We start from the raw sequence: 56,390 nt of genomic DNA on the forward strand, positions 1-56,390 counted from the left end.
GCCTGCAGCGCGCCCTCCGGGTCGAGGTCGAAGGCCGACCGCGCGTCCGGGTCGGTGAGCAGGTTGAGCACGAAGTCGTGCAGGGTCTGGTGCGGCATGGTGCGCGTTCTCCTCGTTGGCGTCGGTGACCGGCGATCGTCGACAGTGACCGTACGGCCCGGGCTCGGCACCGGGCATCGGGGAACGGCCCGCAACCCACCCCGCCGGATTAGGGTGCCAGCCCCCTCGTACGTTAGGGGGACTGGGGGACTCGGGCCGGCCAGAGTTAGGGTCCCGATCCGGGAGTGATCTCTGGTACGAACGTAGGAGCCCACGGGGGTTTCGCCGGGGGTGGTCGCCGCCGGGTGTCGACACCGTCGCCGCCGACCGGCCAACTCGCGGTGAGGAAAGAAGCGGATGCCGTACGTCCTGGGGATAGACATCGGGAGCACCACGACCGTGGCCACTGTGGCCCGGCGCCGGGGTGCCACCTGGACCCGCCCGGAGCCGGTCACCCTGGATGACGGATCCGTCACGCTGCCGTCGGTGGTGCGCCTGTCGACCGACGGAATGTTCCTGGTCGGCGAGCCCGCCGGGGCCGACCCCGGCCGTACCGCCCGGGGCTTCGTCGGCCGGGTCGGCGACGACGTGCCCCTGCTGCTCGCCGGTGAGCCGTGCTCGCCGCAGACGCTGACCGCCGCGCTGGCGACCTGGGTGGTGGAGCGCGTCCACGACCGGGAGGGCGAGCCCGCGGACGCCGTCGTGCTCAGCCACCCCGCCGGCTGGGGCCGGCACCGGCGGGACCTGCTGCGCCGCGCCCTGTGGGAGTTCGGGCTGGGCGCGGTGACGCTGCTGCCCCGGACGGTCACGGTGGCCGAGAGCCACGCGGCCCGGGGTTTCCCGGGTGACTCGGCGGCGGTGTACGCGCTCGGCGGCGCCACCTTCGAGGCGGCCCTGGTGCGGCACACCCCGCGCGGCACGTACGAGACGTTCGGCCTTCCGCAGGGGCTCGACTGGGTCGGCGGGGTCGACTTCGACGAGGCGCTGGCCGACCATGTCCGCACCGTGCTGGCCCGGGAACTCGGGGCCGCCGGCCCGCGGGCGGCGCAGGCCGTGCTGCGCGGGCTGCTGCCGGAGTGCGAGCGGGCCAAGCGTGAGTTGACCGTGGACGCCGACACCGACGTGCTGCTGACCCTGCCGACCGGCCCGGCCCGGGTGCCGGTGAGCCGGGCCCGGTTCGAGGACCTGATCCGGCCGGCCGTGCAGGCCACCGCCGACCTGCTGGTGCGGACCGTCCACTCCGCCGGGTTGCAGCCGGCGCAGCTCGACGGCGTGCTGCTCGCCGGCGGCTCCACCCGGATCCCGCTGGTCGCCGACGTGCTCGCCGCGGCCTTCCCGGTGCCGGTCGAGGTGGAGCCCGACCCGCAGCTGACCGCCGCCACCGGGGCGGCGCTGGCCGCCTGCCAGGTGGTCGCGCCGCGTCCGCCGCAGCGCGAACCGGTGCCGGACGCCCCGGTCAGCGGCTCGGGCCGGGCCACCGTGCCGGCGCGGCGGCGACCCGACCTGGATCGGCCGATGCCCGGCGAGCCACCACCCCGGCCGCCGATCCGGATCACCCCACTGGAACTGCCGAAGGCGTCCCGCCTGGCGCTCGCGCGAGGGCGGGGACGCGAAGGATGACCATGATCATGAGTAGCGTCGCCGGGTCCCGGCTGGTGCTGGACCCGGGGCCACGGGCCCTGCTCGACGCCGTGGCCAGGGACCCGGACGCGCCGCTCACGCTCGGCGTGACCGGGCCCGGCGGGCACGGCCGCAGCGCGTACCTGCGGGAGCTGGCCCGGATCTACCGGCAGGCCGGGACGACCGTGCTGGAGGGCGTTCCGGCGGCCGCCGACGCGGTCGACCCGGCCGCGGTGCTGCTGGTCGACGACGCGCACCTGCTCGACGACGCGCGGCTGCGGGCGCTGCACGCCCTGGTGGTCGCCCGCCGGCACCGGCTGGCCGTCGGCTACCGGCCGTGGCCCCGGCCGGCGGCGCTGGCCGAGCTGGCCGAGGCGCTGCGCCGGGACGGGCAGCTGGTCCTGCTCACCCCGTTTGCCCGCGAGCAGACTGCGGCCTACCTCGCCGCCGCCGACCTCGGCCGCCGGCCCGACCTGGTCGACTTCGTGCACAGCCAGACCGGCGGGGTACCGCGGGACGTCGAGCGACTGGTCCGTGGGCTGCCCGGGCAGGGCGGTGGCGTACCCGCCGAACCGGCGCGGCAGGCGGTGCTCGAGTTCGCGCCGGACCTGGAAGAGCTGGCCCCCGACGTACGCCGGCTGCTGCTCGCCGTCGCCGCCGGCGTGCCGCTGCCGGTCGACCTGCTCGGCCCGCTGCTCGGGCGGACGCCGGAGGAGGTGGACGACCTCGTCTCGGCGACCCGGGCGGCCGGGCTGCTCGGCGCGGACGGCCGGCTCGCGCCGATCGTGCGCCGGGCGGTGGCCGCGCTGAGCCCGGCCACCGACCGCACCGCGGTGTGGCGCCGGCTGACCGAGGTGCAGCTCGCCCGCGGCGGGCCGGTGCTCCCGCTGGTCCGCTCGCTGCTCGCGGCCGGCGTGGCCGCCGACTGTCCCGGCCCGACGCTGGCGGCAGCGGCCGAGGAGGCGCTGGCCGGCGAGCCGGTGCTGGCCGCGGAGCTGTTCGCCGCCGCGGCGGCCGCCGGTCGGCCGGTGGCCGTCCGGCAGGCGGTCGCCGCCGCCCTCGCCGGCGACCTGGACGCCGCCCTCCGGCTGGCCGACCGGCTGCTCGACACGGCCGCGCCCGCCGACCGCGCGGAGGCGGCGGTGGTCGCCGCGACGGCGCTCGCGCACCGCGGCCAGGTCGGCCGCAGCGTCGAGCTGTACCGCTGGTCGGGAAGCGCCTCGGCGACGGCGTTCGCCGCCGTCGGCGCGCTCGCCGCCGGCCACCCGGCCGACCGCGCCGAACCGGCCCGGCCGGGCGCCGACGGGCCGCCCACCCTGCACGCCAGCGCGGCCCGGCTGATGGCCGACGGGATCTCCGCCAGCATCGGCGGCCCGCCCACCGCCGCGCTCTCCACCCTGGTGCAGGCGGCCGCGCTGCTCGAACCGGCCGGCCGGGCGGTGCTGCTGCCGGACAGCCCGGCCGCGCTCGCCGCGCTGACCGCCCTGCACTGCGGCGAGCTGGACGTCGGGGAACGGGTGCTCGACCGGGCCGTCGCCAGTGGCACCGGCGGACCGCTGCTGGCCCGGCGGCACCGGCTGTTGCAGGCCTGGATCGCGATGGTCCGGGGCCGTACGGTGCTCGCCGCCGACCGCCTCGGGTCGGTGACCGGCGGCCGGCCGCTCGAGTCGCGGGACCTGCTCTTCGCCACCGCGCTGGAGTTGGGCATCGCGCGGCGCAACAGCGACCTCGGCGCCCTCCAGCGGGGCTGGGGACACGCGCTGGAGGCCCTGGTCCGCCACCCGGTCGACCTGTTCACCCTGCTGCCGCTCGGCGAGCTGGCGATCGCCGGCGCGCGGCTGGGCGACCTGAGCCGGCTGGAGCCCTACCTGCGGGAGGCCCGGCTGCTGCTGGCCCGGCTCGGCGACCCGCCCCTGTGGAGCGCACCGCTGCACTGGAGCGGGCTGCACGCGGCGATCCTCACCGAGGAACCGGCGGCCGCCGACGAACACGTGGCCGCCCTGCTCGCCGCCGCCGACCACAGCCGGTACGCCGCCGTGGTCGCCGCCGCCGCGGCGAGCTGGGTGGAGGTGCTGCGCGGCGTCGTCGACCCGGTCCGGGTGGAGGCGGCCGCCCGCGGGCTGCACGACGCCGGCCTGTGCTGGGACGGCGCGCGGCTCGCCGGGCAGGCGGCGATCCGCACCTCGGACCGGCGGGCGATGACCGCGCTGCTGGACTGCGCCCGGATGTTGCAGGGCCGGCCGGCCGGGGCCAAGGGCGCGCCGCGGGCCGGCGTCGAGGGCGCCGAGGCGATCGCCAGCCCCGCGCCGCACCGGCTCAGTGACCGGGAACGCGAGGTGGCCGAACTGGTGGTGGCCGGGCTGACCTACCGCGAGATCGGCGACCGGCTGTTCATCTCGGCGAAGACGGTGGAGCACCACGTGGCGCGGATGCGGTCCCGGCTCAACTGCGCCAACCGGGCCGAACTGCTCGCGCTGCTGCGGACGCTGGTGGCCGACCGCTCGGGCGACGGGTCCGGCCGGCCCTGGCCGGAACGGCCGGCGCCGTGACCCGGCCCGACGCCACGGCCCGGCCCGGCGATCCGCGGATCCGGCGGCAGCTCGCCGCGCTCGCCGTCGTGCTGCTCGTGCTCTGGTCGTACACCGCCTACCTGACCGCCCGGGACGCCACCGAGCTGCTCCGGGTGCGGGCACTGGCCGAGGCCTTCGGGCAGCCCACCGACCGGCTGATCCTCGATCTGCAGTACGAGCGCCGGCTCACCGCGGAGGCGATCGCCGGGGCCGACCGGGCCCGCGTCGGCCTGGCCGGCGCGCGGGCGAACACCGACCGCTGGGTCGACGTCCTCCGGGCGGCCACCGACGGTCCCGACCTCCGCCTGCTCACCGCCGGCCCGGTCCCGGACCGGGTCGACGAGCTGGTCCGGCAGCTGGGCGGGCTGGCCGGGCTGCGGGCCGAGGCGGACGTCGGCCGGGCCGGGTCGATCTCCGGCTACCACCGGCTGATCGACGCCGCGTTCGCGGTCTACGGACCGGAGTGGGGGGCGCGGGAGAGCGGCCTGGCCGCCGAGACCCGGGCGGTGATCGCACTCGCCCGGGCCCGCGAGCTGCTCGCCCGGGAGGACACCCTGCTCAGCGCCGCGCTGACCAACGGCTGGCTCACCACCGACGATCGGCTCCGGCTGACCGAACTGGTCACCACCCACCGGTACGCCCGCACCGAGGCGGCCGCCGGGCTGCCGGCCGCCGACCGGGACGACCACCGCGACCTGGTGGAGGGACCGGGCTTCGGCGCCCTGCTCGCGCTGGAGGACCGACTGGTCCGCACCGGCGACGACGGACCGGTGCCGACCACCGAGCAGTGGCGGGCGGCGGTGGACCCGGCCCTGGCCGGGCTGCATGCGCTGGTGAAGTCGGCCGCCCGGGACAGCGTCGAGCGGGCCACGCCCGGCGCCGCGCTGGTGGTGCTCCGGACCGGCGTGGTACTCGGCCTCGGCCTGGTCGTCGTGCTCGCCCTGCTGTTCAGCTGGCTCGGCACGGTCCGCCGGCTGGCCGGTCCGGCGGCCGGCTTCGGGCTGACCGGGCGGGACCGGGGCGCGCCGTCGCCGGTGGGCCACCCGGCCGACCGGGACCCGGTCGCGTCGTCGCCGGCCGGCGACCCGGACCGGTCCGACGGCATCCGGACCGGGCCGGAGTCGGCCGGCGGGCCCTTCGCCGTCCGGAGTGGACCGGTCGGCTCCGGAGCGTCCGCCGGGCCCTTCGCCGACCGGCGCGGACCGGTCGGCTTCGGCCCACCCGCCGGGCCGGCCTCCGCCGAACCGCACCTGTCCGCGGTGGCGGGCCGGCGCGGCGGGACGGCGGTCGCCGACATCACCGGGCCGGGTCGGGACCCGGGTGCGGGGGAGCCTGCCCTGCACGAGCTGTTCCTGCGGTTGACCCAGCGCAACCAGGCCCTGCTGCGTGACCAGTTCACCCTGCTGGACGCGCTGGAGCGCCGCGAGCGCTCGGCGGCCGAGGCCGCCGAGCTGTTCCGGCTCGACCACCTGGTCACCCGGGTCCGGCGCAACGTGGAGACGGTGGTCACCCTCGCCGGCGCGACGCCGGCCCGGCGCTGGCGGCGGCCGGTGCCGCTGCTGGACGCGGCGCGCGGCGCGGTCGCCGAGGTCGCGGACTACCAGCGCGTCCTCGTCACGGCGCACTGGCCGTGGACGCTCGCCGGGCCGGCGGTCACCGACGTGGTCCACCTGCTGGCCGAGCTGATCGAGAACGCGCTGGTCTGCTCGCCGGAGAACACCACCGTGCGGGTCGCCGCCGAGGCCACGGCTCGGGGCTGCTCCATCGTGGTCACCGACGACGGGCCGGGGCTGGACGCCGCCGTGCTGGCCGAGCTGAACGGCCTGCTCGGCGACCCGCCACCGGGCGGCCCCCCGCAGGGTCGCGCGGGGTTGTACGCCGCCGCGCGGCTCGCCGCCCGCCACGGCATCCGGGTCTCGCTGCGTCCCGGCCCGCGGGGCGGAACGGCGGCGGTCGTGTGGCTGCCGGCCGGCCTGGTGGCCGCGAGCGGAGCGGACGGCGCACCGGACGGGGCGCTCGGCGAATCGGCCGGGACGGGTGACCCGGACCGGCCACCGGCGCGGCCCGGCCCGGGGTCGCGCGTCGACAGCGGCGGCCTGCCGGTACGCGACCGCCGGCCCGGGTCGGTGCGGCCCGGGCCGGGCACCGTCGGCTCCGACACGGTCGAGATGCCGGTACCCCGAGGACCGAGAGGACGATGATGACGCAATCAGTGGTCAGTGCCGACAGCCTGACCGCCGCCCTGAACGACCTGGTCGACCGGGTGCCCGGGGCCGATTTCGCGGTGGTGCTGTCCCCGGACGGGCTGCTGCTTGGCGCCTCCCGGGACGTCGACGACGAGCTGGGCGCCCAGCTGTCCAGCATGATCGCCGGACTGGAGGCTCTGGGCATGGCGGCCACCCGGGTCTGCGTCGGCGGCGCGCTGCGGCAGGTGGTGGTGCAGATGGCCCGGGCGTTCCTGTTCGTCGCCACCACCCGCAACGGGGCGATCCTCACCGTGCGGATCGGCGGTGACGCCGAGGTCGGCGACATGGCGTACGAGGTGGCGCTCTTCGTGGGGCAGGCCGAACGGCACCTGCCGGTGTACCTGGAGCCGGCCGCGATGGCGACGAGCGGGGACACCGGTGCGACCGAACGGCGACGCTGACGAGGCGTGGTACGACGACGACGCGGGTCCGGTGGTCCGGCCGTACGCGATGACCCGCGGCCGCAGTGCGCCCGACCAGGGGCGGTTCGACCTGATCACCCTGGTGGTGAGTCGGCCCGCCGCTCCCGCCGCCCAGCTCTTTCCGGAGCAGGCGCGGATCGTCGAGCTGTGCCGGCGTCCGCTGTCGGTGGCCGAGGTCGGTGCGGAGCTGGATCTGCCGGTGGGTACCGTGCGGGTGCTGCTCGCCGACCTGGCGGAGACCGGGCTGGTCGAGACGCACGAGCCACCGATGCTGTCCGCGTTGCCGACCGAGGCGCTGCTCAAGGAGCTGCTGGCCGGGCTTCGCGCGCTGTGACCGGGCCGGGGGGGCCCGCCGCACAGGGCGCGGCAGCATGCCCGGCGGACGATCTGTAGGGGGAGAAGGTAATGCCGGCAGCACCGCCGCAGCCACGGCGGACCGTGGCGATCATCGTGCTCGACCGGGTCCTGGCGGTCGCCGGGTCCGTGCGGCGCGCCGCCATCGGTTGGGGTGACGGGCCGGCGGTCGTCCGGCTCGCGGTGATCGCCGGGTTGGTGGTGCTGGTCGCGACGGCGGCCGCCGTCATGGTGGTGCTGCGGACGCCGGAGCGGCTGGCTCCGGTGGCCCTCGACCCGCCGTCGAAGGTCGCGGTGCCACCGGCTCCACCGGCGGACGGCGCCGGGGTGCAGGCCGAGCCGCCCGCCGCCCGCCCGACGGCCCCGCGCCCGAGCACCGCGGCGACCTCGTCGGCCGCGCCGAGCGGGTCCGGCCCCACCGGTACGCCGCCGGCCACCGTGGCGCTGGGCGCCGAGTTCGCCATCGAGGAGCGCGCCCTGCTCAGCTACGGCGCGGCGGTGACCGTCCGCAATCCCGGGCGGAGCCGGGTGACCGACTGGATTCTGGTCGTCACGCTCCCCCGGGAGTCCCTGGAGGTCACCTCGGTCAGCGGCGCCCGGGCCAGCCGGGACGGCGCGACGTGGACCTTCGTGCCGGACGGGGCCGGCGGAGCGGTCCCCGCCGGCGGTTCGGTGCGGGTCACCTTCCGGGTGACCGGCGCCCCGCTCAGCTCGAGCCCGACGGCCTGCACCATCGACGGCACCCCCTGCGCCGGCCTGCCGGACTGACCCGGCCGGGCGGTTCAGCCGTCCGGGTGGCGGCGGACGAAGTCCTGGTAGGTCTCGTTGGCCAGCTCGATCTCGCGGACCTGAGCGGCCAGTTCGGCCCGGCGGATCTCCGCCGCCGCGCGAGCGCGGGCCAGCCGCAGCTCGTGCCGCCGGTCGCTCAGCCGGGACCAGCCGCGGGCCGCCGCCCAGGCGATCCAGCCGCCCGACGCCACCAGCCCGGTCAACCCGAAGGCGAGCAGGAAATCCACCGTGGCCTCCCTTCCGGCCGCTCAGCCGACGTCCCGGCGGACCGCCAGCCAGGTGCCCAGTCCGAACGTCAGCAGGACGTATCCGGCCAGGACGGCGCCCGGCAGCACGGAGCCGGCGGCGTCGAGCACCCCGGGCGTGCCCCCGTCGAACTGGGACCGGGCGCCCAGCGCACCGGCCAGCGCGCCGGAACTCGGTGCCAGCAGCACCTTCTGCAGCGCCGTCAACGGGGTGAGCACCAGGGCGAGCCCGCTGACCGCGTTCTCCAGCACCAGCGTCCACACCAGACCGACGGCGATCGCGGTGGCGGTGCTGCGGAAGGCGATCGCGAGGAACCAGCCGACCCCGGCGTGCGCCGTGCAGATCAGCCAGGCGGCGGCCACCGCCCCGGCGAGCTCCCCGACCGACGGCCAGCCGGGGGACCGTCCCTCCACCGCGGCCAGCACCCCGGTGACCAGCGCGAGCGCGGTGAAGGTGGACACCACGAGCAGCAGGGTCAGCCCGCACAGCACGACGGCGTGCCCGGCCATCACCTGGGCCCGCCGCGGCCGCTGCGTGAAGATCAGGTTCAGCGTGCCCCAGCGGTACTCGTTGCCGACCACCAGGGCGCCGAGGATGACCACGATGGCGCCGCCGAAGAGCGGGAACAGCCCGATGCCGGTGGTGACGAGCTGGCCGGGCAGGACGGCGGCGAGCAGGGACTCGGCGGCCTCCGCCTGCTTCGGGTCGCCGGCCAGCGCGAGGTGCACCAGGTAGGGGATGCCGATGCCGAAGGCGAGCGCGAGGACGGTCCAGGTCAGGGTGACCGTCCACACCGCCGGGCGCTTCCGGTCGGCGAACCACGCCGCGCGGACCGAGGCGATCATCGGGTGCCTCCCGTTCCAGTCGGGGACGCGTGGCGGTCACCACGATCCGGGGCTGGTGACGCGTCGGGCTCCGACGCCGCCGGCTCGTCGCGGCGCGGTCCCGCCGGCGCGTCCCGGTGCGCGGCGGTCAGTTCCAGGAAGGCCTCCTCCAGCGAATGGCGCAGCGGGCGGAGCTCCCGCACGTCGACGCCCGCCTCGACGAGCCGTCGGTTGAGGTCCGCGGCCAGCGCCGGATCGGTGGTGACCCGGAGCCCGCCGTCGACCACCTCGACCGCCCGGACCCGGTCGTGCTCGCGCAGGCAGGCGACCGCCCTGTCCACCGGGGCGGCGTCGATCAGCAGCACCGCCTGGCCCAGCGCCCCGCGCAGGTCGTCGGGGCTGCCGTCGGCGATCAGTCGACCGTGGTCGAGCACGGCGATGCGGTCGCAGACCTGCTCCACCTCGCCGAGGACGTGGCTGGAGAGCAGCACCGTCCGCCCCCGCTGCCCGAGCGAGCGGAGCAGGTCGCGGATCTCGGAGACGCCGGCCGGGTCGAGGCCGTTCGTCGGCTCGTCCAGGATCAGCAGGGTCGGATCCTTGAGCAGCGCGGCCGCCACCCCGAGCCGCTGCTTCATGCCCAGCGAGTAGGTGCGGAACGCCGACCGCGCCCGGCCGGCCAGGCCGACCTCGGCGAGCACCCGGTCGGCGGCGCTGTCGGGCACTCCGGCCAGGCGGGCGGCCAGCCGCAGGTTGTCCAGACCGGACAGGTGGGGGTAGAAGGCCGGCGACTCGATGAGGGCGCCGACCCGGGCCAGCTGACCGGGCGCGCCCGGCGGCAGGCCCAGCACCCGGATCCGCCCGCTGGTGGGGCGGACCAGCCCGACCAGCATGCGCATGGTGGTCGTCTTGCCTGCGCCGTTCGGCCCGAGGAAGCCGAGCACCTCGCCCGTACGCACCCGCAGGTCGAGACCGTCGACCGCGGTCACCCCGCCGGGATAACGCTTGGTCACCTCGTGCAGTTCAATGGCAAAACGGTCATTCTTCAACGCGACGCCGCAATCGTACGCGGCTGCTCGAGCACTCCGGCGCCTACATTTGGCTGTCTGTTCATCCGGCAGTCCTTCGAATTCCTGACCGCGACGCAGCGTTATTTGCGTGCGGTCAATTAACTGCTCGTTAAGGCAAAGCCCAGGTCGTGACCAGTGTCCCGTCCTGGGCTCGGCCGCCACCTTGCGCGCTGGCCGAGGCCGTCGTCCTGGAACGATGTAAAAGCCTCTGACCTGCGGCAGCGCTGACGACGTCCCACAGCGTAGCGGAGGTCGATCGCCGCCGGAAGGCCCGGCATCCGGGGCGGCCGGGGAATTTGTCTTATCCGCAGCTCACGCCCCATCAATTCACCACCGCCACTACCGGCCGCAAAACATTCTGTTGACGAATGAGTTGATCTTGGGCAGCATGAAGGCACTTTAGAGATGACCGTGGTCGTTGGCATGGGAGCCCAGATGAGCCAGTCGCCGGACGGTGGAGTGACCCTTGAAATGCGACCCAAGCTCCGGCACGACGTGGTGTTCCTGGACGCGCCGGCCGGCGCCTACCTGCGCGGTCCGGACACCGCGTTCCTGATCAAGGGCCGGTCCGCGTTCCGCTGGTTGAGCTCGCTGAGCCCCTACCTGACCGGTGAGCACACGCTCGCGCAGCTCACCGCCACGCTGGAACCCGGACAGCGACAGACCGTGCTCACCCTGGTGCGCGCCCTGGTCGCCCGGGGCTTCGCCAAGGACGCCGGCCACCGCGCCGAGGTGGCGGAGCCGGTGGCCCGCCGCTTCGCCGCCCAGATCGAGTTCGTCGACCACTTCGCCGACGACGCGACCGGGCGGTTCCTGCGCTTCCACACCGCCCGGGTGGCGCTCGGCGGCGGGGGAGCGGCGCTGCTGGCCGCGGCCGCCGGCCTGCTCCGCAACGGCTGCCTCCGGCTGGACCTGCACCCGGACGACGACCCGGGGTCCTATCTGGAGGCGCTGCGGCCCGAGCTGGACGAACTGCGCGCCGACGGGCTGCCCGTCGAGGTCACCGTCGGCACCGGGCCGCTGGCCGCCACCCGGGCGGACGCCGTGCTCTACTGCGCCGGCCCGGACGGCCTGGCCCGGCTGGCCGAGCTGGCCCGCGGCTGGCACCGGGACGGCCCGCTGCTGGTGCCGGTGGTCTGGGACGCCGACCGGGCGGTGGTCGGCCCGACCGTCGCGGCCGGGCAGACGCCCTGCTGGTGCTGCGCCCAGCTGCGGCTCACCGCCGCCGCCGACCCGGCGGCGGCCGCGGACTTCTGGCGCCGGGTCGCCGTCGGCGCCGGCGAGCCGGCGTTTCTGCCCGAGGTGACCGGGTGGATGCTGGGCAACGCCGCCGCCTTCGAACTCTTCCGCGCCCGCACCGGCGCCGTGCCGCCGGACACGGCCGCGGGCGTCCTGCTGCTCGATTCGACCACGCTGGAGTCCAGCCGGGAACGGGTGCTGCCGCACCCCGCCTGCCCGGTCTGCCGGCACGTCGAGGTGGCCGCACCGCCGGCACCCCCCGCCTCCGACGACGAGACCTACCAGCGGGCCGAGGCGCTGGTCTCCCCGTACGCCGGCGTCTTCACCCGCTTCGTGGACGACCCGCTGGAGCAGGCGCCGCTGAAGACCGCCCGGCTGCGGCTGCCCGGCCGGCGCAGCCCGCGCGAGGTGACCGCCTTCGACGTGGACACCGTGATGAACGCCCGGCTGGCGGCCTACCGGGTGGCGGTCCGCGACCACGTCGCGCGGTACCCGGACCCGGCCGCCGTGCTGACGGCGTCGGCCGGCGAGCTGCGCGAGCGGGGCGAGCATCCGGTGCCGTGGCCGGAACTGGACCCGGCGACCGGCGCGCCGCCCGACGAGCCGGGGCGGCGTACCCGCTGGCTGCCCGCGGTGGTGCTGGGGCAGGGGGAGAGCGTCTGGGTGCCGGCCGCGCTGGCCCTGCCCACCTCCGCCCTGAACGCCGAGGGCTGGGCCGAGCCGACCGTGGCCGGCGCGGCCGTCGCCGCCACCGTCGACGGCGTGATCGACCAGGGGCTGGCCGACGCGGTGGCGTACCACGCGCTGACCGCCGCCCTGCGCGGCCGGGGTGACCTGCGGGTGCTGGCCGAGGAGGAGCTGGTCGACGACGACGACACCGCGTTCGTGGTCAGGGCGGCGCACCGGTTCGGCCGCCGGCTGTCGGTCTTCGCCCTGGGCGCGGCCGCCCCCGCGCACGCGGTGCTCGCCGTCACCGAGTCTCCGGACGGCGGCGACCGTGGCTGGGCGCTGGCCGGCGGCTTCGACCCGGTGTCCACCCGGTTGGCGGCCGTGCGGGACGCGGTCGGGCGGGTGCAGGTGCGGCACTTCGAGGGCGCCGACGCCGACCTCGGTGACCCGGTGCTGCGCGACTTCGACCCGGCGGCGGTCACCACCCGCGCCGCCACCGGCCCGGCCGTCCCGGCCGGCGTCACCGACCGGGCCGCCGTGCTGGCCGCGTTGGCCGAGCGCGGGATCGACGCCCTGCTGGTCGAGACCACCACCCGGGACGTCCGGGCCAGCGGGGCCTTCCGCAGCGGCGTGGTGCTGCTGCGTCACGACGGCCGCGCGGCCGACTGAACCACCACACCAGTGGTCCCGGCGAGGCACGCACCCTGGAAGGAGGTGGACACATGCCGATTACTTTGAACGACGAGCTCCGCGAGCTGGAGACCGAGACCTTCGAGATCGAGGAGGTCGAGGACGGCGGCGAGGCGCTCGCCGCGAGCAGCTCCAGCTGCTCCTGCTCCAGCTGCTGCAGTTGCAGCACGTCGAGCTGCTGCAGCACCAGCACCAGCACCTCCAGCTGCGGCTGACCGGGCGTCCGGGGTTGACCCCCCGACGCCGACGACTTCCAGTCCTGGTGGGACACCGCAAGACGACGCACCATCCGCCGCCGGCCGACACCGGCGAGTAGCCCCTGCGTGCCTCCGCTGGATCCACCGTGGTGGTGCGGGCGCAGACCACCGACGACTGGCGCTGACCGTGGCTCAAGGAGAGGCCCGTGCCGACACAACCCCTGACATCCGGCGCACTGCCCGACTCGGTCCGCAGCGAACTGCGTGACCTGCAGACCGAGACGTTCGAGGTCGAGGACATCGCGGACCTGTCCGCCGACCTCATGGACATCTGCAGCAGCAGCACGAGCACGTCGAGCTGCTCCAGTTGCAGCACGTCCAGTTGTTGCAGCTGCACCTCGTCGAGTTGCAGCAGCACCAGCTGAGCCGCGGCGCGGCCGGTCGCTCCGGACGGCCGGCCCGCGTCGTGGCCCGGAATCACCGACGGGAGGTGGAAGGAAATGCCGGAACTGACTGAGGAACTGCGCGCGCTGGAGACGGAGACGTTCGAGATCGAGGACGTCGACGCCGTCGACGCGATGGTCATGGACTGGTCCAGCTCCAGCTGTTCCTGCTCGAGCTGCTGCAGCTGCAGCACGTCGAGCTGCTGCAGCAGCAGCACCAGCACCGGATGCGGCGGCGGCTGACCGTCGCCACCGTCCCCGCCGGCGAGCCACGCCGGCGGGGCGCCCGGTCCGCCCCGCAACCGTAGCGAGCCAGACAGGTGAACCGCATGATCGTCGACGTCCGGACCACCTCGACCGGGTGGGACCCCAGCCTCAAGCACCTCGGTGAGGCGTTGCACCAGCGACGCCAGGACCGCGCGACCCGGCCGGCCCGCTCCGGCACGCCGCTGGACGGGATCACCGTACGCATCGCGGCCCTCGGCCTGACCGACCTGCAACACGACGACGGCGCGGGGCTGACCGGTGACGTCGTGCCGATCTGGCTGCACGGGGCCACCGCGCTGGTCGGCCCGCGCTGGTCGCCCACCGTCGAGGCCGACCAGGGGCCCGGCCCGTGCCCGGTCTGCGTGCAGCGGCGCTGGCAGGCCATCCGGCTCCGCGAGGAGCGGCACGCCCTGGAACACGGCGCCCCGGTCGGCACCGTGGCGGCCCTGCCGCACCTGACCCCGTTCGCCGTCGACGCGGTGTGGCAACTGCTGCTCGACGCCGGCCGACCGCAGCCCGGCCGGCCCGGCGTCGGCCGGCTGCGGCAGCTGCGGATGGACACCCTGGAGACCACCGTGGTGGAGGTGCTCGCCGACTCGGAGTGCCCGGCCTGCGCCACCCCGGCCCCGGACACCGCCGAGGCCGCCGTGATCCGGCTGACCAGCCGGCCGAAGCCGGCCGCGTCCGCGTACCGGCTGCGGTCGGCCCGGGAGCTGGACCTGCCGGTCGGCGCGCTGGCAAACCCGGTCGCCGGGGCGCTGGGCGGCAACGCGCTGCGCGCCTACAACGCCACCGCCACTGCGCCGGTCACCGGGTACTTCCGGGTCCGCAGCCGCTACGACCTGCACGAGATGTGGTGGAGCGGGCACGCCGACAGCTACGGCGCGAGCGAGACGTACGCGCTGCTGGAGGGGCTGGAACGGTACGCCGGGCAGTTCCCGCGCGCCCGGCGGACCACGGTCTTCGACAGTTACGCCAACCTCGCCCCGGACGCGCTGGACCCGGCCGGCCTCGGCTACCACCCGGCCTTCTACCGCGGCCACGGGCTCTACTACGCCCCGTACTCGCCGACCGAGCCGATGCACTGGGTGTGGGGCTGGTCGCTGCGCGACCGCGCCCCGCGGCTGGTGCCCGAGCAGCTCGTCTACTACCTGGACCGCCGCACCGACCAGCGCAAGTTCGTCCAGGAGTGCTCCAACGGCTGCGCCAGCGGCAGCTGCCCGGAGGAGGCGCTGCTGCACGGCATGCTCGAACTCGTCGAGCGGGACGCCTTCCTGCTCGCCTGGTACGGCTCGGCCCGGCTCGCCGAGATCGACCCGGCCACCTGCCGGGACGAGCGGGTGCACTTCATGCTCGACCGGGTGGATCTGCTCGGCTACGACATCCGGCTCTTCGACACCCGCGCCGACCTGCCGGTCCCGGTGGTCACCGCGGTCGCGGTCAAGCGCGGCGACGGGCTCGGGCAGCTCTGCTTCGCCGCCGGGGCCAGCCTGGACCCGGACGACGCGGTCCGCGCGGCGGTCTGCGAGACCGCGTCCTACGTGCCCGGCTTCGACGAGCGGGTCGCCGCCAGCGAGCCGGAACTGCGGGAGATGACCCGGGACTACACCAAGGTCACCGAGCTGAGCCACCACGCCCTGCTGTACGGGCTGCCGGAGATGACCCGGCACGCCGCGTTCCTCTTCGACGACCCGCCGCTGCGCTCGATGACCGAGCTGTACGGCGACTGGCTGGCGACCCGGCCCACCCACGACGACCTGCGCGCCGACACCGAGTACCTGGCCGGGCTGATCGCCGGGCTCGGTGGCGACGTCGTCGCGGTCGACCAGACCTGCCCCGAGCAGGAGACCGCCGGGGTGCACACGATGGCGGTGGTGGCGCCGGCCCTGGTCCCCATCGACTTCGGCTGGCAGCGGCAGCGGGTGCTCTTCAGCGACCGGCTCGCCCGCCACCTGGCCCGCGGCCGGCAGGGACCCGACCAACTCGGCCCGACCGGCCGCAACCCGAACCCGCACCCCTTCCCGTAGGAGCACCGACATGCAGCAGGAAGCCCTCGAGGTGGTCCGGGACTACGCCGGGGCGGTGTTCCGCCGGGCCCGGGTGCCGATGGAGCCGCTCGACTACGAGGTGGACTGGGCCGACCAGCCCTCCCGGCACACCAGCTATCCCGGCGCGCCCCGGGTGCCGCTGCCGGCCGACCTGCCGGAGCTGCCCACCCTGCGCGACCTGTTCACCGGGGAGCGTCCGCCGCCGCGGGTGGGCTGGTCGCTGCCCCGGCTGGCGACGCTGCTGCGGCTGTCGTACGGGGTGCTCGACCGGCGGCTGACGGTCAACTGGAACCAGGACGTCGCCAAGCGGACCCACTTCGAGCACGCCGTGTGGGGCCGGGGGACCGCCTCCGGCGGCGGCATGTACCCGGTCGAGCTCTACCTGGTCAGCGGCGCGTCCGGGCCGCTGCTGCCCGGGGTGTACCACTACCACACCGGCCAGCACGTGCTGGAGCGGCTGCTGCTCGGCGACGTCGGCGGCACCGTGCGGGCCGCGCTCGGGGCGGCCGGCACCGGGGACAGCTTCCTGCTGGCCGCCATCCGGTTCTGGAAGAACTCCTTCAAGTACAACAGCTTCTGCTACCACGTGGTCACCCAGGACCTCGGCGCGCTGCTCGGCTCGTGGGAGCTGCTCGCCGACGCGCTGGGCGTACCCCTGCGGCGGCTGCTCTGTTTCGACCCGGCGCCGCTGGACCGGCTGCTCGGCTTCGACAGCGACCAGGAGGGCGTCTTCGCCGTCGTCCCGGTCGAGTGGGCCGACGATCCCGCGCCCGCTGACCGCCGGCCGGTCGACCGACCGGCGGGCAGCGGGTGGCACGGCGACCGGTCGACCGGCGGGCCCCGGTCGGGCGGCGCCGAGCGGGACGCGGCCCCCGAGCTACGGGTGCGGTACCCGGCCTTCGAGCGGTCCCGACGGATCCGCCGGTTCCCGGCCGTCAGCGCGGTGCACCGGGCGGCGGCGGTCCCGGCCGTTCCCGCGCCGGGTGCGCTCGCCGGCGCCGCCCCGCAGGAGCTGCCGGGCGATCCGGTCGCCCTGCCCGCGCCGCTGACGGCGCAACTGGACCGTCCGTTGTCGACGGTTATGGCCAGCCGGTCGAGCAGCTTCGGCCGGTTCCGCCGACCGCCGGAGCTGACCGTCGCCGAGCTCGGCACCACCCTCGCCTTCGCCGCCGCCGGCCGACACCACCCGGCCGACGCCGGGCCGGCCGATACCGAACCCCCCGATTCCCACCCGGCCGACGCCGCGGCGTCCGGCGGGCCGGCGCTGACCCGGCTCTGGGTCTTCGCCAACCACGTCGACGGCCTCGCCACCGGCAGCTACGCCTACTGTCCGCGGCGGCACGCGCTGCTGCCCGCCGGGGCGGAACCCGAGGGCGGCATGTCCGCCTTCCTGCAACAGCAGTACTTCCTCACCAACTACACGATGGGACAGGTCGGCGCGGTGCTGGCCGTCTCCGGCCGGCTGGACGCCGTGCTCGACGCCGTCGGCCCGCGTGGCTACCGGATCCTGAACGCCGAGATCGGCGCCGTCGCCCAGCGGGCGTACTGCGCGGCGACCGCCCAGCGCATCGGCTGCGGCGCGGTGCTGGGCTTCGACAACGTCGCCATGGACGCCGCCCTCGGCCGCACCGGCACCGACGAACGGACGGTGCTGTTCCTGCTGCTCGGGCGGCATCCGGACGCCACCGCCGACCTGGCGTACCGGCTGTGACGTCCACCCCGCCGACGAAGGAGATCCCCGTGACGGTCGCCCTGCCCGCACCATCGGCCACCGAGGTGTCCTGGCGGATGCCCGAGGTCTTCATGCTGCGTACCGCCGGCCTGCCGCTCGAGGTCGCCGACCGGCTGGCCTTCGACCGCAGCGCCGCGTGGGCCCGCCGGGTCCTCGACCTGGAGGACCACCTCCGGACCGCCGGCCGGGAGCTCGCCGACGCCCTCGAGACGGCGGTGGCCCGCAACCTGGACGACGACCGGCTCCGGCGGCGACTGATCCGGCTGCGCCGCGACGTGTACAACCTGCGCCGGCCCGACCCCGACGACCCGGCGGGGTGGCCGAGGGACCGGCTCGGCGCGGACACCCACCGGTCGCTGACCGACTGGCTGGCAGAGCACGCCGGGTACCGGCGCGAGCTGGCCGGGGGAGCGGCGGTGCTGGCCGAGGAGTTGACCGAGCGCCGCGCGGTGCTGCGCGACCTCGCCGACGACCCCGACCTGCGCGGCGGGATCCTGCTCGCCTCCCCGTCGCTGGACCAGTACCTGCCCGGCTACCTGGCCGGGCCGGGCCGGCCCGGCAAGCGGGCCCGGCGGGTGGAGCGGTCGCTGCTCGAGTACGCCCTGCGCACCGCCGCCAAGACCAGCCCGTTCAGCCGGCTGACCACGGTGAACGTCGGCACCTTCGACCCCGGCACCGGCCCGCTGCTCGACGCCGTGACGGCGACCGCCGGGACCGCCGACGCGAAGCGCGGCATCGCCCGGCTCAACCTGGCCGCGCTGGGCCGGATCTCCGCCATCGTGCTCGCCGACGAGGCGCTCCGCGCCGACCTGCCGGTCGCCCTCACCACCGGGTGGCGGATCGAGCGGGGCCGGCTGCGGTACCTGCGCCGGCGCCGGACCGGATCGGAGGACGGCGACGCCGCGGTCACCCTGGAGTCCATCCACGAGTCGCTCTTCGTGCTGCCCACCGGACGGGTGCTGCACGACATCCTGGCCGCGCTCGCCGCCGGTCGGGTCCGGCGGCTGGCCGACCTGGTCGCCGAGCTGGCCACCGACGGGCGGCCCGCGGCCGAGGTGGAGCAGTACCTGCACCACCTGCTCCGGGTGGGCCTGCTGGTGGTGCCCCACCTGCACCTGGACATCCACGCCGACGACCCGGTCGAGGGCTACCGGCGCGCGCTGCGGCGGATCGGCCGGGACTGGGCGGACCGGCTCGCCGAGCGGGTCGACAGGGTCAACCGGCTCGCCACCGGCTACCCAGGGCACGACGTCGCCGGGCGCCGCCGGGTGCTCGCCGACATCCGCCGGGAACTCGCCGCGGCCCACGCGGACCTCGGCCGCCCCGACGTGCCCGCTCCCCGCACCCTGCTCTACGAGGACGCCACGCTGCGCACCCGGGGCCCGGTCACCGCCGGCCGCGGCAGCTGGGAGCGGGACGTCCTGCCGGCGCTGCGGGCGCTGGCCCGGATCATGCCGGTGTTCGACATCAACCTGCCCCGCCGGCTGGCCACCAAGGGCTTCTTCCGCGCCCGGTACGGCGCCGGTGGGCGCTGCGAGGACCTGCTCACCTTCGCCCACGAGTTCCAGCAGGACTTCTTCGAGCACTACACCGGGCGGATGATGCGCCGCCGGGCCTTCGACGCGGACAACAGCTACGTCCGGCAGGAGAACTGGTTCCGGCAGGAGGAGATCACCGCGCTCGACGACGCCCGGATCGAGGTCGCCCGGCGGGTCGACGAGGCGTACGACCGGCTGCCGCCCGGCGCCGAGGAGTTGCGCCTCGACGACGCGTTCATGGCCGACGTCGCCGCGATGGTGCCGGAGACGCTCGGCACGCTCGACCCCCGGTCCTTCTTCCTCCAACTCGCCGACCAGGGTGACCGGCACCGGGTGGTGGTGAACCGGGTGTACTCCGGGATGACCCTGCTCTTCTCCCGGTTCGCTCACCTCTTCGCCGACCAGGACCTCGCCGGCACGCTCCGCGCCGAACTGGCCCGGCTCCAGCCGCCCGGCGCGGTGCTCGCCGAGCTGAAGGGCGGGTACGACGCGACCAACCTCAATTTGCACCCGGCGGTCACCCCGTACGAGCTGGTCTGCCCGGGCGAGGTCAGTTTCCGGCCGGCGGGCGAGCAGATCCGGATGGACGACCTCAGCGTCGAGCACGACCCGGTGGCCGACCGGCTGCTGCTGCGCTCCCGCCGGCTCGACGCCGAGGTGATCCCGGTCTACCTGGGGTTCCTGCTGCCGATGGCGCTGCCCGAGGTGCAGCAGGTGCTGCTCACCTTCGCCTACCTGGGGATGGCGCAGCCGGACCTGTGGGCCGGCACCGGCGTGCCGCTGCCCGGGCGGGGCATCGCCGGCTACCCGCGGATCGTGCACGGCGACCTGGTGCTGCAGCGGCGGATGTGGAAGCTGCACCCGGACCACCTGCCACCGCCGCGCACGCCGGAGCAGAGCGACGCGGACTGGTTCCTGCGCTGGCAGCGGTGGCGGCGGGAGAACGGGCTGCCCCGCCGGGTCTTCGCCACGCCGGAGGGCACCCGGCTCACCCCGGCCGCCGGTGACGAGGCCGGCCAGCCGGGTGCGGCCGGCCGGCCGGACCACAAGCCGCTCTACGTCGACTTCGACAGCCACTTCTGCCTGCAGTTGCTGGAGGCGACCGGGCGTGGGGCGGGCAGCCGGCTGGTGCTCACCGAGATGCTCCCGGACCGTGACGAGCAGGTGCTGCGCGGGCCCGCCGGCAGCTACGTCACCGAACTCACCGTCGAACTCAACGGCGTCCGAGCCGGAAAGGTGGACCGATGACTTTCCCCTCCCCGGTGGCGCACGGCTGGCTCAGCGTCCACGTCTTCTACGCCAGCAACGCCAACCCGATGCTCGTCGAGGGCGTCCGGCCGCTGGTGGACGAGCTGCGCGCGGAGGGCCTGATCAGCCGGTACTTCTTCATCAAGTACTGGATGGAGGGCCCGCACGTACGGCTGCGGGTGCTGCCCGCCCCCGGCGTGGATCCGGCGGTGGTACGCGCCCGGGTGGACGCCGCCGTCGACGCGTTCCTGCGCCGCCGCCCCGCGCTCTACGAGGTAGACAGCGACGGGCTCGGCGAGCTGTACAAGCAGATGTACCTCGCCGAGTACGGCCGGCAGCGGTGGGACGAGGAGTACGGGTCGGACGGCGTGATGCCGATGCGGGCGAACAACAGCTACCACCACATCCCGTACGAGCGGGAGTACGGCCGCTACGGCGGACCGGCCGGCATCGAGCTCGCCGAGTGGCACTTCGAGCACTCCAGCGACGTGGTGCTGGACCTGCTCGCCACCACGAACGTGCACGTGCGTCCGGTGCTGCTCGGCCTCTCCGCCCAGCTGACCATGATGATGTGCGCGGTCTTCCTCGCCGACGACCAGCGGATCGCCGGGTTCCTCGACGAGTACCGCCGGTTCTGGGAGGTCTCCTACTCCGAGCCGAGCGACGACTACCACGACAGCTTCGACACCAGCTACCGGCGGATGGACGACGCGCTGCGGGCACGGCTGGCCGACATCCGCGCGGCCGCCCGGGACGGCGCGGACGTCCGGCCCGGCGGGGTGGCGGGCCGCTGGTCGGCGCACTGCCGCGAGCTGCGCGACCGGGTCGTGTCCGCGGCCGAGCGGGGCGAGCTGGTGTTCCAGCGCGGCGGCGGCGAGCCCACCGTGGTGTCCGACCTCGACGCCGCGCTGCCCATCCTGCTCAGCTCGTACGTGCACATGACCAACAACCGGCTCGGGGTGAGCATCCTCGACGAGATCTACCTGTCGTACCTGCTGCGCACGGCGCTGCTGGACGACCTCGCCCCGGCGACCGGGCGATGACCACCGCCGACGCCACCGGCGTGCGGCCCCGGCTGCGCGCCGGGATCACGCTCGGGCCCGGCCAGTGGCGGGACGGGAAGCTCGTCCACCACGTCAAGGACCCGGAGACCGGCTGGTTCTACCGGATCGGGCCGCGCGAGCACTTCCTGCTGTCCCGGATGGACGGCCACCGGACGCTGGACGAGCTGGCCGCCGAGTACGCCACCGCCTACCGGCGCCGGCTCGGACCGGAGAGCTGGCAGCAGCTCTTCGGGATGCTGCACCAGCGGCAGTTGCTCGACGGTACGACGGATCCGCAGGCGCTCGCCCGGCTGACCGCCACGGCCGCCGAGAACGCGGCCCGCACCCGGCGCGGCCCGCTGTCGGCCCGGTTCCCGCTGTTCGACCCGGAGCGGCTCTTCACCCGGCTGCTGCCCGGGCTGGCGCCGCTGTTCAGCTGGTGGTTCGTCGTCCCGGCGCTGCTGGCCGTGCTGGCCGTCGCCGGATACGTGGCGCTGCACCTGCCCGAGCTCCTCGCCGAGGTGGGCCGGGGCGGGAGGCCGCTGGCGGCCGTGCTGGCCGCCGTGGTGATCACCTGGGCGGTGGTGTTCCTGCACGAGTGCGCGCACGGGCTGACCTGCCGGCACTTCGGCGGGCGGGTCACCGAGATCGGCGTGATGTGGCGGTTCCCGATGCTGGCCCCGTACTGCAAGGTCGACGACATCGTGCTGTTCACCCCGCGCCGGCGGGTGGCCACCGCTTTCGCCGGCGTCTTCGTCAGCATGCTGGCCCTGGTGCCGTTCGCCGTGGTCCACCGGTGGGGCCCGACCGCCGGCGCGCTGCACGACCTGGCCGGCGCGATGCTGCTCTTCGGCTCCGCCACCGCCGCGATCAACCTGGTGCCGTTCCTGCGGCTGGACGGCTACCACATGCTCGGCCACGCGCTGAACCTGGCGGACCTGCGGGCCGACAGCTACCGGTTCTACGGCCGGCTGCTGCGCCACGGCGTCGGCGCGGTACGCGGCTACCGGCCACGGGACCGGGCCGCGTACGCCCTCTACGGCCTGGCCTCGGCGGCGTTCGCGGTGACCGTGCTGACCCTGCTGGTGCGGTACTGGTACGACGCGCTGCACCGCTGGGTCGGCGCCGGCTGGGCGGTCACCATCCTGGTCGCCGAGGCGGTGCTGGTGGCGGCGCTGCTCGCCCGCGTCGCCGCCCGGCGCCCGACCGCGTCGACCGGGACCGGCTGACCGGGCGGTCCCGACGCCGGGGTCACCTCCGTCGTCACGGCACGGTCCGCGGCCGGGAGCGGCCGGGCGGGTCAGCCGTCGGCGCCGGCGCGCTGCCGCAGCAGGGCGATCGCCTCGTCCACCCGACCGTGCTCGGTGAGCAGCGTCAGCAGCAGCGGCAGTGAACGCCAGTCGTCGTCGGCGACCGCCTGCCGCAGCAGTGCCATCGCCTCGTCGTGCCGGCCCTGGCCGGCCAGCAGCGTGGCCAACTCGTGGCGGGCCCGGGGCTCGCCCTGGTCGGCGGCGATCCGCCAGTAGCGCTCGGCCTCGTCGGCGCGGCCCCGGCCGGCCAGCAGCGCGGCGAGCCGGGAGGCGGCGTGCCAGTCGCCGTGCTCGGCGCGCAGCCGCAGCTCCTCGGTGCGGCCACGGTCGGCCAGCAGGTCGACCAGGACGCTGCCCGCGCCGGTCGCGCCGGTCTCACCGGAGGCCGCGAGGTCGCGCAGGTAGCCGGTCGGATCGGGGACCGCGACCAGGCCGGACGCCTCGGGGCCGAAGAAGCGGCTGCCGCCGAACTCCTGCCGGAGCTGGTCGTCCAGGTCGTCGGCGAGCTCGATCATGGCCCGCAGGGCCAGCAGCAGCTGGGTGGGCTGGAAGTCCTGACCGAAGACCGGGATGGACGCCCAGACCGTGTCCCCGGTGCAGTAGACCCGCCCGATCACCAGGCCGTTGGTGAGGTCGGAGAGTCGCTGGTAGAGCGTCTCGGTGGCATCGACACCGGTGAGCAGCGGCGAGAAAACGTCCACCAGCGGCGGGTCCTCCTGGGTGCGTACGAAGATCATGGCGGAACCGGCGCGGATGCCGACGTCGCCGTCGGAGTCGACCCGCAGCTGGTCGGCGGTGGTGCCGAGGATGCCGGCCAGCACGTCCCGGACCCGCTGGGTCAGCTTGCCGTCGTGGTACCGGTCGGCCAGCGCCGGCACCCGCCCGGAGCCCGACCGGCCGTCGGCCACCGGACGGGCGGCGAGCGCGGCGGCGAACCGGGTCCGGGTGGGCGGGGGGACGGTGGTGGCGGTGGTGGCGGGCCGGGCCGCCAGGGCGACGACGAGCCGGCGGAGGAAGCCGTCACGCGGCGTCATCGTGACTGCCGTTCACGCCGTCGCCGGTCGGGTCGGCGGGCTGGTCCGCCACCCGGATCTGGTCGAACATCTTGGCGATCACCAGGGGCGCCGCCACCCCGAAGGTGAAGGCGGCGAAGGCGGTGGTGGCCAGGCCACCGGCGCCGGCCGCCGCGGCGAGCCCGGTACCGGCAACCATCCGCAGCAGGACGGCGACGAGCACGATCGGCCGGTCCCGCGGGTCCCGCCACGGCCACTGCCACCGGTGCCCCGACTCGGTGGTCGGGCGCATCATCCCGTAGAGGTTCAGCGCCTCCGCCACCGCGCTGCCGACCAGTCCCCACATCGCGGCCATCCATAGAGACACATCCCTACCCTACTGATCGCCGATCCGGCTCCCGCACCAGCCCTCGGGCGCGGGTGCCGGGCGTGCCCGGGTGGTACCGCCGTCCTCGACGGTAGGCACCCGCGGCAAGCATCCCGACCCGGGACGGGTCGCTGCCGGCGGTGTCTGGCGGACGCCGCCCGGTTGACGACGGCGGCGCTCGCCGCGACGCCGGTGGGGTGACCGCCGGACGAGCCGTCGCCCGGCGGTCGCCCCCTCGGGCTCAGGCGATCCGCCGGATCCGGCGCACCGCGAAGAACAGCAGGAGCGCGGCGAGGGCGACGAAGATGCCCGTCTCGATGTACTGGAAGGCCCAGTACCGGTCCGCCGGCTGGTAGAGCTGCCAGTTGTAGGCGCCCGGCTGGAGGCCGAGTTCCGCACCGCAGCGCCCGCCGGCCGGCCCGGTCGCGCCGGGTGGACAGGCGATCTGCGCGTTGGCCGCCACCATGTTGCCCTCGGCGTCCCGGATGCCGTTGGCGAGGACCCAGTCGCCGTGGACCCGGTGCGGCATCGGGGTGTCGCTCTCCACCGGGAAGGTACGGGTCTGCGCCGCCATGTAGTGCGGCCGGGCGAACTCCACCAGGGCGATGCGCAGGCCGAGGAAGCCGGCCAGGGTGGCCCCCATGGCCGGGAGCATCCGGGGCCAGACCGTGCCCGCGAAGATCCCCAGCGCCACCGCGAGGACGGTGTAGCCGACCGGGACCAGGCCCTGCATGTCGAAGAAGATGACGTCGAACCGGCCCTGCCGCTCCGCCTGGGTCAACGGGCTCAGCCACCACGACATGCCCAGCCCGTAGCTCGCCGCCGCGACCGTCGCCCCCGCCCCGACCAGCCCGAACTTCACCATCGCCCAGCGGCGTCGGCTGATCCCCTGGGTCCACACCAGCCGGTGGGTGCCCTGTTCCACCTCGCGGGCGACCAGCGGAGCGCCCCAGAACAGGCCGACCAGCAGCGGCAGGACGAGGAAGAGGACGCCCACCAGGTTGAACGTGCCGTACTGGTTGCTGAACTGGTCGAACGCCCGGTTGCAGGACTCGACTACGCCCGGCGCCAGCTCGGACCGGGCCAGCTGGCGTACGCACTCCGGACCGCCGAGGTCGGCGAACCGGTTGCGCATGGCGAAGCCGGTCGGGACCAGCACGGCGGCGAGGACCGCCAGGCCGGCGAGGGTGAAGAGCGCCTGCCGGCGGTGTTGACGCCAGGTCAGCCAGATCATGCCGGCACCTCCCATTCGGCGTGGCTCGCCTGCGCCTCGCCGTCGGCGAGGTAGCCGAGGATGACGTCCTCCAGGGACACCTCGCGGACGGTCCACCGCGGATCGACGATCGCCCCGTCAGTGCGGACCAGCAGGGTGGACTGCCGGTCGGTGTGGCTGGCCCGGATCACCGCCGAGACGCCGGCGATCGGGTCGCCGCCGTGCCGGGGCCCGAGCAGCTGCCGGTGCCCGGCGACCAGGTCGTCCACGGCGCCGACCAGCCGTGCCTGGGAGGCGTGCAGCACGATCAGGTAGTCGCAGACCCGTTCGAGGTCGGCGAGCAGGTGCGAGGAGAGCAGCACGGTGGTCCCCGCGTCGGCGACGCTGCCCATCAACGACTGGAGGAACTCGCGCCGGGCCAGCGGGTCGAGGCTGGCCACCGGCTCGTCGAGCAGCAGCAGCCGGGGCCGCTTGGCCAGCGCGATGGCGAGCGCCACCTGGGCGCGCTGGCCGCCGGAGAGCTGCCCGACCGGCTTGCGGGGCGGGATGCCCAGCTCGGCCAGCCGGTTGCGGGCCAGCGCCCCGTCCCAGCGCCGGTTCAGCTTGGCGCCGAGGGTGAGCAGCTCGGCCGCGGTGAAGTCCGGGTAGAGCGGGGTGTCCTGGGCGACGAACCCGATCTCGGACAGGGCAGCGGTGTTGCCGTACGGCGTCTCGCCGAAGACCCGCACCGCGCCGGCTTCGGGCCGCAGCAGGCCCACCGCCAGGTGCAGCAGGGTGCTCTTGCCCGCCCCGTTGGGCCCCACCAGGGCGGCGATGCGGCCGGCGGGCAACCGCAGCGAACAGTCCTGTAGCGCCCATTTGTTTCCGTACCGCTTACCGAGCTGGTCGGTCTCCAGCACGACGTCCATCCGGTCTCCTCTCATCTGCTCACGCTTTCCGTCTGCGGCGGCCCGGCCGGGAGGGTGGCCCGGATCGTGGTCTCCACCAGCGCGGTGATGTCCTCGTGGCCGAGGCCGGCGGCCTGCGCGCGGTGCAGCCAGGCCACCAGGTCGTCGCGGAGCTCCGCCTGGTTGGGCAGGGACGCGCCGGCGAGCGTGCGCCGGATGAACGTGCCCAACCCGGGGCGCCCCTCCACGAGGCCCTCGATCTCCAACTCCCGGTACGCCTTCAACACCGTGTTCGGGTTGATCGCCAGGGACTGCGCGACGTCACGAACCTTCGGCAGTTGGTCACCCGGGGTCAGCAGGCCGACCCGCAACGCCTGCTTCACCTGCTGCACCAGCTGCACGTAGGTGTTCACCTTGGACCGGCCGTCCAGCACGAACTCGATCACCCGCGACGATCCCTCCTATTGTCCTACGGCAGTAAGACTATAGGACAGCGCGGTCGGCGAACAGCCCGGAATTCGCGATGTGTCCGGGGTGGTGGGTGCCAGCGCGGACGACGCCCGGATGGTCAGCGGCACCGCGTTCGCCGCGACGGCCGGCGACAGCGCCCGCTGGGCCGCCTGATCGCCGCCGCCGAACGGGCGGGGTCCGGGCATCCCCTCGGATGCCCGGACCCCGCCCGGCTCACCACGGTGCCGGTGGTGGCGGGGGGACGACCGGCGGCCGGTCGTCGCAGGTGATGGTGTTCGGCAACTGCCAGGGGGCGAGCCAGCCGCCGTCGTTGCCGCCCAGGTCGGTGAGGGAGAACTCGGAACCGGCCGGGGTGAAGTGGAACGACCCGCAGTTGTTGACCCCGACCGCGCCCACGTGCCGGGCGTCGACGTTCTGGAACGACGCCGAGCCCGCCGCGCGCGCGCTCACCACCGAGGTGCCGGTGCCGTCCACCCGGATGTCCCGGAAGTGCACGTTGCTGATCGAGTAGAGGTCCTTCACCGCCCACTCGCTGACCAGCATGACGGCGTTGTACGTGTTGTCGAGGTACGCGTCCCCGACCACCTCGATCCGCGCGTCGATGCTGCGGTCCAGCGCGTAGAGCCAGATGGCGCCGAGGCCGATCTTCCAGTTCAGCTCGTACGTGCCGGCGCGGACGGTGGTGTTGTCCCGGACCCGGACGTAACCGGTGAACGGTTCCGCGCCGAACCGGGACCCGAGCTGGATGGCGCTGCCCTCCCGTACCGGGTCGGCGATCAGGTTGCCGGAGACCGTGTTGTCGGTGCCGCCGTAGAGGGCGATGCCGTTGGCGAGCACCGGCGACTGCACCGTGTTGTTGGCGAACGTGTTGCGCGCGTTCGCCGTCGTCTCCGACCACATCGCCAGGCCGTCGTCGCCGGTGTTGCGAACGAAGTTGTGCGCCACCAGCGAGTCGGTCACGCCGGTGTGGAAGTTCAGCGCGTCCGCGATCTGGTCGACGACGATGTTGTCGGTGACCCGCAGGTTGCGCATCGGCCCGTCGAACCACATGCCCACCTTGGTGTGGTGCAGATAGAGGCCCTCGATGGTCGAGTCGCTCAGCGCGCCGCCGATCGCGTTCACCTGGTCGGTGTCGATGCGCTCCCGGACATCGCCCTCGACGGCGAAACCGGAGAGGTGCACGTTCCGGCTGCCGCCGTCGGCGGCGTCCCGGCCGTAGAAGCCGACGCCGGTGTGCACGGACCCGTCCGGCGCCGGGGTGGGCAGCGCGACCTCCCGGCCCTTGATGATCGTGTACCAGTTGCCGGCGCCCTCGATGGTCACGTCGTCGACGATGATGTGCCGGTTCACCTGATAGGTGCCCGGCGGAAGGTAGACGGGGAGCCCGGTGCGCCGGGCGAAGGCGATGGCCCGTTCGATGGCCGGGGCGGCGTCCCGGCGGCCGGTCGGGTCGGCGCCGAACGCCAGCACGTTCGCCGCCGCCAGCCGGACCCGCGGCGGGCCGACCAGTTCGGAGTCGAGCAGGTCGATGACGGTCCACGCGGCGTTGCTGCCGGCGGGCACGGTGAGCCGGATCCGGTCGCCCGCCCGGTAGGTCCGGCCGAGCAGCAGGCGCTGCTCGTCGTAGAAGTGGCTGGGGCGGAACGGCTTGGAGATGCTCGGGTACGGGGTGGTCTGGGCGGGGACGCAGGAGCACTCGGTGATCCACCAGTCGGGGTGGAGCAGGTCTGCCTGCGGGTCGTTGGTGAACGGGTACTGGTTGTACAGCCAGGCGTACTGCGAGGTGAGGGTCATGGTGCGGACCCGCTTGCGGTTCACCGCGACGTCCAGCGGCGCGGTGATGCCGCCGCCGTTCGGCGCGTCCGGGATGCTGTAGCGCACGGTGATCGCGTTGGCCGCGGAGGGCAGGACGAACTCCACGTGCTGGCCGGGGGTCAGCCGTACCGCCCGCCGGCCGGAGGCCTCCGACGGCAGCGTGTAGGCCGTCCGGTCGGGGCCGATGACCTCGCCGTCGGTGTAGGCGTTCTCCGCCTCCTGCTCCAGGAAGCCGACCCGGGCGCCCCGGCCGGCGACCAGCGCCGGATCGAGGGCGGCCCGGGTCACGACCGGGCGCTGGCCGGCCGGGTCGGCGGCGGCCGGGGCGGGCGCGCCGGCCAGCGCGCCGGCCGCGAGCGCGAGCGCGGTGGCGGACGCGACCGTCCGCGCGGGTCGGCGCCGCCGCGACGACCGCGGCGGGCCCGGTGGGACACGTCGGAACATCGGTGACTCGTTTCTGTCGGTGGTGGGGATCCCGCCGGCCGGGTGGGGCGGGGGTACGGGCGGACGGCCGGGGACCGGCCCGCCGCCGGGTCAGGGGGCGTACACCTCCACCTGGGACAGCTGTCCCGCCGGCCAGCCGGTGTTGCCGGTGATGTGCACCCGCACGTACCGGGCCTGGGCGGCGGGGAAGGTCAGCGTCACCTGGTTGCCGGTGGCCGGGTCGAAGACCCGCCCGGCGGCGGCGACTGCGGTGGTCCACGCCGCGCCGTCCGGGCCGATCTGCACCGAGAGCGTCTGGGTGCGGGTCTGCCAGGCCGGCGACGGCGGCAGCCGGAGCACGACGCGGCCGACGGTCGTCGGTGCGCCGAGGTCGACCCGCACCCACTGGGGGAAGGCGTTGTTGGCGCTCTCCCAGTAGCTGTCCGGACTGCCGTCGACCACGTTGGCGCAGCCGTAGTCCTGGGTGTGGCTGCTCTCCGCCACCGGCCGGCCCCGGGCCAGGTCGGCCTGTTGGGCGGGGGTGGTGGTGACCGTGACCGCGTTCGACGGCGGCGACGGCGTCCCGGCGGTGTCCAGCGCGACGACGGTGAAGGTGTAGGCGGTGGCCGGGCTGAGCCCGGTGACGGTGGCGGAGGTTGCGGTGACGGAGGCGACCGGCTGGCCGCCCTGGCGCACCTGGTAGCTCGCCACCCCGTCGGCGTCGGTGGAGGCGGTCCAGGCCAGCGACACGCTGGTGGCGCTCCGGCCGGTCACCGTGAGGTTGCCCGGCGCCGTGGGTGGGGTGGGGGTGCCGCTCGCCGCGTACGCCTGCACCCGGGCGAGCTGCGCGGCCGGCCAGCCGGTGTTGCCGGCGATCGTCACCCTGACGTGCCGGGCGGCGGCCCCGGGCAGTGACAGGGTGGCGGCGTTGCCGGTGGCCGGGTCGAAGCGGACGGCGGCCGGCGCGGTCAGCGTGCTGAAGGCCGAGCCGTCGGTGCTGCCCTGCACCGACACCGTCTGGGTGCGCGGCTCCCAGCCGGGCGGCAGGGCGAGCACGAGGCGGGCCAGCGGGTGGCTGGCGCCCAGGTCGACCTGCCACCACTGGGGGAAGGCGCCGTTGGCGGACTCCCAGTAGCTGCCCGGGTCGGCGTCGACGGCGTTGCCGGCGACGAACGGGCCGTGCTGGCTGCTCGCCGTGCTGGGCCGACCGGCGGCCAGGTCACCGGTGGGCGGGTTGCCGCCGACGACCGGCGGCGTCGGCCGCACCGGGGTGAGAGCGAGCTGGCCCTTGAGCATCCGCCCGCCGTCGGCGGTGATCCGCAGGTAGTAGTCGGACGAGCAGAGGGTGCCGTCCTCGTCGAGCGACCGGATGCCCGCCCCGGCCGGCGTGCTCGCCTGCGTCTCGCTGGTCTTGGCGATCTGGTTGCCCTCGTTGAACTCGTCGAACATCGAGATGTAGATGCCCTGGGCGCCGAGCCGCACGGTGTTGTAGAAGTGCCGCCAGTAGAAGTCGCCGTGCCGGCGGTGCCCGGCGGACAGGTCGCCCGGCATCACGCAGGGCTGGTAGTCGATGCCGTGCGCGGCGCAGTCGGCCAGGTCGGGCACGTTCACGTTGGTGTGGAACCAGTCGAGCCCGTCGAGGGTGCCGGTGCGGCCGACCATCCACGGCGAGAGCATGTCGAAGGCGTGGTAGACCTCGGCGAAGCCGGGCCGGGAGTCGTTGATCCCCTGCCGCCAGTAGGTCGGCACCCCGCCGATGACGTAGCAGCCCTGCGCCTTGAACCAGCGCACCACGTCCAGGCAGGGCGCGGGGGCGAAGGGGCGGCCGTCGTCGTTGAAGCCGAAGCCCCAGACACAGACCACCGGTCTGCCGTTCTGCCGGGCGTACGCCGGGGAGGCGGTGTGCGCCGACATCTTCGTCGTCCAGTCCTCCTTGAGCTGGGACTGCATGGCCGTCCAGCCGGTGACGTCGTACATGACGTAGAACTTGCGCCCGAACCGCTCGGCCGCGGCGCGTACCTTGACCGCCATGGCGTCGCGGGTCGGCCCCTCGTCACCGAACGGGTTGAACCGCTGCAACGCGGCGGTGTCGCAGCCGTGCTCCTGCATCCAGCGGAAGTGGGTGTCGACGGTCTGCTGGTCGTAGGAGGAGAAGAGCTGGGCCGGCTGGCCGTTGCCGAGGTTGGGATAGGCGGTGGAGTAGCCGCGGGCGTACTCCCGCATGTCGGGCCAGGAGACGATGGTCGTGTTGGCCGGTGACGGCGGTTGGAACCGGTCGCGGCTCCAGTGCCACCAGCCGCCGATCGGCGCCCCGTCGCCCGGGCAGCTGAACCAGCCCTGGTAGCCGACCGTGATCCGGCCGACCACGTCGCCGGGCGGGCTGGCGGCGCGTGCCGGGCGGGTGAGAGCCGGCACCAGGTCGGCCGGGGAGACGGCGGCGAGCGCGGAGCCCGCCGCGACGGAACCGATCAGCTTGCGGCGGGAGAGCGCCATGGCCACCGCTCCTTCACCAGGCCGGCGAGAATTGACGGTCATCATGCCAGCGCCGGACACGCGGCCGCAATGCTCTGACTGCTCTTTGAAAGATCCCGGCTATTTGCCTGTAAGAACCGGATGGTCGGCGTGAACGTCACCCGGGTCGGCGGCCTGAGTTGCCGGCCACCCGCAACCGCGCGCAGTACGAGCCCGGCACTCGGCCCCGTCGATGATCATTGCGGTATCGTGCCGGCCGGCCGAGCCGGAGACGGGGCGTGGCCCATGACGGGTACGAGAACGACGGGTGGTCGGTGGCGGCTGGCGGGCGCCGCGGCGACGGCCGTCATCGGGCTGCTGACCGCGACCGGCTGCGCGCGGCTCGCCCCGGCCGGCTGACCGGGCGGGCCGGGCCGGAGCCGGCAACCCCGCCCGACCTGGCGCGCGGCCGTGACCGCTCCGGTCCCCGGTCGGGAGCAATCGCCGCGGTCACCGGGCCGTCACCCGTAGGGTCGGAGGCGGAACGGGGGAGTGCGGCCGGACGGGACGGGCTGGTCGATGGCAGCCGATGGCGACAGCGAGGCGGCGGCCCCGCGGGATCCGGTGCGTCCGGCGTTCCTGGAACTCTTCTTCGACCTGGTCTTCGTCTTCGCGTTCATCTCGCTCGCCAAGAAGATGTGGGACGAGGTCAGCTGGACCGGTGCCGCCGAGACGCTGGTGCTGCTGCTCGCGTTCACGTTGGTCTGGGCGCTGACCACCTGGGCGGCGGACACCCTCGACGTCAGCCGGCCGGCGGTGCAGACGGTGTTCACCGGGGTGATGGCGGCGAGCCTGCTGCTGGCGGCCCTGGTGCACGACGCGTACGGCGACGCCGACCTGCTGTTCGCGGTCACCTACGTGACGATCCACCTCGGTTCGGCCACCTACAACATCCTGGTGGTGGGGGACGCGTCCGGGCGGAACCTGAGCGTCCGGGTCTTGTGCTGGGAGGCGATCGCCGCGCTCGGGTGGATCGGTGGCGCTCTCTTCGCCGGTCCGCCCCGGCTGGCGCTCTGGGCGGCGGCGGTCGCGGTGGAGTACGTCGCCGCCGCGCTCGGCTGGCGGGTGCCGCGACTCGGCCGCTTCCGGCCGGAGGGCTGGCGGCTGGTGGGTGAGCGGGTCGCCGAACGGTACCGGCAGTTCATCATCGTCGCGCTCGGCGCGGCGCTCTTCGTGACCGCGACGACCTTCAGCTTCGGCGAGTACTCGACCGGGCGGGCCGCGGCGCTGGCGGTGGTGTTCATGATCGTGGTGCTGATGTGGCGGATCTACATCTACCGCGCCGGGGAGCTGCTGACCGAGGCGATCGCCCGGTCCACGAACCCGTCGCTGCTCACCCAGTCCGCCGCGGTCACCCACCTGATCATCGTGGCCGGTATCCTGGTGGTCGCGGTCGGCAGCCACCTCGTCCTGACCCGCCAGTTCGGTGAAACGCCAGCGTCCTGGGTCGCGGTCATCCTCGGCGGACCGGCCCTCTTCCTGGTCGGCCGCGCGCTGCTCGACTACACCGTGTTCGGCCGGGTCTCCCGGTCGCGGATCGCCGGCCTGCTGCTGCTGGCCGCCGGGGCACCCGCGATGTCCCTGCTGCCGCCGGTCCTGGTCGCGCTGCTCGCCATGACCGTCCTGGCTCTGATCGCCGCGGCGAACCTGGTGAGCACCCGGCGGCGCACCCGGACGCCGATGCCCCCGGCGCTCGGCCCCGCCTCACCGGGCGGGCGGGGCGGCGCTGACCAGTCGTGAGTGAGGGGCCACCCGCTCACCGATCAGGATGAGCAGCAGCACCAGGTTCGCCGCGACCATGATCGCCAGCGGAGGCAACGGCGTCATCGCGGGCGCCAGGGCGGCCAGCGCGACCACGCCCAGCGCCCGGGACCACAGCACCCGCCCGGTCACCACGGCGTCGAGCAGGCAGCTGCCGAGCAGGAACAGAGCCGGCCCGCCGAGCAGGGCGACGATCAGGGCCGCCGACGCCGCGCCGGACGGATGGTCGATGACGAGGGTGTCGCCGGCCGAGATGACCACCACCCCGGCCACCAGCACCAGATGGCTGTACGAGGTGGAGGTGCCCGGCCGGACCCGTTCCACCGCCAGGACGGTCGGCGGCGCCAGCAGTTGCCGGACCCGCTGAAAGTACAGGTGGAACAGCAGGATCGCGTTGGCGAACGCCACCGCGCAGGCGGCCATCGGGCCGGCCTGGAAGCCGCTGCCGCCCAGTCCCATGCCGGTCGTCAGGATCAACTCACCGAGCGAGATGATGAAGATCTCCCGGTGCCGCTCGGACAGGTGCGTGCCGGTGAAGATCTGACTGGCCAGTTCGGTGCGGCCCAGCCACGGCGTGGGCCAGCCGATCCGGGCCGACCCGAGGTCGACCGCCGCCGCGAGGGCCCAGAGCGCCAGCCGTGCGGTGCCATCCACGAACACCCCGGCCACCCACGGCACGACGGTGACGCCGAACCAGAAGAAGACCCGGATACTGCGGGCCTGGATCGCACGGTTCACCCGGGTGCCGGGGATCAGCACCGCGTCGCGGACGACGTGGATGGCGAAGTACGCCGCGACGAAGAGCCCGCCGTGCGCGTCGAAGGCTTGCGGCACCGCGACCGCCATCAGCAGCGTGCCGAACATGACTGCCAGGACGGTGGCCTGGATGATCGGCAGCCGCGGGTTGAACAGGTCGGTGAGCCACGCGGTCAGCACCCAGACCCACCAGGCGGCCAGCAGCAGGACGGCGGTGCGCGCGGCACCCTCGAGGCTGAGGTCCTCGGCCAGCCCTTCGGCGAGGCGGGAGAGCATGAAGATGTAGACCAGGTCGAAGAAGAGCTCCAGAAAGGTCGGATACTCCGGCTCGCCGCGCCGGCGGAGGATCCGGGGAAGCGGACTGGACGTCACCGCGTCTGCCTCCTCTGGCGGGCTGCACCGGGAGGGGAGCCTCCGGCGACCTGGCACTGCCCGGAGCACCTGCCAACCTACCGAACGGCCGGTCACCGCAGCGCCGGAACGGCCCTACCGTCCGCGTTCGTGGACAGGCGGCCGTTGCCGGCCGTCGATCTGCCCGACCCGGACGGCCGTGGCAGTGCCCGGTGGCTCGTACCGGTGACAATGGCCCGGTGGATCCCGAGGAGGTGACGGCCGAGGCCGCCCGGCCGCTGCGCCGGCCGGTGCTGGTGCAGCGCTGGCAGGATCTGTCGTCCCTGCACTGGGCCGTCGAGCCGGAGGTGGTGGCGCCGATGCTGCCCCCCGGCACCCGGCCGGACGTCCTCGACGGGCGCACGTACGTCGGCCTGATCGGGTTCCGGATGGTCGGGCTCGGCCTGTTCGCCGGCCCGGGCCTGCCCTACCTGGGCACCTTCTGCGAGACCAACGTGCGGTTGTACAGCGTGGACGTCGCCGGCCGGCGGGCCGTGGTGTTCCGGTCCCTGGACGCGTCCCGGCTGCTGCCGGTGCTGGTCGCCCGGGCGAGCCTGCGGCTGCCCTACCTGTGGTCGCGGATGCGCCTGCGCCGCGACGGTGACCTGCTCACCTACACCAGCCGCCGGCGCTGGCCCGGCCCGCGCGGCGCGGCCACCGCGTTCCGCGTGCGGGTCGGCGCCCCGATCGCCGAGCCGACCCCGCTCGAGCACTTCCTCACCGCCCGCTGGGGCCTGCACACCCGCGCGTACGGCCGGACCCTGCACCTGCCCAACGTGCACCCCCGGTGGCCGCTGCACCGCGCGGAGCTGGTGACCCTCGACGACGAACTGGTCCGCGCCGCCGGCCTGTCCGCTCCCGGGGCGGCGCCGGTCAGCGTGCTCTACTCGCCGGGCGTCCCGGTGCGGTTCGGCAGCCCCGCCGTCGTCCGCTGACGGCTCCGGCACCGGGTGGGCCGCCCGGTGGCCGTGGACCGCCGGGGACTGGTGATTTCACCGATGCGGGCACCGGCCGACACGTCGAAGACTGACGAGCGTCGATATCCCCGACCCCAGGGAGTGCCCGACGTGTCACCGACCACCACCCGTCCCCGTCCCCTCGCCCGCGTCGCCGGGCTGGCCGTGGCCACCGTCCTGGCCGCCGCCGGTGTCCTGGCGGCCGCTCCGGCCCAGGCCGCCGAGAACCCGTACGAGCGCGGCCCCGCCCCGACCACCGCCCTGCTGGAGGCCAGCCGGGGCCCCTTCGCCACCGCCTCGCAGAGCGTCTCCTCGCTCAGCGTCACCGGCTTCGGCGGGGGTAGCTGACTGCTGGCGTCCCGAGCATCTTTGATGCTCTCGGGGGCGCTATGATGCTCATCGTGAACCTGAAGGAGTGGGCAGCGTCGCAGGGCATTGCGTACATCACCGCGCGTCGGCAGTACGCGGCTGGGACGTTGCCTGTTCCCACGTACCGGCTCGGCCGGCTGATCATGGTCGGCGAGCCGATGGCTGCGGCCACGGCTGGTACCGGGCAGGTCGTGGTGTACGCCCGCGTCTCGTCCGCTGACCAGAAAGCGGACCTGGACCGGCAGGTGGCACGGGTCGCCACGTGGGCGACCGGCCAGCGGCTCGCGGTGTCGCGGGTGGTGACCGAGGTCGGGTCCGCGCTCAACGGGCACCGCAAGGAGTTCCTCGCGCTGTTGCGTGACCCGGCCGTGTCCACGATCGTGGTCGAGCATCGGGACCGGTTCGCCCGGTTCGGTGCCGAGTATGTCGAGGCAGCATTGGCGGCGCAGGGCCGGCGACTGCTGGTGGTCGACCCGGCTGAGGTGGACGACGACCTCGTGCGGGACATGACCGAGATCCTGACGTCGCTGTGCGCCCGCCTGTATGGACGTCGCGCGGCGGCGAACCGGGCTCGCCGGGCTGTCGAAGCCGTCACCGAACCGGACGGGCCAGCGTGAAGACGATCCAGGCGTACCGGTTCGCGCTCGACCTCACCCCGTCGCAGGAACGCGCGGTGCTCGCGCACGCCGGGGCGGCTCGGGTCGCGTACAACTGGGCGCTGGCATGGGTCAAGGCGGTCATGGACCAGCGTGCTGCGGAGCGTTCCTACGGTGTGCCGGACGAGTTGCTGACTGCGGCGGTGTCGTGGTCGCTGCCCGCGCTGCGTAAGGCGTGGAACGCCGCGAAGGCCGAGGTGGCGCCGTGGTGGGCCGAGTGCTCGAAGGAGGCGTTCAACACCGGCCTCGACGCCCTTGCCCGCGGGTTGAAGAACTGGGCCGACTCCCGCTCGGGCAAGCGGGCCGGACGGCCGGTCGGGTTTCCCCGGTTCAAGTCCCGCCGCCGGTCGACGCCGAGCGTGCGGTTCACCACCGGAACCATCCGCGTCGAGCCGGACCGCGCGCATGTGGTGTTGCCGCGGCTGGGCCGGTTGAAGCTGCACGAGTCGGCCCGTAAGCTCGCCCGCCGTTTGGAGGCCGGCACCGCCCGGATCATGTCCGCGACCGTCCGGCGTGATGGCGGCCGATGGCACGTCGCATTCACTGTCGAGGTCGAGCGAGCCGAAGGTCGACCGGCGTGGCCCGACTCGACGGTCGGAGTCGACGTCGGCATCACGCACCTTGCCGTGCTGTCCACCGGCGAAACGGAACCCAACCCGCGCCACCTGATCGACGCACAGCGCCGCCTGCGAGCGCTGGGCCGGGCCTTGTCGCGTAAGACCGGCCCCGACCGGCGCACCGGACGGCGGCCGTCGAACCGGTGGCAGCGCGCCGCGAACCACCTCAGCCGCGCCCACGCCCAGGTGGCGAACCTGCGCCGCGACGGCTTGCACAAGCTCACCACCCGGCTAGCCCGCCAGCATGCAACGATCGTGGTCGAAGACCTCAACGTCACCGGCATGCTGACCAACCGCCGGCTGGCCCGGCACATCGCCGACGCTGGGTTCGCCGAGCTGCGCCGGCAGCTGGCATACAAGACCGAATGGAACGGCGGCCGGCTGATCTTGGCCGACTGCTGGTATCCGTCCTCGAAAACCTGCTCGGGCTGCGGCACGGTGAAAACCAAGCTGGCCCTGTCCGAGCGCACCTACCACTGCGACACGTGCGGCCTGGCCCTCGACCGGGACCTCAACGCCGCACGCAACCTCGCCGCCCTCGCGGCCGAGTACGACACCGCCGGGAGTGGCCCGGTGGCAGGACGTGGAGCCAACCGTAAGACCCGCCCCGGCGGGCCAGTGGCCGTGAAACGTCAACCCGGCACCGCCACAGCGGGCAAGACCGGGACCGTCCCGCCGCAAGGCGGGACTACCTACGACCGTGTGCTCACCAAAGCGCACTGAGAGGTAACGGAGTCATCTACTACCCGACCAGCACCAGCGAGGGCACCTTCGGCGCCATCGCCATCTCGCCGGGCTACACCGCCGCCTGGTCCAGCATCAGCTGGCTCGGACCGCGGATCGCCTCGCACGGCTTCGTGGTGATCGGCATCGAGACCAACAGCCGGCTCGACCAGCCGGACAGCCGGGGCCGCCAACTGCTCGCGGCGCTCGACTACCTGGTCCAGCGCAGCTCCGTCCGGAGCCGGATCGACGGCACCCGGCTCGCCGTGGCCGGGCACTCGATGGGCGGGGGCGGCAGCCTGGAGGCCGCCGTGTCCCGGCCGTCGCTGCAGGCCGCCGTGCCGATCGCACCCTGGAACCTGGACAAGACCCGGTGGGCGGCGGTCAGGGCAGTACGACGGTGCGGGCGCCCTCGCCCCGGGCCATCCGGTCGAACGCCGCCGCGGCGCCGTCCAGGTCGGTCCGGTCGGTGATCAGCGGAGCCAGGTCGAGGGTGCCGTCCAGCACGGCCCGGGCGAGTTCCGGCACGTCCCGATCGGGGTCGGACGACCCGTAGACCGAGGAGCGCAGCGTCCGGGCCGAGTGGAAGATGTCCAGGGCGCTGAGGCCGACCACGTCGTCCTTGGCGCCCATGCCGACCACGGTCACCTGCCCGCCGCGCCGGGTGGCCCGCCACGCGGCGCGGATGGCGGCGCTCCGCCCGACGCACTCCAGCGCGTGGTCGACGCCGCGGCCGCCGGTCCGCTCGCGGACCGCCCGGTTGAGCGCGTCGTCGGCGAGCAGGAAGGCGGTGGCGCCGGCGGCGGCGGCCAGTTCCGCCTTGGCCGGTGACACGTCGACGGCGAGCACCGGGTCGGCGCCGGCCGCCCGGGCGGCCGAGACCACCGACAGGCCCACCCCGCCGAGACCGATCACCGCCACCGATTCGCCGGGAGCCACCCGCGCGGTACGGCGCACCGCGCCGACCCCGGTGAGCACGGCGCAGCCCAGCAGCGCCGCCGCGTCGAAGGGAAGCTCCGCCGGTACCGGGATGACCGCGTCCTGCGGAACGACCACCGCCTCGGCCAGCGCGCCGAGGCCGAGCGTGACGTGCAGCGGCTCGCCGGCGGACGTCCGGCCCCGCGCGGCCGCGGGGGACCCGGCCCGCTCGCAGAGCCACGGCTCACCGCGCCCGCAGTACCAGCACCGCCGGCACGGCGGCGCCCAGTTCAGCACCACGTGCGCGCCGGGCGCGACCCGGTCCACGCCGGCGCCGACCTCGACCACCACGCCGGCGGCCTCGTGCCCGAGCACCAGCGGGTACGGTGGCGCCAGCGTGCCGTTCACCATGGACAGGTCGGAGTGGCATACGCCGGCGGCCCGGATGCCCACCCGCACCTCGCCGGGCCCGGCGGCGGGCAGCTCCACCTCCTCCACCCGCAGCGGCTCGCCCGCCGCCCGGGCGACCAGCGCCCTCACCGCTGGATGGCCTTGGTCTGGAGGAACTCGTCCAGCCCGTAGCGGCCCAGTTCGCGACCGAGGCCGGACTGCTTGTAGCCGCCGAACGGGGCGAGCGGGTTGAACGGCGCGCCGTTGACGTCGACCGCGCCGGTGCGCAGCCGCCGGGCCACCCGCAGTGCCCGGTCCTCGTCGGCGGACCAGACCGCGCCGGCCAGCCCGTACCGGGAGTTGTTGGCGACGGCCACCGCCGCGTCCTCGTCGTCGAACGGGAGGACCGCGAGCACCGGACCGAAGACCTCCTCCTGGGCCAGGGCGCTGTCCGGGTCGACGTCGGCGATCACGGTCGGGGCGACGAAGAAGCCGCGCTCGGGCAGCGGGGCGTCCGGCCCGCCGGCGACCAGCCGGCCGCCGTCGGCCAGCCCCCGGGCGACGTGCCCGGTGACCCGTTCCCGCTGCGCGGCGGAGACGAGCGGGCCGAGTCGGGTGGCCGGGTCGAACGGGTCGCCGAGCCGGTAGCCCGCCGCGGCCTTGGCGGCCAGGGCCAGCGCCTCGTCGTAGCGGTCCCGGTGCACCAGCATCCGGGTCCAGGCGGTGCAGGTCTGGCCGGAGTTGAGGAAGGCGTTGCCCACGCCGACCTTCACCGCGGTGGCCAGGTCGGCGTCGTCGAGGATCACGTTGGCGGACTTGCCGCCGAGCTCCAGGGCCACCCGGGCGATCCGGTCGGCGGCCAGGTGGGAGATCCGCCGGCCGGTGGCGGTGGAGCCGGTGAAGGAGACCATGTCGACGTCCGGGTGGGCGGCGATGACCTCGCCCACCTCGGGGCCGGTGCCGGGCACCAGGTTGACCACGCCGGGCGGGAAGCCGGCCTCGTGGATCGCGTCGAAGAGCAGGTAGGCGGTCAGCGGGGTCAGCTCGCTGGGCTTGAGCACCACCGTGCAGCCGGCGGCCAGCGCGGGCGCCAGCTTCGCGACCACCTGGTGCAGCGGGTAGTTCCACGGGGTGATCGCGCCGACCACGCCGACCGGCTCGCGGACGACCAGCGAGTTGCCGACCGTCTCCTCCGCCGGTGGCCGGCCGGCCAGTTCGACGTAGCTGCGCAGCACGGTCAGCGGCAGCCCGGCCTGCACCCGGACGGCGACCTTCAGCGGGGTGCCCAGCTCCGTCGCGACGGTCCGGGCGATCGTGTGCGCCCGGGCGGTGAGCGCGGCGTGCAGCCGGTCCAGGGCGGCGGCCCGCGCGGCCGGGACGGCGCCGGCCCAGCCGGGGAAGGCGGCCCGGGCCGCCGCGACGGCCCGGTCGACGTCGTCCGCCGTGCCGGCCGGCACGGTCGCGACGACCTCCTCGGTCGCCGGGTTGCGCACCGCCAGGGTCTGCCCGGAGGAGGCGGCGACCCAGGCCCCGTCGAGGTAGATGTCGGTCCGAGCGAGATCCATCGCGCCCCTCACGTACGTCGGCGAAAACTAGCGGTGCAAGTTTTGGTTCCCGACTCTAGTACGCCGTGCCGGCCGGCGGGAGGGGCGACAGCGGCCCGATGTGTGCCTCGTAGGTGCGGGAGAGGCCGTTGATGAGCGCGTCGAGGCCGAGCGCGAAGGCGCCCTCGTCGACCCGCTGCTGGTGCTCGGCGAGCCGGTGCGCCTGGGTCAGGTGCGGATACTGCTCGGCGTAGAGCCCCGGGTCCTCGACGAAGCCGCGGGCGAACGACCCGAGCGCCGAACCGGCCACGAAGTAGCGCATCAACGCGCCGATGTGGGTGGCCCGGGCCGGCGGCCAGCCGGCGTCGACCAGTCCACCGTAGACGGCGTCGGCCATGGCCAGCGCCGCCGGCCGCCGCCCCGGCCCGCGCGCCAGGTACGGCACGATGTTCGGGTGCGCGGCCAGCGCCGCCCGGTAGGAGTGCCCCCACCGGCGCAGCGCCTCCCGCCAGTCGACCCGGCCGAAGAACGACACGTCGACCTGGCCGGTGATGCTGTCCGCCACCGCGTCGAGGATCTCGTCCTTGGTGGCGAAGTGGTTGTAGAGCGACGGCCCGCGCACCCCGAGTTCGGCGGCGAGCCGGCGGGTGGAGAACCCCTCCAGCCCCTCCGCGTCGATCAGCGCGGCGGCGGCCTCGACGATCCGCTGCCGGCTGAGCAGCGCCTGCCGTGGCCGGGGCATGCGTCCCTCCCTCGCTCGACGGTCCGCCGCAAACTCTGCCACAGCCGGGTCTGGACGGAGTTTAACTTGCACCGCTAGTTTATCGGCCATGGACCTTCAGCTCTCCGCCGAGCAGGCGGCGGTCCGCCGACTCGCCGCGGAGTTCGTCGACCGCGAGGTGACACCGCACGCGGCGGCCTGGGACCGGCGGGAGTCGGTCGACCCGGAGATCGTCGGGAAGCTCGGCCAGCTCGGCTTCCTCGGGCTGACCATCCCCGAGGACGACGGCGGGTCCGGCGGCGACCACTTCTCCTACTTCCTGGTGCTGGAGGAGCTCGGCCGGGGCGACTCCGCCGTGCGGGGCATCGTCTCGGTCTCGCTCGGGCTGGTCGCCAAGTCCATCGCCGCGCACGGGTCGGCCCCGCAGCGGGCGCAGTGGCTGCCCCGGCTCTGCACCGGCGCCGCGCTGGGCTGCTTCGCGCTGACCGAACCGGACAGCGGCTCGGACGCGGCCGCGCTGACCACCCGGGCGGTCCGCGACGGCGACGACTGGCTGATCACCGGCACCAAGACGTTCATCACCAATGGCACCACCGCCGACGTCGCCCTGGTCTTCGCCCGCACCGGCGGCCCGGGGCACCGGGGGATCACCGCGTTCCTGGTGCCCACCGAGGCGCCCGGGCTGACCCGGCGGGAGATCCACGGCAAGCTCGGCCTGCGCGGGCAGGCCACCGGCGAACTCCGCTTCGACGCCGTCCGGGTGCCCGACTCGGCGCGCCTCGGTGACGAGGGCGCCGGCTTCCGGCTGGCGCTGGCCACCCTGGCCAAGGGCCGGATGTCGGTGGCCGCCGGCTGCGTCGGCATCGCCCAGGGCTGCCTGGACGCCGCGGTCGGCTACGCCGGGCAGCGCACCCAGTTCGGCAAGCCCATCGCCGGGCACCAACTGGTGCAGCAACTGCTCGCCGCCATCGCGGTGGACACCAACGCCGCCCGGCTGCTCGTGTGGCAGGTCGCAGACCTCATCGACCGGGGGCAGCCGTTCGCCACCGAGGCGTCGATGGCCAAGCTCTTCGCCAGCGAGGCCGCCGTCCGGGCGGCCAACAACGCCGTCCAGGTCTTCGGCGGGTACGGCTACATCGACGAGTACCCGGTCGGCAAGTACCTGCGCGACGCCCGCGTCACCACCCTTTACGAGGGCACCAGCCAGATCCAGCAGCTGCTCATCGGCCGCGCGCTCACCGGCGTGAACGCCTTCTGAACTCAAGGGAGCAACCGTGACCAGATTCGCCGACCGGGTCGCCGTCGTCACCGGCGCCGCGCAGGGCATCGGCGCCGCCACCGCGCACCGGCTGGCCGCCGAGGGCGCCGCCGTCGCCGTGGTCGACCTCGACGCCGAGCGCAGCCAGGGCGTCGCCGACGAGATCACCGCGGCCGGCGGCCGGGCCGTCGGCATCGGCTGCGACGTGACCGACCCGGAGGCGGTGGCCGGGATGACCGACCGGGTGGTACGCACCTACGGCGGGCTGCACGTGCTGGTGAACAACGCCGGCATCACCCGCGACGACCTGCTGTTCAAGATGCCCCTGCAACGCTGGGAGGCGGTGCTGACCACCAACCTGACCAGCATGTTCCTCTGCTGCCAGGCGGCCCAGCAGCACATGGTCGCGGCCCGGTACGGGCGGATCGTCAACCTCAGCAGCCGCTCCGCCCTCGGCAACCGGGGACAGGTCAACTACGCGGCGGCCAAGGCCGGCGTGCAGGGCCTGACCGCCACCCTCGCCATCGAGCTGGGCCTGTTCAACGTGACGGTGAACGCGGTCGCCCCGGGCTACGTGGCCACCGCGATGACCGCCGCCACCGCCCAGCGGGTGGGCAGCAGCCCGGAGGAGCACCAGCGGATGGTCGCCGAGCACACCCCGCTGCGCCGGGTCGCCCAGCCGGCCGAGATCGCCTCGGTGATCGCCTTCCTGGCCAGCGACGACGCCTCGTACGTCAGCGGCCAGACCCTGTACGTCAACGGCGGCGCGCGCTGAGGCGCGCGTACAGCTCAGCACCCGGAGGGGACATGGACTTCGCGCTTTCCGACACCGAGCGGGCCATCCGCGACACCGCCCGCGACTTCATCACCAAGGAGGTCATGCCGCTGGAGCAGGAGCTGCTGCGGCGGGAACGGGCGCACCGGCCCGGCCTGGAGCACAGCGAGCTGCGCGAGTTGCAGCTCAAGGCGCGCGCGTTCGGCTTCTGGGGGCTGGCCACGCCGGAGGAGTACGGCGGCATGGACCTGCCGGCGGTCACCCAGTCGCTGATCTGGACCGAGATCGGCCGCTCGTTCGTGCCGTTCCGGTTCGGCGGCGAGGCGGACAACATCCTGTTCCACTGCAACGAGGACCAGAAGCGGGAGTACCTGATCCCGACCATCGAGGGCGAGCGGCGCAGCTGCTTCGCGATCACCGAGCCGGGCGCCGGGTCGGACGCGGCCAACATCAAGCTGAGCGCCCGCCGCGACGGCGACGACTGGATCCTCAACGGCGAGAAGACCTTCATCACCGGCGGCAACGACGCCGACTTCGCCATCGTGATCGCGGTGACCGACCGGGAGAAGGGTGCCCGCAACGGCGGCGCCACCGCCTTCCTGGTGGACCGGTCGATGGGCTGGCGGTCGGAGTTCATCCAGACCATGGGCGAGGGCGGGCCGGCCTCGTTGATCTTCGAGGACGTGCGGGTGCCCGGCCGCAACATCCTCGGCGAGCTGGGGCAGGGCTTCACCCTCGGGATGGAGTGGATCGGCAAGGGTCGCTACACCATCCCGTCGCACGCGGTGGGCATCGCCGAGCGGGCGCTGCGGATGGCGATCGACCAGGCCAACAGCCGGCAGACGTTCGGCCGGCCGATCGGCGAGAACCAGGCGATCCAGTGGATGATCGCCGACTCCGAGACCGAGCTGGAGGCGGCCCGCTGGCTCATCCTGCGGGCGGCCTGGACCGTGGACCAGGGCATGGACCCCCGGCACGCCTCGTCGATGGCCAAGCTCTACGGGGCCGGCATGGTCAACCGGGTGGTCGACCGGGTGCTGCAGATCCACGGCGGGATGGGCTACACCCGGGAGCTGCCGATCGAGCGCTGGTACCGGCAGGTCCGGCTCTACCGGATCTTCGAGGGCACCGACGAGATGCAACGGCTGATCATCTCCCGCGACCTGCTGCGCGGCTACACCAAGCTCGGAGGGCACCTGGCATGAGGACCTTCGCCTCCCTCAACGAGCTGGCCGCGGCGGTCGGCGAGACCATCGGCCCCGGCGACTGGCAGCGGATCGACCAGAGCCGGGTCGACCTCTTCGCCGACGCCACCGACGACCACCAGTGGATCCACGTCGACCCGGAACGGGCCGCCACCGGCCCGTTCGGCGGCACCATCGCCCACGGCTACCTGACGCTGTCCCTGCTGCCGGCGCTGGTCGGCCGGCTCTACCGGGTGCAGGGGCTGCGGATGGGCGTCAACTACGGGCTGAACCGCGTGCGCTTCCCGGCCCCGGTCCGGGTCGGCGGCGCGGTGCGGGCCGCCGCCACCATCGCCGAGGTGTCCCCGGTGGACGGCGGCGTGCAGCTGGTCGCCGCGGTCACCGTGGAGAGCGACGCGGGCGGCAAACCGGTCTGCGTCGCCGAGACGGTCAGTCGGCTCTACGCGTGACCCTCGCGCCGGCCGGGCCCACGCGGCCCGGCCGGGCCGCCTAGAAGGCGTACCGGATCCGGCAGTACGGCGTCCGGGTCCCGATCAGCCCGGTCAGCGCGGCGACGTAGCGGCCCTTCTCGCCGGTGCGGTAACGCACGTTCCAGCCGCCGGTCTGCGAGCGCTTGGGCTGCTGGAGGTCCGGACGCCAGAGCAGCTCCTCGGCCTTCGGGTGCCAGCCGAGGTTGACCTCGTGCAGCCGGTCGTTGTGGGTGAGGAAGACGACCTCGGCGGCGAGCTGCGCCCGGGCCCGCGGCCCGATCCCGGCGTCGAGCTGGTCGAGCAGCTCCGCCCAGTCGTCGAGCCAGCCGTCGCGTACCACCACCGGGCTGAAGTTGACGTGCACCTCGTAGCCGGCGGCGACGAAGTCGTCGATGGCGGCGATCCGCTCGGCGACCGGTGAGGTGCGGATGTCGAGCAGCTTGGCGTCCCGGGCGGGCATCAGCGAGAACCGGATCCGGGTCCGCCCGCGCGGGTCCCAGTCGAGCAGGTCCCGGTTGACGTGCTTGGTGGCGAAGCTGGCCTTCGCGGTGGGCAGGTCGCGGAAGCAGGTGACCAGGTCCCGGACGTTGTCGCTGACCCGGGCGTCCAGCGAACAATCGGAGTTCTCGCCGATGTCGTACACCCACGCGTGCGGGTCGCACTGGTTCGGGGGTGTCCTTCACGCCCTGCCGGGCGACGTGACGGGACAGGTAACCGGTGATCCGCTCGATGTTGGCGAAGACCGTGACGGGGTTGCTGTAGCCCTTGCGCCGCGGCACGTAGCAGTAGGCGCACGCCATGGCGCAGCCGTTGGCGGTGGAGGGGGCGATGAAGTCGCTGGAACGGCCGTTCGGCCGGGCGGTGAGCGACTTCTTCACCCCGAGCACGAGGGTCTCGGTCTTGATCCGCACCCAGCGGGCCACGTTCGTCTCGTCGCCGTACAGCTCCGGAATGCGGGTGTGGCTGTCGATCTCGACCCGCTCGGCGTCGGGGAAGCGGGCCAGCACCTGCTGGCCCCGCGGCAGCGCGGCGGCCTCCGGCTCCACGAAGATCCGCCGGATGTCGAGCAGCCGGGACTGCGGGGCGACGTCAGTCACGAACCGGTACAACTCCGGACCGACCGCCCTTCCTCCCGCCCGCGCCGACGTTTCCCGCCGGGCGCGCCGGGTATCCGCCGCCATGCCCGCCGTGTCCCGCCGACGCCGCTGACGTGCCCGAGGGGCACCTGATCCACCGCTACGCCCGCGAGCAGCAGGCCGCGCTCGCCGGGCAGGTGCTCGCGGTCTCCAGCCCGCAGGGCCGCTTCGACCCCGGCCCGTACGACGGGCGGCGGCTGCGCGCGGTGGAGGCGTACGGCAAGCACCTGCTCTACCACCTGGACGGCAGCCCGACCCTGCACGTGCATCTCGGCCTGCGCGGGCTGTTCCTGCGATACGACGACCCGACCGCCGCCCCGCGCGCCGGGGTGCGGATGCGGCTGACCGGCGCCGCCGTCGCGTACGACCTGATCGCCCCGATCCGGTGCGAGCCGCTCCCGGCCGCCGGCGAACGGTCGCTGCGCGACTCGCTCGGGCCGGACCCGCTGCGGGCCGACGCCGACCCGGCGGAGGCGGTGCGCCGGCTGGCCGCCGTCCGGGGCGCGGTCGGCGCCGCGGTGCTCGACCAGGCGGTCTGGGCGGGCATCGGCAACGCCTGGCGCGCCGAGCTGCTCTTCCTCGCCGGCCTCGACCCGGACGCCCGGGGGATCGGGCCGGAGACGGCCCGGCGGCTGTGGGACCTCGCGGTGCGGTACCTGGCCCTGGGCCGGGACGCCGGCCAGGTGGTCAGTGACCCGGCGGCGCCGGACGAGCGCTGGGTGTACAAGCGGCAGGCGTGCCGGCACTGCGGCGCGCCGGTGCGGATGTGGGAGCTGGGTGGCCGCTCGGCGTACGCCTGCCCGGTCGACCAGCCACAAGCATGAGCCGGCGCCGTGCCGCACCGTGACCGGGCGTCTCACCCGGCCCGGGCGGCGGCCTCCGGGCGCCGGGCCGACCCCGGGTCGGGCTCGTCGGGAGAGCGGCGGGGCGGCCCCGACACCCCGGCCACCGCCTCCTCGACGCTGTCGAAGACCGGGAAGAGGCCGTCCAGGCGCATCGTGTGCAGCACCGTGCGGATGTAGCGGGACGGCGCCGCGAGGCAGAGCACCACCCCGCGCTCGCGGGCGTCCCGGTGGGCGCGGACGAGCAGCCCGAGCCCGGTGGAGTCGATCAGGTGGACCCGGGTCAGGTCGACCACCACGTGCCCGGGTACCTCCACCGCCGAGTGCAGGGCCGCGCGGAGCGCGTCGCCGCCGTCCAGGTCGATGTCGCCGGCGACGCTCACCACCGGGACGTCCTCGAGGTAGTCGATGCCCAGCACCGAGCCGGGGTGGCTGCCACCCGTCGGGTCGGCCGGCAGCGGCTCGCAGCGCGGGCAGCGGTGCGGGCCGGTGGCGAAGGGTGAGCCGCTCCAGCCGTGCTCGGCCACCAGCGTCCAGACGACCTCGGCGTCCGGCAGCACGCAGGCGGTCGCCCGGACGGTGTCGCCGCACGCGTCGCAGATCAGCGTCATCAGGTGCTCGTCGGGTACGACGGTCATGTCCTCTTCCTCGCGTTCCCTCGGCCGGTCCGTCCGGGCCGCGGCGCCGGCAGGGACGACCGTGCCGCGAAGCCCGGTCAGGCCGGGTCGGATCGCCCGTGCCCGGTGGTGACGGCGACCAGGGCGACGCCGGCCGCGGCCGACCCGATCTGCACGACGAGGTCGAGCAGGTCGAAGCGGCCGCCGGCGTCGGCGAGGCCGACCACCACCGTGCCGAGCACCGCGGTGACCACCCCGACCACCAGCGCCAGCCAGACCGGGATCTCCCGCCGGCCCGGTGCGGCGAACCGGCCCAGCGCCCCGACGGCGAGGCCGACGGCCACCGCCGTGCCGAGACCGGTCGCGGTCATGGCTGTCCTCCTCCGTACTCGGCCCGCGGTCGCGGGGTCACGACGGCGACGCGACCGTCGCCCTGCCGTACGTGCGGCCGGTCGGGCCGCCGGAGCGGGCCGCCCCACCGGCCGGCCGGGGGGCCATGCCGGCCGGTGGGGACGTCGTACCGGCCGGCGGAGGCGTCGCGTCGGCCGGTGGGGCCGGTTGCCCGGTGGCGGTCACCGGCAGCACCTGGTCCAGCCGGGCGGTCTGCAGGATCCGCTGGATCCGCGGGTTGGGGTCGCGCAGGCTCAGCACCGCCTGCCGGCGGGCGAGCCGCCGGTGCACGTCCAGCAGCAGGCCGATGCCGGCGGCGTCGATGTGCCGGCAGCCGGCCAGATCCACCACCACGTGCCCGGGGGAGAGCGCCAGCACCCGGTCGAAGGCCAGGCCCGTCACCGACAGGCCGGCCCGGTCCAGCTCCGTGCTGAGGGCCACCTCGATCAGTGGCACCGCCCACCCCGCCTGCGCTTTCGTCACCGCTCGCGCCTCCCCGCCGTCCGCTCCGGCACCCACCCTCCCGGCCGCCCTTGGCGCTGGTCGCGCGGTTCCATGACAGTTGCGTGACAAATCCGAGCGACGCCGGCCAGGGCTGGGCGACCGGCGGGCCGCCGGGGATGATGCGGATATGACGGGCGTGCTGGTGATCGAGGACGACGACCGGATTCGCCTGGCGCTGCTGCTGGCCCTGGAGGACGAGGGCTACACCGCGCGCGGGGCGGCCACGGCGGAGGAAGGGCTCCGGGCGCAGCGCCGGGACCCCGCCGACAACGTGCTCGTCGACCTGATGCTGCCTGGGCTGGACGGCTTCGAGTGCATCCGGCAGCTGCGCCGCGACGACGACGTGCCGATCGTGGTGGTCAGCGCCCGCGACGACACCCACGACATCGTCGCGGCGCTGGAGGCGGGCGCCGACGACTACGTGGTCAAGCCGGTCGCGATCAAGGAGCTGTCCGCGCGGCTGCGCGCCCTGCGCCGGCGGGCCCGCTCCGCCGCCCCGGCCGTGTCCGTGCTCACCTTCGGCGAGCTGGAGATCAGCCCGGAGGCGGGTGAGGTGCGCCGCGCCGGGCAGCCGGTGCCGGTCACCCGCACCGAGTTCCGGCTGCTCTGCGAGCTGGCCGAGCACGCCGGGCGGGTGCTGTCCCGGCAGCAGCTGCTGAGCCGGGTGTGGGGCTACGACACCGGCGACGAGCGGCTCGTCGACGTGCACGTCGGCCGGCTGCGTCAGAAGATCGAGAGCGACCCGGCCAACCCGCGCCACCTGGTCACGCTGCGCGGGCTCGGCTACAAGCTGCAGCGATGAGGCGGCTCGGCCTGCGGGCCCGGGTCACCGCCGGCTTCGCCGTCGGCGCGCTGCTGCTGGCGGCGTCGATGGCCCTGGTGTCGTACGAGCTGACCCGGCGGTCCCTGCTCGACGAGCGGGAACGCACCGCGCTGCGGGCGGCGTACTTCGACGCGGCCGTGGTGCGGGCGGGACTGGACACCGGGGCACCTGACGTGGTGGAGGTGCTGCGGTCGCTGGACACCGGCGGCAACCGCCGCCCGCTGCTGCACCGCGACGACCAGTGGTATCTGCGCAACGCCGACGACGGGCTGACCGCCGCCGTCCCCGGCGAGCTGCAGCGCCTGGTGCGGGGCGGGGAACCGGCGGTGCAGCGGGTCCGGATCGACGGCCAGCCGGCCCTGCTGGTCGGCGTGCCGCTGGCCGAGGCGGCCAGCTACTACGAGGTGACCTCGCTGCGGGAGCTGGAGGAGACGCTTCAGGTCCTCGCGCTGGCGCTCACCGCGGTGGCCATCATCGTCGGCGGGTCCGGCGCCGCCGTCGGCTGGTACGCCACCCGGCACAGCCTGCGGCCGCTCACCGCGGTCGCCGACGCGGCCGAGAAGATCGCGGCGGGCAACGTCACCGCCCGGCTGGCCCCGACCACCGACCCGGACCTGACCCGGCTCTCCACCTCCTTCAACCACATGGTCGACCAGCTCGCCCGGCGGATCGAACGGGACCGCCGGTTCGCCGCCGACGTCAGCCACGAGCTGCGCTCGCCGTTGCAGACGCTCTCCGCCGCGGCGAGCGTGCTGGCCAACCGCCGAAAGCAGCTCGACGAGCGGACCGCGCTGGCCGCCGGTCTGGTGGCCGACGAGGTCGCCCGCTTCCAGCAGCTGGTCAACGACCTGATCGAGCTGGCCCGCAGCGACCGGCCGGCCGAGCTGGCGCCGGTGGACGTGGCGGCGCTGGCCCGCGACGCCTGCCGGTCCCGCTCGCTGCCGGCCGCCCTGGTCCAGGTCGCCGCGGGCACCGCGACGACCTGGTGGGTGGACCGGCGCCGGGTGGGGCAGATCCTGGTCAACCTGCTCGACAACGCCGTGCGGTACGGCGGCGGGCCGGTCGCGGTGCGCCTCGCCCGGCGGGGCGGGACGGGCATCGTCGAGGTCGACGACGAGGGGCCCGGCGTGCCGGTCGCCGACCGGGAGGCGGTCTTCGACCGGTTCGTCCGGGCCCGGGCCGCCCACGCCCGCGCCGGTGGCGACGGCACCGGCCTCGGGCTGGCCCTCGTCGCCCAGCACGCCGCCGCCCACGGCGGTCGGGCCGAGGTCGGGGACCGGCCCGGCGGCGGGGCCCGGTTCCGTGTCGAACTGCCGGAGTCGGTCCGATGAGCGTGCGGACCGCGGTGGGTCGTCGGTCGGCCCGTCCGGTGGGGCGCCGCGCCGGGCTGGCCGCGCTGGTCCTGGTGCTCGCCGGGTGCGGGGTGCCGGCCGAGGACGCGCCACGCACCGTGCCGGCGCCGCACGGCCCGTTCCCGTCGGCGGCGACCGGCGAGGCGACCTCCCCGGCGGGACGGGTCGCCGAGGTGCTCTGCTTCGTCCGGGACGACCGCCTGGTGCCGGTGGAGCGACGGCTGGACGCGGTACCGTCGCCCGACGCCCAGCTGGCCCACCTGCTCGCCGGGCCGAGCGCCGCCGAACGGGACCGGGGCCTGACCAGTTCGCTGCCGGGGGCGGTCGCCAACGCCACCGTTCGGATCACGGGCACCCGCGCCGACGTCGAGGTCGACGCGGTCGACGACGGGGCGGGCCGCAGCGACGAGGTGCTCGCCTTCGGGCAGCTGGTCTGCACCCTGACCGCCCGGGCCGACGTGGCGACGGTCTCGTTCCTGCGCCGCGGGCAGCCGCTCGGCGTTCCGCGGGCGGACGGGTCGCTGGCCGAGCAGCCGCTCAGCGCCGCCGACTACACGCACCTCATCGCGGCCCGCTGACCGGCGCGGGCCGGGCGGCCGGCCCGGCGCCGGTCAGCCGGTCAGCCGGCCGTGCCCCACCAGAGCCCAGCTGAGCAGGACGAACGAGGCGGTCGAGGCGACCGCGCGGACCAGGTTCCAGCGCACCCAGGTGGCGGTGAAGCGGTCCCGCACGGCGGCCAGGTCCGGCACCCGGTCCGGGTCACCGGCGGCGAGCAGCTCGTCGTTCAGCGGCACGTTGACCCGGCCGGTGACCACCAGCACCACCAGGTAGAGCAGCAGCGCCGCGAGGATCCACGGCAGCAGGGCCCGGTGAGCCCCGCCGAGGTGCAGCGCCGCCGCCAGCGCGGTGCACACCAGCGCGCCGAGGAAGCTGACCAGGAACCAGCCGTTGACGATCGACTCGTTGATCCGCTGCATGGCGAGGACCAGGGTCCGGTCGTCCGCCCGGGCCAGGCCGGGCATCACCGCGTAGGCGAACGCCGCGAACAGGCCGGCCATCAGGCCGGTGGAGACCGTGGCGGCGAGCAGGGTGAGGGTACGCAGGACGGTCATCTCAGGCTCCCCACACGCCGGTCGCGGCGGCCGTCCGCGCGTACTCGCCGACGTCGCGGGGCGGCCGGCCCAACGCCCGTTCCACGCCGTCGGCCAGGCTGGCGTTGCGCCCGTCGAGGACCTCGGTGAACAGGTACGTCAGCAGCGCGACCACGTCGGCCGGGGCGCCGGACCGGTGCAGCGCCTCGGTGTACCCGGCCGCGGGGACCGGGGTGAACCGGACCGGGCGGCCGGCCGCGGCGGCGATCTCGGCGACCACCTGGGCGAACGTCAGCAGCCGGGGACCGGTCACCTCGTAGACCTCGCCGGCGTGCCCGTCCCCGGTCAGCGCGGCGACGGCGACGTCCGCGACGTCGTCCGCGTCGACGAACGGCTCGGCCACCCCGTCGACCGGCAACACCAGCTCGCCCCGGCGGACGTCGTCGGCGAACGCGCCCTCGCTGAAGTTCTGGAGGAACCAGCTCGCCCGCACCACCGTCCACCGGCCGCCGGCCGCGTCGACGACCTGCCGCACCGCCCGCTCGGCCTGCTCGGCCTCGGGCTCACCCCGCCCGGAGAGCAGCACCACCCGGTCCACCCCGCCGGCCACCGCGAGCCGGGTGAACGACTCCACGGCCTCGACGGCGCCGGGCACGGCCAGGTCCGGCTGGTACGACAGGTACACCGCGCCGACCCCGGCCAGCGCGTCCGGCCAGGTCGCCCGGTCGGTCCAGTCGAAGGGAGGCGTGCCGGTCCGGGAGCCGAGCCGGACCGGCCGGCCGAGCGCGGTGAGGCGGTCGGCGACCCGGCGACCGGTCTTGCCGGTGCCGCCGATCACGAGCACGGTCTGCTGGTTGATCGTCATGCCCTCCATCCAACGTCGGGTCGTCGCCGGTGGCCATGCGCGGGACGCGCGAGGGCATGCGCGTCCGTCTCGACCGGACCGCCGGCGACCTCCGCCGCCCCGGTACGCCGGGCCGGGTCAGCGGCCCTGGGCGCGGGCGGCCGGGGCACCGGGGCCGAAGGCGGTCAGGAACCGGTCGCGGAAGGCGTCCATCGGCCAGACCGGCGCGTCGGGCCCCGGTCGCAGGCCGTCCTGCCAGCCCCAGCCGGCGACGCGGTCCAGCACCGCCGGGTCGGCGGCGACGATGCTGACCGGCACGTCCCGGCTGGCGTCCTCGCCGGTCACCACCGGCGCGGGCTGGTGGTCGCCGAGGAAGATCAGCACCAGGTTCTCGTCCCCGTAGGTCTCCAGATAGGAGATCAAGGTGCGCACCGAGTACTCGACGGCCTTGCGGTAGCCGGCGCGGGGCTGCGACTTCGGGTTGGTGATGGCGGCGTCGCGGTAGACGCTGCCGTCGCCGACGGCGTCCCAGTCGATCACCTGCGGGATCCGGGTCCAGGGCGAGTGGCTGGAGATCAGTGGGATCTCGGCCATCAGCGGCGGGCGGTCGGCGACGTCCCGCTCCCGGCGCTGGAAGGTGGCCAGCGTGTACTGGTCGGGCATCGGGGCGTAGCTGAACTTCGGTCCCCGGTAGCCGAGGCCCGCGGCGTCGTAGTACCGGTCGTAGCCGAAGAAGGCGCCCTCCGGCCAGGGCTGGGTGGCGGCCGGCATCACTCCCACGGTGTCCCAGCCGGCTCGCCGGAACGCGCCACCGAGGGTGAGCCGGTCGCTGGCCAGCAGGCTGCGGTGGCGCTGCTCGTTGTCGATCCAGAGCCCGGACAGCAGCGTGTCGTGGGCCAGCCAGCTGCCGCCCCCGATCGTCGGCGAGGTGAGGAAGCCGCTGCGGGCCTGGAAGCCGGCGGCGCGCAGTCGCCCGGTGCCGGCGTCCAGCACCTCGCCGACCCGCGCGTACTCCGGATCCTCGACCGCGTCCCGCCCGTAGCTCTCCACGAAGGCGACGATCACGTCCTTGCCGCGCAACGCGGTGAGCAACTGCTCGCCGGGTGTCTCCCGGAACGGGTCGGCGCCCACCTGTGCGGCGAACGCCTCCCGGTCGCGCAGCCGCGCCTGCGCCTGCCGGGTGTGGTCGGCCACCAGGGCGGTGGCTTCGGCGTCGGCCACCGGCACCCCGGGCGCGATCCGCATCCCGGTGGCCGCGGCGACCACCCAGAGCGCCACCAGCGCGGCGACCACCCGCCGCGCCCCGAGGTGGTGCCGCGCCGCCAGCCCGGCCAGTCGCAGCGCCGCCGCGGTGAGGGCCACCAGCAGCGCCAGCACCAGCACCAGCGCCCCGACGACCGCGCCGGTGCCACCGGCCCGGCCGAACGAGTCGGTGAGGAAGCCGACCGCGTCGTCGAGCAGCGCCCAGTCGAGCACCACGTCGAACGGGCGGCCCAGCGCCGAGCGGAAGCCCAGGTCGGCGAGCTTCAGCACGGTCAGCAGGCCGAGCAGCGCCCCGGCCAGGGCGGCCACCACCCGCCGCGGCCGGCCCGGCAGGGCGAGCAGCAGGGCGGCCACCAGGAGCCCCTCCAGCGGGATGCGCAGGAACGCGCCGGGGGTGAGCTGCCCGGGCCGGCACGGCGCGGTCAGCGCGGCCAGCACCAGCAGGGCGGCCAGCGCGGTGGTGACCCGGGCCGCCACGGTCCGGCGGCGCCGGCCGCCGTCCCCGGCGCGGGTACGCAGACCGGGTGAGCCGGTCGGCGGATGGATCTCGGAGGCGGGGTCCGACGCCGACTGTCCGATCCGGTGCGGCGGCGTTCCGGACCCGTCCGGGCCGGTCGTCGGCGGGTGGGGTGGGTTGCGGGTCGACATCTAGGCTCCCGGGTTCAGCGCAGCGACAGCACGGGCGGGGCGACCGGCCGGTCCCGGCCGCCGGCCGGCTCGCCGGCGGGGCGCCGGCCCACCGGCGGCGCCGCCCGGCTGACGGGCGACGCCGGCCGGGCCACGCCGACGTCGACCCGGCGCGGCTGGACCGGCCGGACCGGGCGGTGCCGCCACAGCCACCCGACGTCGTGGCCGAAGGACTCCACCAGCAGCGCCAGCGCCACGGCCAGCACCACCACGGTCAGCGACCGCGGCAGCGCCCCGGACGCGGCGACCAGCAGCAGGACCCCCTGGACCGCGGCGACCACCTTGCGCCAGTAGCGCGCCGGCAGCGGCCGGCGCATCCAGGGCAGCACCCGGGCCGCGGCGACGAAGGCGTAGCGCATCGCGCCGATGGCGAGCACCCAACCGCCGGCCGACGGCGCCACGTACAGGCTGAGCACCAGGATCAGGAACGCGTCGACCTCCATGTCGAAGCGCGCCCCGAACGCGCTCGCCGTGCCGGTGCGCCGGGCCACCCGCCCGTCCACCGCGTCGAGCAGCAACGCCACGGCGGTCAACCCGACCAGCAGCCCGACCGGCGTGGGCCGGCCGGCGGCGTCCGCCACCAACGCCGTGACCCCGCCGACCAGGACCGCCCGGGCCAGCGTCACCCGGTCCGCCGGGCCGAGCCCGGCCGCCGGGGCCAACCCCCGGCTCAGCACGGCGCAGCCGAGCGTCGCGTACGCGAGCCCGGCCAGCCAACCCGCGGCGCCGAGGCCGACCGTTCCGGCGAGACCGGCGAGCAGGACAATCTGGACGATCAGCCCGATCACCGGACCAGTTCGAACCGTGGGCACCGTGCCTCCGTGTCTATGATCGACAACCCCTGACGGGGTACACGGAAAAACCGGCCGTTCGGTTCGGTCGGGTGAGGAGATGCCGGTGACCCGCGAGGCCCACGCCTTCTGGCTCCGCGCGCCGGGCCTGGGCGAGATCCGGCCGGTGTCGCTGCCCGCGCCCGGCCCCGACGAGGTCCTGGTCCGCACCTGTTACTCCGGGGTCAGCCGGGGCACCGAGACCCTGGTCTTCGCCGGTCGCGTGCCGGCCGGCCAGTACGCCGCGATGCGCGCCCCGTTCCAGGAGGGCGACTTCCCCGGCCCGGTGAAGTACGGCTACCTCAACGTCGGCGTGGTCGAGCAGGGCCCGGCCGAGCTGCTCGGGCGGACCGTCTTCTGCCTGTACCCGCACCAGACCGCGTACGTCGTCCCGGCCGACGCGGTGGTGCCGGTGCCCGACGCGGTGCCGCCCGCCCGGGCGGTGCTGGCCGGCACGGTGGAGACCGCGGTCAACGCGCTCTGGGACGCGCCGCCGCTGCTCGGCGACCGGGTCAGCGTGGTGGGCGGCGGCATGGTGGGCTGTTGCGTGGCCGCCGTGCTGGCCCGGTTTCCCGGCGTCCGGGTGGAACTCGTCGACGTCGACCCGGCCCGCGCCGCGGTGGCCGAGGCGCTGGGCGTGCGGTTCGCCACGCCGGAGCGGGCGGCCGGCGGCCGGGACCTCGTGGTGCACGCCAGCGCCACCGGCGCCGGGCTGCAACGCGCGCTGGACCTGCTCGCCCCGGAGGGCACCGTGGTCGAGCTCAGCTGGTACGGCGACCGCCCGGTGCAGGTGGCGCTGGGCGGCGCGTTCCACTCCGGCCGGTTGACGGTCCGGGGCAGCCAGGTGGGGGCGGTGGCGCCGGCCCGCCGCGGCAGCCGCACCTTCGCCGACCGGCTCGGGCTCGCCCTGGAACTGCTCGCCGATCCCGCGTTCGACGCGCTGATCACCGGCGAATCGCCCTTCGCGCGGCTGCCCGACGTGCTGCCCCGGCTGACCGCCGGCAGCCTGCCCGCCCTGTGCCATCTGATCAGCTATGACGGGAAGTGATCCGTGTTCAGCGTCACCGTCCGGGACCACATGATGATCGCCCACAGTTTCCGGGGGGAGGTCTTCGGCCCCGCCCAGCGGCTGCACGGGGCGACCTTCGTGGTCGACGCCACCTTCCGCCGGGCCGACCTGGACGCCGACGGGATCGTGGTT

General features: G+C 74.8%; 51 protein-coding genes and 3 pseudogenes (1 of these 54 running past the window's edge). 31 read left to right on the forward strand and 23 right to left on the reverse strand.

Annotated features, from left to right (window positions below; translation table 11 throughout):
• Positions 1-396 precede the first annotated feature (396 nt).
• From ACVCAH_RS19705 to ACVCAH_RS19730, 6 genes are all read left to right on the forward strand, one after another.
• A complete protein-coding gene (locus ACVCAH_RS19705; protein WP_447137640.1) occupies positions 397-1,659 on the forward strand; it encodes an Hsp70 family protein in 1,263 nt (420 codons plus the stop codon).
• A 2-nt stretch (positions 1,660-1,661) separates the two neighbouring features.
• On the forward strand, positions 1,662-4,208 hold the full coding sequence (locus ACVCAH_RS19710; protein WP_447137641.1) for a LuxR C-terminal-related transcriptional regulator: 2,547 nt from the start codon (positions 1,662-1,664) through the stop codon (positions 4,206-4,208).
• Positions 4,205-6,430, forward strand: a complete 2,226-nt coding sequence (locus ACVCAH_RS19715) for a nitrate- and nitrite sensing domain-containing protein (protein WP_447137642.1) — start codon at positions 4,205-4,207, stop codon at positions 6,428-6,430. Before ACVCAH_RS19710 ends, ACVCAH_RS19715 begins: the two co-directional genes overlap by 4 nt.
• The gene (locus ACVCAH_RS19720; RefSeq protein ID WP_447137643.1) at positions 6,427-6,876 is read left to right on the forward strand and encodes a roadblock/LC7 domain-containing protein; all 450 of its coding nucleotides are present in this window, start codon (positions 6,427-6,429) and stop codon (positions 6,874-6,876) included. The genes ACVCAH_RS19715 and ACVCAH_RS19720 overlap by 4 nt, the downstream gene beginning before the upstream one ends.
• The gene (locus ACVCAH_RS19725) at positions 6,854-7,231 is read left to right on the forward strand and encodes a DUF742 domain-containing protein (RefSeq protein ID WP_447137644.1); all 378 of its coding nucleotides are present in this window, start codon (positions 6,854-6,856) and stop codon (positions 7,229-7,231) included. The genes ACVCAH_RS19720 and ACVCAH_RS19725 overlap by 23 nt, the downstream gene beginning before the upstream one ends.
• 71 nt (positions 7,232-7,302) lie before the next feature.
• Positions 7,303-8,019 carry a cellulose binding domain-containing protein gene (locus ACVCAH_RS19730; RefSeq protein WP_447137645.1) on the forward strand — a complete coding sequence of 239 codons (717 nt, stop codon included), beginning with the start codon at positions 7,303-7,305 and terminating at the stop codon, positions 8,017-8,019.
• Positions 8,020-8,033: 14 nt separating this feature from the next.
• Here ACVCAH_RS19730 and ACVCAH_RS19735 read toward each other — a convergent pair whose 3' ends face one another.
• From ACVCAH_RS19735 to ACVCAH_RS19745, 3 genes are read right to left on the reverse strand one after another with little or no spacing between them, the layout of a single operon-like run.
• Positions 8,034-8,267 carry a hypothetical protein gene (locus ACVCAH_RS19735; RefSeq protein ID WP_447137646.1) on the reverse strand — a complete coding sequence of 78 codons (234 nt, stop codon included), beginning with the start codon at positions 8,265-8,267 and terminating at the stop codon, positions 8,034-8,036.
• 21 nt (positions 8,268-8,288) lie between these two features.
• Positions 8,289-9,131 (reverse strand): ABC transporter permease, encoded by an 843-nt coding sequence (locus ACVCAH_RS19740; protein ID WP_447137647.1) that lies wholly within the window; start codon positions 9,129-9,131, stop codon positions 8,289-8,291.
• Entirely contained in the window at positions 9,128-10,120 is a 993-nt protein-coding gene (locus ACVCAH_RS19745) for an ATP-binding cassette domain-containing protein (protein WP_447137648.1), read from the reverse strand. The genes ACVCAH_RS19740 and ACVCAH_RS19745 overlap by 4 nt, the downstream gene beginning before the upstream one ends.
• 492 nt (positions 10,121-10,612) lie before the next feature.
• Between ACVCAH_RS19745 and ACVCAH_RS19750 the strand changes: the two genes are divergently transcribed.
• From ACVCAH_RS19750 to ACVCAH_RS19790, 9 genes are all read left to right on the forward strand, one after another.
• On the forward strand, positions 10,613-12,754 hold the full coding sequence (locus tag ACVCAH_RS19750; protein ID WP_447137649.1) for a TOMM precursor leader peptide-binding protein: 2,142 nt from the start codon (positions 10,613-10,615) through the stop codon (positions 12,752-12,754).
• 53 nt (positions 12,755-12,807) lie between these two features.
• Complete coding sequence (locus ACVCAH_RS19755; RefSeq protein WP_088993325.1) at positions 12,808-12,990, forward strand: hypothetical protein; 183 nt, start codon at positions 12,808-12,810, stop codon at positions 12,988-12,990.
• Between the two features lie 188 nt (positions 12,991-13,178).
• A complete protein-coding gene (locus ACVCAH_RS19760) occupies positions 13,179-13,397 on the forward strand; it encodes a thiazolylpeptide-type bacteriocin (RefSeq protein WP_231928588.1) in 219 nt (72 codons plus the stop codon).
• A 75-nt stretch (positions 13,398-13,472) separates the two neighbouring features.
• On the forward strand, positions 13,473-13,658 hold the full coding sequence (locus ACVCAH_RS19765) for a thiazolylpeptide-type bacteriocin (protein WP_088993326.1): 186 nt from the start codon (positions 13,473-13,475) through the stop codon (positions 13,656-13,658).
• An 86-nt stretch (positions 13,659-13,744) separates the two neighbouring features.
• Positions 13,745-15,709 (forward strand): TOMM precursor leader peptide-binding protein, encoded by a 1,965-nt coding sequence (locus tag ACVCAH_RS19770; RefSeq protein ID WP_447137650.1) that lies wholly within the window; start codon positions 13,745-13,747, stop codon positions 15,707-15,709.
• A 10-nt stretch (positions 15,710-15,719) separates the two neighbouring features.
• Entirely contained in the window at positions 15,720-17,441 is a 1,722-nt protein-coding gene (locus tag ACVCAH_RS19775; protein WP_447137651.1) for a nitroreductase family protein, read from the forward strand.
• A 29-nt stretch (positions 17,442-17,470) separates the two neighbouring features.
• The gene (locus ACVCAH_RS19780; RefSeq protein ID WP_447137652.1) at positions 17,471-20,248 is read left to right on the forward strand and encodes a lantibiotic dehydratase; all 2,778 of its coding nucleotides are present in this window, start codon (positions 17,471-17,473) and stop codon (positions 20,246-20,248) included.
• A complete protein-coding gene (locus ACVCAH_RS19785) occupies positions 20,245-21,291 on the forward strand; it encodes a thiopeptide-type bacteriocin biosynthesis protein (protein WP_447137653.1) in 1,047 nt (348 codons plus the stop codon). The genes ACVCAH_RS19780 and ACVCAH_RS19785 overlap by 4 nt, the downstream gene beginning before the upstream one ends.
• Entirely contained in the window at positions 21,288-22,520 is a 1,233-nt protein-coding gene (locus tag ACVCAH_RS19790; RefSeq protein ID WP_447137654.1) for a hypothetical protein, read from the forward strand. Before ACVCAH_RS19785 ends, ACVCAH_RS19790 begins: the two co-directional genes overlap by 4 nt.
• A 71-nt stretch (positions 22,521-22,591) precedes the next feature.
• On the opposite strand, the gene ACVCAH_RS19795 is transcribed toward ACVCAH_RS19790, so the two are convergent.
• The 7 genes from ACVCAH_RS19795 to ACVCAH_RS19825 form a co-directional block, all read right to left on the reverse strand.
• Positions 22,592-23,635, reverse strand: coding sequence for a T3SS (YopN, CesT) and YbjN peptide-binding chaperone 1 (locus ACVCAH_RS19795; RefSeq protein WP_447137655.1), 1,044 nt, complete (start codon positions 23,633-23,635; stop codon positions 22,592-22,594).
• On the reverse strand, positions 23,622-23,981 hold the full coding sequence (locus tag ACVCAH_RS19800; RefSeq protein WP_447137656.1) for a hypothetical protein: 360 nt from the start codon (positions 23,979-23,981) through the stop codon (positions 23,622-23,624). Before ACVCAH_RS19800 ends, ACVCAH_RS19795 begins: the two co-directional genes overlap by 14 nt.
• 241 nt (positions 23,982-24,222) lie before the next feature.
• A complete protein-coding gene (locus ACVCAH_RS19805) occupies positions 24,223-25,215 on the reverse strand; it encodes a transporter (RefSeq protein WP_447137657.1) in 993 nt (330 codons plus the stop codon).
• Positions 25,212-26,102: an ABC transporter ATP-binding protein gene (locus tag ACVCAH_RS19810; protein ID WP_447137658.1), complete on the reverse strand. Its 891-nt coding sequence runs from the start codon at positions 26,100-26,102 to the stop codon at positions 25,212-25,214. Before ACVCAH_RS19810 ends, ACVCAH_RS19805 begins: the two co-directional genes overlap by 4 nt.
• A gap of 11 nt (positions 26,103-26,113) precedes the next feature.
• Complete coding sequence (locus ACVCAH_RS19815) at positions 26,114-26,527, reverse strand: GntR family transcriptional regulator (RefSeq protein WP_447137659.1); 414 nt, start codon at positions 26,525-26,527, stop codon at positions 26,114-26,116.
• Positions 26,528-26,765: 238 nt separating this feature from the next.
• Positions 26,766-28,811, reverse strand: coding sequence for a glycosyl hydrolase family 28-related protein (locus tag ACVCAH_RS19820; protein ID WP_447137660.1), 2,046 nt, complete (start codon positions 28,809-28,811; stop codon positions 26,766-26,768).
• Positions 28,812-28,901: 90 nt separating this feature from the next.
• On the reverse strand, positions 28,902-31,283 hold the full coding sequence (locus ACVCAH_RS19825) for a galactose-binding domain-containing protein (RefSeq protein ID WP_447137661.1): 2,382 nt from the start codon (positions 31,281-31,283) through the stop codon (positions 28,902-28,904).
• Between the two features lie 537 nt (positions 31,284-31,820).
• Here ACVCAH_RS19825 and ACVCAH_RS19830 point away from each other — a divergent pair.
• Positions 31,821-33,041 (forward strand): low temperature requirement protein A, encoded by a 1,221-nt coding sequence (locus ACVCAH_RS19830; RefSeq protein WP_447137662.1) that lies wholly within the window; start codon positions 31,821-31,823, stop codon positions 33,039-33,041.
• Here ACVCAH_RS19830 and ACVCAH_RS19835 read toward each other — a convergent pair.
• On the reverse strand, positions 33,006-34,190 hold the full coding sequence (locus ACVCAH_RS19835) for a low temperature requirement protein A (RefSeq protein WP_447137663.1): 1,185 nt from the start codon (positions 34,188-34,190) through the stop codon (positions 33,006-33,008). The genes ACVCAH_RS19830 and ACVCAH_RS19835 overlap by 36 nt on opposite strands.
• 218 nt (positions 34,191-34,408) lie before the next feature.
• Between ACVCAH_RS19835 and ACVCAH_RS19840 the strand changes: the two genes are divergently transcribed.
• From ACVCAH_RS19840 to ACVCAH_RS19860, 5 genes and pseudogenes are all read left to right on the forward strand, one after another.
• Positions 34,409-35,143: a YqjF family protein gene (locus ACVCAH_RS19840; RefSeq protein WP_447137664.1), complete on the forward strand. Its 735-nt coding sequence runs from the start codon at positions 34,409-34,411 to the stop codon at positions 35,141-35,143.
• Positions 35,144-35,275: 132 nt separating this feature from the next.
• Positions 35,276-35,512, forward strand: coding sequence for a poly(ethylene terephthalate) hydrolase family protein (locus ACVCAH_RS19845; RefSeq protein WP_447137665.1), 237 nt, complete (start codon positions 35,276-35,278; stop codon positions 35,510-35,512).
• 53 nt (positions 35,513-35,565) lie between these two features.
• Entirely contained in the window at positions 35,566-36,150 is a 585-nt protein-coding gene (locus tag ACVCAH_RS19850) for an IS607 family transposase (RefSeq protein ID WP_447137666.1), read from the forward strand.
• Positions 36,147-37,529: an IS607 family element RNA-guided endonuclease TnpB gene (gene tnpB, locus ACVCAH_RS19855; protein ID WP_447137667.1), complete on the forward strand. Its 1,383-nt coding sequence runs from the start codon at positions 36,147-36,149 to the stop codon at positions 37,527-37,529. Before ACVCAH_RS19850 ends, tnpB begins: the two co-directional genes overlap by 4 nt.
• Before the next feature lie 2 nt (positions 37,530-37,531).
• A pseudogene (locus tag ACVCAH_RS19860) lies at positions 37,532-37,918 on the forward strand (dienelactone hydrolase family protein); the annotation flags it as partial.
• Here the strand turns inward: ACVCAH_RS19860 and ACVCAH_RS19865 are convergent.
• From ACVCAH_RS19865 to ACVCAH_RS19875, 3 genes are read right to left on the reverse strand one after another with little or no spacing between them, the layout of a single operon-like run.
• Positions 37,914-38,987: an alcohol dehydrogenase catalytic domain-containing protein gene (locus ACVCAH_RS19865; protein WP_447137668.1), complete on the reverse strand. Its 1,074-nt coding sequence runs from the start codon at positions 38,985-38,987 to the stop codon at positions 37,914-37,916. The pseudogene ACVCAH_RS19860 and the gene ACVCAH_RS19865 sit on opposite strands and share 5 nt — an antisense overlap.
• On the reverse strand, positions 38,984-40,402 hold the full coding sequence (locus ACVCAH_RS19870; protein WP_447137669.1) for an aldehyde dehydrogenase family protein: 1,419 nt from the start codon (positions 40,400-40,402) through the stop codon (positions 38,984-38,986). Before ACVCAH_RS19870 ends, ACVCAH_RS19865 begins: the two co-directional genes overlap by 4 nt.
• Before the next feature lie 55 nt (positions 40,403-40,457).
• Positions 40,458-41,123: a TetR/AcrR family transcriptional regulator gene (locus ACVCAH_RS19875; RefSeq protein WP_447137670.1), complete on the reverse strand. Its 666-nt coding sequence runs from the start codon at positions 41,121-41,123 to the stop codon at positions 40,458-40,460.
• A gap of 88 nt (positions 41,124-41,211) precedes the next feature.
• Here ACVCAH_RS19875 and ACVCAH_RS19880 point away from each other — a divergent pair, with 88 nt between their 5' ends.
• The 4 genes from ACVCAH_RS19880 to ACVCAH_RS19895 are packed head-to-tail and all read left to right on the forward strand — an operon-like array spanning position 41,212 to position 44,789.
• Positions 41,212-42,360, forward strand: a complete 1,149-nt coding sequence (locus ACVCAH_RS19880) for an acyl-CoA dehydrogenase family protein (protein ID WP_447137671.1) — start codon at positions 41,212-41,214, stop codon at positions 42,358-42,360.
• 16 nt (positions 42,361-42,376) lie between these two features.
• Positions 42,377-43,135 carry a 3-oxoacyl-ACP reductase FabG gene (gene fabG, locus ACVCAH_RS19885; RefSeq protein ID WP_447137672.1) on the forward strand — a complete coding sequence of 253 codons (759 nt, stop codon included), beginning with the start codon at positions 42,377-42,379 and terminating at the stop codon, positions 43,133-43,135.
• Positions 43,136-43,167: 32 nt separating this feature from the next.
• Positions 43,168-44,340 (forward strand): acyl-CoA dehydrogenase family protein, encoded by a 1,173-nt coding sequence (locus tag ACVCAH_RS19890; RefSeq protein WP_447137673.1) that lies wholly within the window; start codon positions 43,168-43,170, stop codon positions 44,338-44,340.
• A complete protein-coding gene (locus ACVCAH_RS19895; protein ID WP_447137674.1) occupies positions 44,337-44,789 on the forward strand; it encodes a MaoC family dehydratase in 453 nt (150 codons plus the stop codon). Before ACVCAH_RS19890 ends, ACVCAH_RS19895 begins: the two co-directional genes overlap by 4 nt.
• Positions 44,790-44,829: 40 nt before the next feature.
• On the opposite strand, the gene ACVCAH_RS19900 is transcribed toward ACVCAH_RS19895, so the two are convergent.
• Complete coding sequence (locus ACVCAH_RS19900; RefSeq protein ID WP_447137675.1) at positions 44,830-45,453, reverse strand: spore photoproduct lyase family protein; 624 nt, start codon at positions 45,451-45,453, stop codon at positions 44,830-44,832.
• A gap of 127 nt (positions 45,454-45,580) precedes the next feature.
• Positions 45,581-45,991, reverse strand: a pseudogene (locus ACVCAH_RS19905) (spore photoproduct lyase family protein); the annotation flags it as partial.
• Between the two features lie 29 nt (positions 45,992-46,020).
• Between ACVCAH_RS19905 and ACVCAH_RS19910 the strand changes: the two are divergent.
• The gene (locus tag ACVCAH_RS19910; protein ID WP_447137676.1) at positions 46,021-46,770 is read left to right on the forward strand and encodes a DNA-formamidopyrimidine glycosylase family protein; all 750 of its coding nucleotides are present in this window, start codon (positions 46,021-46,023) and stop codon (positions 46,768-46,770) included.
• Between the two features lie 32 nt (positions 46,771-46,802).
• On the opposite strand, the gene ACVCAH_RS19915 is transcribed toward ACVCAH_RS19910, so the two are convergent.
• The 3 genes from ACVCAH_RS19915 to ACVCAH_RS19925 form a co-directional block, all read right to left on the reverse strand.
• A complete protein-coding gene (locus ACVCAH_RS19915) occupies positions 46,803-47,426 on the reverse strand; it encodes an STAS domain-containing protein (protein ID WP_447137677.1) in 624 nt (207 codons plus the stop codon).
• Positions 47,427-47,503: 77 nt separating this feature from the next.
• The gene (locus ACVCAH_RS19920) at positions 47,504-47,776 is read right to left on the reverse strand and encodes a GlsB/YeaQ/YmgE family stress response membrane protein (protein WP_447137678.1); all 273 of its coding nucleotides are present in this window, start codon (positions 47,774-47,776) and stop codon (positions 47,504-47,506) included.
• Between the two features lie 37 nt (positions 47,777-47,813).
• Positions 47,814-48,278 carry an STAS domain-containing protein gene (locus ACVCAH_RS19925; RefSeq protein WP_447137679.1) on the reverse strand — a complete coding sequence of 155 codons (465 nt, stop codon included), beginning with the start codon at positions 48,276-48,278 and terminating at the stop codon, positions 47,814-47,816.
• Positions 48,279-48,426: 148 nt separating this feature from the next.
• On the opposite strand from ACVCAH_RS19925, the gene ACVCAH_RS19930 reads away from it, so the two are divergent.
• The 3 genes from ACVCAH_RS19930 to ACVCAH_RS19940 are packed head-to-tail and all read left to right on the forward strand — an operon-like array spanning position 48,427 to position 51,052.
• On the forward strand, positions 48,427-49,101 hold the full coding sequence (locus ACVCAH_RS19930) for a response regulator transcription factor (protein ID WP_447137680.1): 675 nt from the start codon (positions 48,427-48,429) through the stop codon (positions 49,099-49,101).
• Entirely contained in the window at positions 49,098-50,453 is a 1,356-nt protein-coding gene (locus ACVCAH_RS19935) for an ATP-binding protein (RefSeq protein WP_447137681.1), read from the forward strand. The genes ACVCAH_RS19930 and ACVCAH_RS19935 overlap by 4 nt, the downstream gene beginning before the upstream one ends.
• The gene (locus ACVCAH_RS19940; protein ID WP_447137682.1) at positions 50,450-51,052 is read left to right on the forward strand and encodes a GerMN domain-containing protein; all 603 of its coding nucleotides are present in this window, start codon (positions 50,450-50,452) and stop codon (positions 51,050-51,052) included. The genes ACVCAH_RS19935 and ACVCAH_RS19940 overlap by 4 nt, the downstream gene beginning before the upstream one ends.
• A 33-nt stretch (positions 51,053-51,085) precedes the next feature.
• On the opposite strand, the gene ACVCAH_RS19945 is transcribed toward ACVCAH_RS19940, so the two are convergent.
• The 4 genes and pseudogenes from ACVCAH_RS19945 to ACVCAH_RS19960 all read right to left on the reverse strand — a co-directional run.
• Positions 51,086-51,586, reverse strand: a complete 501-nt coding sequence (locus ACVCAH_RS19945; protein ID WP_447137683.1) for an anthrone oxygenase family protein — start codon at positions 51,584-51,586, stop codon at positions 51,086-51,088.
• Between the two features lies 1 nt (position 51,587).
• Positions 51,588-52,430, reverse strand: a complete 843-nt coding sequence (locus ACVCAH_RS19950; RefSeq protein ID WP_447137684.1) for an NmrA family transcriptional regulator — start codon at positions 52,428-52,430, stop codon at positions 51,588-51,590.
• Between the two features lie 117 nt (positions 52,431-52,547).
• Entirely contained in the window at positions 52,548-54,320 is a 1,773-nt protein-coding gene (locus ACVCAH_RS19955) for a sulfatase (RefSeq protein ID WP_447137685.1), read from the reverse strand.
• A 158-nt stretch (positions 54,321-54,478) separates the two neighbouring features.
• Positions 54,479-55,171 (reverse strand): annotated as a pseudogene (locus ACVCAH_RS19960) (CDP-alcohol phosphatidyltransferase family protein); the annotation flags it as partial.
• A gap of 85 nt (positions 55,172-55,256) precedes the next feature.
• On the opposite strand from ACVCAH_RS19960, the gene ACVCAH_RS19965 reads away from it, so the two are divergent.
• Together ACVCAH_RS19965 and ACVCAH_RS19970 are read left to right on the forward strand one after the other, a co-directional pair.
• Entirely contained in the window at positions 55,257-56,237 is a 981-nt protein-coding gene (locus ACVCAH_RS19965; protein WP_447137686.1) for a dehydrogenase, read from the forward strand.
• A 3-nt stretch (positions 56,238-56,240) separates the two neighbouring features.
• A protein-coding gene (locus ACVCAH_RS19970) for a 6-pyruvoyl trahydropterin synthase family protein (protein WP_447137687.1) crosses the window boundary here: on the forward strand, positions 56,241-56,390 show its 5' end (the start). The gene runs 249 nt beyond the window's last position; the window shows 150 of its 399 coding nt (coding positions 1-150); it begins with the start codon at positions 56,241-56,243; its stop codon lies off the right edge, out of view.

The organism is Micromonospora sp. LZ34, from assembly GCF_052981855.1.

What these genes read in the sequence shown, in the direction of transcription:
- ACVCAH_RS19705 (WP_447137640.1), top strand. Translation starts at nt 397, where the DNA reads ATGCCGTACGTCCTGGGGATAGACATCGGGAGCACCACGACCGTGGCC.
- ACVCAH_RS19710 (WP_447137641.1), top strand. Translation starts at nt 1,662, where the DNA reads ATGATCATGAGTAGCGTCGCCGGGTCCCGGCTGGTGCTGGACCCGGGG.
- ACVCAH_RS19720 (WP_447137643.1), top strand. Translation starts at nt 6,427, where the DNA reads ATGATGACGCAATCAGTGGTCAGTGCCGACAGCCTGACCGCCGCCCTG.
- ACVCAH_RS19730 (WP_447137645.1), top strand. Translation starts at nt 7,303, where the DNA reads ATGCCGGCAGCACCGCCGCAGCCACGGCGGACCGTGGCGATCATCGTG.
- ACVCAH_RS19740 (WP_447137647.1), bottom strand. Translation starts at nt 9,131, where the DNA reads ATGATCGCCTCGGTCCGCGCGGCGTGGTTCGCCGACCGGAAGCGCCCG.
- ACVCAH_RS19750 (WP_447137649.1), top strand. Translation starts at nt 10,613, where the DNA reads ATGAGCCAGTCGCCGGACGGTGGAGTGACCCTTGAAATGCGACCCAAG.
- ACVCAH_RS19755 (WP_088993325.1), top strand. Translation starts at nt 12,808, where the DNA reads ATGCCGATTACTTTGAACGACGAGCTCCGCGAGCTGGAGACCGAGACC.
- ACVCAH_RS19765 (WP_088993326.1), top strand. Translation starts at nt 13,473, where the DNA reads ATGCCGGAACTGACTGAGGAACTGCGCGCGCTGGAGACGGAGACGTTC.
- ACVCAH_RS19770 (WP_447137650.1), top strand. Translation starts at nt 13,745, where the DNA reads ATGATCGTCGACGTCCGGACCACCTCGACCGGGTGGGACCCCAGCCTC.
- ACVCAH_RS19775 (WP_447137651.1), top strand. Translation starts at nt 15,720, where the DNA reads ATGCAGCAGGAAGCCCTCGAGGTGGTCCGGGACTACGCCGGGGCGGTG.
- ACVCAH_RS19785 (WP_447137653.1), top strand. Translation starts at nt 20,245, where the DNA reads ATGACTTTCCCCTCCCCGGTGGCGCACGGCTGGCTCAGCGTCCACGTC.
- ACVCAH_RS19790 (WP_447137654.1), top strand. Translation starts at nt 21,288, where the DNA reads ATGACCACCGCCGACGCCACCGGCGTGCGGCCCCGGCTGCGCGCCGGG.
- ACVCAH_RS19795 (WP_447137655.1), bottom strand. Translation starts at nt 23,635, where the DNA reads ATGACGCCGCGTGACGGCTTCCTCCGCCGGCTCGTCGTCGCCCTGGCG.
- ACVCAH_RS19805 (WP_447137657.1), bottom strand. Translation starts at nt 25,215, where the DNA reads ATGATCTGGCTGACCTGGCGTCAACACCGCCGGCAGGCGCTCTTCACC.
- ACVCAH_RS19810 (WP_447137658.1), bottom strand. Translation starts at nt 26,102, where the DNA reads ATGGACGTCGTGCTGGAGACCGACCAGCTCGGTAAGCGGTACGGAAAC.
- ACVCAH_RS19820 (WP_447137660.1), bottom strand. Translation starts at nt 28,811, where the DNA reads ATGTTCCGACGTGTCCCACCGGGCCCGCCGCGGTCGTCGCGGCGGCGC.
- ACVCAH_RS19825 (WP_447137661.1), bottom strand. Translation starts at nt 31,283, where the DNA reads ATGGCGCTCTCCCGCCGCAAGCTGATCGGTTCCGTCGCGGCGGGCTCC.
- ACVCAH_RS19830 (WP_447137662.1), top strand. Translation starts at nt 31,821, where the DNA reads ATGGCAGCCGATGGCGACAGCGAGGCGGCGGCCCCGCGGGATCCGGTG.
- ACVCAH_RS19870 (WP_447137669.1), bottom strand. Translation starts at nt 40,402, where the DNA reads ATGGATCTCGCTCGGACCGACATCTACCTCGACGGGGCCTGGGTCGCC.
- ACVCAH_RS19875 (WP_447137670.1), bottom strand. Translation starts at nt 41,123, where the DNA reads ATGCCCCGGCCACGGCAGGCGCTGCTCAGCCGGCAGCGGATCGTCGAG.
- ACVCAH_RS19880 (WP_447137671.1), top strand. Translation starts at nt 41,212, where the DNA reads ATGGACCTTCAGCTCTCCGCCGAGCAGGCGGCGGTCCGCCGACTCGCC.
- ACVCAH_RS19890 (WP_447137673.1), top strand. Translation starts at nt 43,168, where the DNA reads ATGGACTTCGCGCTTTCCGACACCGAGCGGGCCATCCGCGACACCGCC.
- ACVCAH_RS19895 (WP_447137674.1), top strand. Translation starts at nt 44,337, where the DNA reads ATGAGGACCTTCGCCTCCCTCAACGAGCTGGCCGCGGCGGTCGGCGAG.
- ACVCAH_RS19915 (WP_447137677.1), bottom strand. Translation starts at nt 47,426, where the DNA reads ATGACCGTCGTACCCGACGAGCACCTGATGACGCTGATCTGCGACGCG.
- ACVCAH_RS19920 (WP_447137678.1), bottom strand. Translation starts at nt 47,776, where the DNA reads ATGACCGCGACCGGTCTCGGCACGGCGGTGGCCGTCGGCCTCGCCGTC.
- ACVCAH_RS19930 (WP_447137680.1), top strand. Translation starts at nt 48,427, where the DNA reads ATGACGGGCGTGCTGGTGATCGAGGACGACGACCGGATTCGCCTGGCG.
- ACVCAH_RS19935 (WP_447137681.1), top strand. Translation starts at nt 49,098, where the DNA reads ATGAGGCGGCTCGGCCTGCGGGCCCGGGTCACCGCCGGCTTCGCCGTC.
- ACVCAH_RS19940 (WP_447137682.1), top strand. Translation starts at nt 50,450, where the DNA reads ATGAGCGTGCGGACCGCGGTGGGTCGTCGGTCGGCCCGTCCGGTGGGG.
- ACVCAH_RS19945 (WP_447137683.1), bottom strand. Translation starts at nt 51,586, where the DNA reads ATGACCGTCCTGCGTACCCTCACCCTGCTCGCCGCCACGGTCTCCACC.
- ACVCAH_RS19950 (WP_447137684.1), bottom strand. Translation starts at nt 52,430, where the DNA reads ATGACGATCAACCAGCAGACCGTGCTCGTGATCGGCGGCACCGGCAAG.
- ACVCAH_RS19955 (WP_447137685.1), bottom strand. Translation starts at nt 54,320, where the DNA reads ATGTCGACCCGCAACCCACCCCACCCGCCGACGACCGGCCCGGACGGG.